47 protein-coding genes, 1 other RNA gene, 1 pseudogene and 1 riboswitch (1 of these 50 running past the window's edge) are annotated in these 57671 nt (G+C 61.5%); of the genes and pseudogenes, 33 read left to right on the top strand and 16 right to left on the bottom strand.

Going from position 1 to position 57671, the window contains the following annotated elements; all coding sequences use genetic code 11:
* Window positions 1–693: the 5' portion of a 1-acyl-sn-glycerol-3-phosphate acyltransferase gene (locus BHC62_RS01995; RefSeq protein ID WP_029297779.1), read on the bottom strand. Its footprint begins 471 nt before the window's first position; the window shows 693 of its 1164 coding nt (coding positions 1–693); its start codon is at window positions 691–693; its stop codon lies off the left edge, out of view.
* A 143-nt stretch (window positions 694–836) separates the two neighbouring features.
* On the opposite strand from BHC62_RS01995, the gene BHC62_RS01990 reads away from it, so the two are divergent.
* Genes BHC62_RS01990 through BHC62_RS01980 form a run of 3 tightly spaced genes read left to right on the top strand, consistent with a single transcriptional unit; the run spans window position 837 to window position 1948 of the window.
* Window positions 837–1019 carry a CPXCG motif-containing cysteine-rich protein gene (locus BHC62_RS01990; protein WP_029297780.1) on the top strand — a complete coding sequence of 61 codons (183 nt, stop codon included), beginning with the start codon at window positions 837–839 and terminating at the stop codon, window positions 1017–1019.
* Window positions 1020–1030: 11 nt separating this feature from the next.
* Window positions 1031–1291: a putative signal transducing protein gene (locus BHC62_RS01985; RefSeq protein ID WP_029297781.1), complete on the top strand. Its 261-nt coding sequence runs from the start codon at window positions 1031–1033 to the stop codon at window positions 1289–1291.
* 36 nt (window positions 1292–1327) lie between these two features.
* The gene (locus BHC62_RS01980; protein WP_070994094.1) at window positions 1328–1948 is read left to right on the top strand and encodes an SOS response-associated peptidase; all 621 of its coding nucleotides are present in this window, start codon (window positions 1328–1330) and stop codon (window positions 1946–1948) included.
* A 128-nt stretch (window positions 1949–2076) separates the two neighbouring features.
* Here the strand turns inward: BHC62_RS01980 and BHC62_RS29230 are convergent, their stop codons facing one another.
* The gene (locus BHC62_RS29230; protein WP_371128901.1) at window positions 2077–2820 is read right to left on the bottom strand and encodes a methyl-accepting chemotaxis protein; all 744 of its coding nucleotides are present in this window, start codon (window positions 2818–2820) and stop codon (window positions 2077–2079) included.
* Window positions 2821–2934: 114 nt separating this feature from the next.
* Window positions 2935–3129: pseudogene (locus BHC62_RS29225) on the bottom strand (HAMP domain-containing protein); the annotation flags it as partial.
* Window positions 3130–4435: 1306 nt separating this feature from the next.
* On the opposite strand from BHC62_RS29225, the gene BHC62_RS01970 reads away from it, so the two are divergent.
* A complete protein-coding gene (locus tag BHC62_RS01970; RefSeq protein WP_029297787.1) occupies window positions 4436–5254 on the top strand; it encodes a M48 family metallopeptidase in 819 nt (272 codons plus the stop codon).
* 115 nt (window positions 5255–5369) lie between these two features.
* On the opposite strand, the gene BHC62_RS01965 is transcribed toward BHC62_RS01970, so the two are convergent.
* The 3 genes from BHC62_RS01965 to BHC62_RS01955 form a co-directional block, all read right to left on the bottom strand.
* The gene (locus BHC62_RS01965; protein ID WP_029297789.1) at window positions 5370–5954 is read right to left on the bottom strand and encodes a TMEM165/GDT1 family protein; all 585 of its coding nucleotides are present in this window, start codon (window positions 5952–5954) and stop codon (window positions 5370–5372) included.
* A gap of 89 nt (window positions 5955–6043) precedes the next feature.
* Window positions 6044–6163: riboswitch (yybP-ykoY riboswitch) on the bottom strand.
* A gap of 51 nt (window positions 6164–6214) precedes the next feature.
* The gene (locus BHC62_RS01960) at window positions 6215–7213 is read right to left on the bottom strand and encodes a class I SAM-dependent methyltransferase (RefSeq protein ID WP_029297791.1); all 999 of its coding nucleotides are present in this window, start codon (window positions 7211–7213) and stop codon (window positions 6215–6217) included.
* Window positions 7214–7244: 31 nt separating this feature from the next.
* Window positions 7245–8210 carry a 2-hydroxyacid dehydrogenase gene (locus BHC62_RS01955; RefSeq protein ID WP_029297792.1) on the bottom strand — a complete coding sequence of 322 codons (966 nt, stop codon included), beginning with the start codon at window positions 8208–8210 and terminating at the stop codon, window positions 7245–7247.
* An 84-nt stretch (window positions 8211–8294) separates the two neighbouring features.
* Between BHC62_RS01955 and BHC62_RS01950 the strand changes: the two genes are divergently transcribed.
* From BHC62_RS01950 to BHC62_RS01915, 8 genes are all read left to right on the top strand, one after another.
* Window positions 8295–8924: a LysE family translocator gene (locus BHC62_RS01950; protein ID WP_029297794.1), complete on the top strand. Its 630-nt coding sequence runs from the start codon at window positions 8295–8297 to the stop codon at window positions 8922–8924.
* A 147-nt stretch (window positions 8925–9071) separates the two neighbouring features.
* Entirely contained in the window at window positions 9072–10754 is a 1683-nt protein-coding gene (locus BHC62_RS01945) for a fatty acid--CoA ligase (protein ID WP_070994092.1), read from the top strand.
* A gap of 335 nt (window positions 10755–11089) precedes the next feature.
* Window positions 11090–12982, top strand: a complete 1893-nt coding sequence (locus BHC62_RS01940; RefSeq protein ID WP_029297798.1) for a DUF1302 domain-containing protein — start codon at window positions 11090–11092, stop codon at window positions 12980–12982.
* A gap of 28 nt (window positions 12983–13010) precedes the next feature.
* Entirely contained in the window at window positions 13011–14375 is a 1365-nt protein-coding gene (locus BHC62_RS01935; protein ID WP_029297800.1) for a DUF1329 domain-containing protein, read from the top strand.
* A 257-nt stretch (window positions 14376–14632) separates the two neighbouring features.
* Entirely contained in the window at window positions 14633–17371 is a 2739-nt protein-coding gene (locus BHC62_RS01930) for a LuxR C-terminal-related transcriptional regulator (protein ID WP_070994091.1), read from the top strand.
* A gap of 72 nt (window positions 17372–17443) precedes the next feature.
* Window positions 17444–19633 carry an OsmC domain/YcaO domain-containing protein gene (locus BHC62_RS01925; RefSeq protein ID WP_029297804.1) on the top strand — a complete coding sequence of 730 codons (2190 nt, stop codon included), beginning with the start codon at window positions 17444–17446 and terminating at the stop codon, window positions 19631–19633.
* 12 nt (window positions 19634–19645) lie between these two features.
* Window positions 19646–20290 carry an MBL fold metallo-hydrolase gene (locus BHC62_RS01920; RefSeq protein ID WP_029297806.1) on the top strand — a complete coding sequence of 215 codons (645 nt, stop codon included), beginning with the start codon at window positions 19646–19648 and terminating at the stop codon, window positions 20288–20290.
* A gap of 166 nt (window positions 20291–20456) precedes the next feature.
* Window positions 20457–21218, top strand: a complete 762-nt coding sequence (locus BHC62_RS01915) for an OmpA family protein (protein WP_029297808.1) — start codon at window positions 20457–20459, stop codon at window positions 21216–21218.
* Between the two features lie 68 nt (window positions 21219–21286).
* On the opposite strand, the gene BHC62_RS01910 is transcribed toward BHC62_RS01915, so the two are convergent.
* The 4 genes from BHC62_RS01910 to BHC62_RS01895 form a co-directional block, all read right to left on the bottom strand.
* Window positions 21287–21868 carry a BON domain-containing protein gene (locus BHC62_RS01910; RefSeq protein ID WP_029297811.1) on the bottom strand — a complete coding sequence of 194 codons (582 nt, stop codon included), beginning with the start codon at window positions 21866–21868 and terminating at the stop codon, window positions 21287–21289.
* Entirely contained in the window at window positions 21865–22458 is a 594-nt protein-coding gene (locus tag BHC62_RS01905) for a phosphoheptose isomerase (RefSeq protein ID WP_003171862.1), read from the bottom strand. The genes BHC62_RS01910 and BHC62_RS01905 overlap by 4 nt, the downstream gene beginning before the upstream one ends.
* A gap of 104 nt (window positions 22459–22562) precedes the next feature.
* The gene (locus BHC62_RS01900) at window positions 22563–22934 is read right to left on the bottom strand and encodes a YraN family protein (RefSeq protein WP_070994090.1); all 372 of its coding nucleotides are present in this window, start codon (window positions 22932–22934) and stop codon (window positions 22563–22565) included.
* On the bottom strand, window positions 22934–24745 hold the full coding sequence (locus BHC62_RS01895) for a penicillin-binding protein activator (protein WP_070994089.1): 1812 nt from the start codon (window positions 24743–24745) through the stop codon (window positions 22934–22936). The genes BHC62_RS01900 and BHC62_RS01895 overlap by 1 nt, the downstream gene beginning before the upstream one ends.
* Before the next feature lie 219 nt (window positions 24746–24964).
* On the opposite strand from BHC62_RS01895, the gene rsmI reads away from it, so the two are divergent.
* The 18 genes from rsmI to lpxC all read left to right on the top strand — a co-directional run bounded on the left by rsmI (window position 24965) and on the right by lpxC (window position 44442).
* Window positions 24965–25837 (top strand): 16S rRNA (cytidine(1402)-2'-O)-methyltransferase, encoded by an 873-nt coding sequence (gene rsmI / locus BHC62_RS01890; RefSeq protein ID WP_029297815.1) that lies wholly within the window; start codon window positions 24965–24967, stop codon window positions 25835–25837.
* Between the two features lie 95 nt (window positions 25838–25932).
* Window positions 25933–26286: RNase P RNA component class A (gene rnpB / locus BHC62_RS01885), an RNA gene on the top strand.
* Window positions 26287–26640: 354 nt separating this feature from the next.
* Window positions 26641–27096, top strand: a complete 456-nt coding sequence (mraZ, locus tag BHC62_RS01880) for a division/cell wall cluster transcriptional repressor MraZ (RefSeq protein WP_003171868.1) — start codon at window positions 26641–26643, stop codon at window positions 27094–27096.
* The gene (rsmH, locus tag BHC62_RS01875; protein ID WP_029297816.1) at window positions 27093–28040 is read left to right on the top strand and encodes a 16S rRNA (cytosine(1402)-N(4))-methyltransferase RsmH; all 948 of its coding nucleotides are present in this window, start codon (window positions 27093–27095) and stop codon (window positions 28038–28040) included. The genes mraZ and rsmH overlap by 4 nt, the downstream gene beginning before the upstream one ends.
* On the top strand, window positions 28037–28330 hold the full coding sequence (ftsL, locus tag BHC62_RS01870; RefSeq protein ID WP_029297818.1) for a cell division protein FtsL: 294 nt from the start codon (window positions 28037–28039) through the stop codon (window positions 28328–28330). Before rsmH ends, ftsL begins: the two co-directional genes overlap by 4 nt.
* Window positions 28330–30072 carry a penicillin-binding protein 2 gene (locus tag BHC62_RS01865; RefSeq protein ID WP_166647860.1) on the top strand — a complete coding sequence of 581 codons (1743 nt, stop codon included), beginning with the start codon at window positions 28330–28332 and terminating at the stop codon, window positions 30070–30072. The genes ftsL and BHC62_RS01865 overlap by 1 nt, the downstream gene beginning before the upstream one ends.
* Window positions 30072–31535, top strand: a complete 1464-nt coding sequence (locus BHC62_RS01860; RefSeq protein ID WP_029297821.1) for a UDP-N-acetylmuramoyl-L-alanyl-D-glutamate--2,6-diaminopimelate ligase — start codon at window positions 30072–30074, stop codon at window positions 31533–31535. The genes BHC62_RS01865 and BHC62_RS01860 overlap by 1 nt, the downstream gene beginning before the upstream one ends.
* Window positions 31528–32898, top strand: coding sequence for a UDP-N-acetylmuramoyl-tripeptide--D-alanyl-D-alanine ligase (gene murF / locus BHC62_RS01855; protein ID WP_070994088.1), 1371 nt, complete (start codon window positions 31528–31530; stop codon window positions 32896–32898). The genes BHC62_RS01860 and murF overlap by 8 nt, the downstream gene beginning before the upstream one ends.
* The gene (gene mraY / locus BHC62_RS01850) at window positions 32898–33980 is read left to right on the top strand and encodes a phospho-N-acetylmuramoyl-pentapeptide-transferase (RefSeq protein ID WP_029297824.1); all 1083 of its coding nucleotides are present in this window, start codon (window positions 32898–32900) and stop codon (window positions 33978–33980) included. The genes murF and mraY overlap by 1 nt, the downstream gene beginning before the upstream one ends.
* Before the next feature lie 6 nt (window positions 33981–33986).
* On the top strand, window positions 33987–35333 hold the full coding sequence (gene murD / locus BHC62_RS01845) for a UDP-N-acetylmuramoyl-L-alanine--D-glutamate ligase (protein WP_029297826.1): 1347 nt from the start codon (window positions 33987–33989) through the stop codon (window positions 35331–35333).
* The gene (gene ftsW, locus BHC62_RS01840) at window positions 35330–36553 is read left to right on the top strand and encodes a putative lipid II flippase FtsW (protein WP_029297828.1); all 1224 of its coding nucleotides are present in this window, start codon (window positions 35330–35332) and stop codon (window positions 36551–36553) included. The genes murD and ftsW overlap by 4 nt, the downstream gene beginning before the upstream one ends.
* A complete protein-coding gene (gene murG, locus BHC62_RS01835) occupies window positions 36543–37613 on the top strand; it encodes an undecaprenyldiphospho-muramoylpentapeptide beta-N-acetylglucosaminyltransferase (RefSeq protein ID WP_070994087.1) in 1071 nt (356 codons plus the stop codon). Before ftsW ends, murG begins: the two co-directional genes overlap by 11 nt.
* The gene (gene murC, locus BHC62_RS01830) at window positions 37606–39057 is read left to right on the top strand and encodes a UDP-N-acetylmuramate--L-alanine ligase (RefSeq protein WP_029297832.1); all 1452 of its coding nucleotides are present in this window, start codon (window positions 37606–37608) and stop codon (window positions 39055–39057) included. The genes murG and murC overlap by 8 nt, the downstream gene beginning before the upstream one ends.
* Window positions 39054–40013: a D-alanine--D-alanine ligase gene (locus BHC62_RS01825; RefSeq protein ID WP_070994086.1), complete on the top strand. Its 960-nt coding sequence runs from the start codon at window positions 39054–39056 to the stop codon at window positions 40011–40013. The genes murC and BHC62_RS01825 overlap by 4 nt, the downstream gene beginning before the upstream one ends.
* A 4-nt stretch (window positions 40014–40017) precedes the next feature.
* Entirely contained in the window at window positions 40018–40884 is an 867-nt protein-coding gene (locus tag BHC62_RS01820) for a cell division protein FtsQ/DivIB (protein WP_029297835.1), read from the top strand.
* Window positions 40885–40899: 15 nt separating this feature from the next.
* Window positions 40900–42159 (top strand): cell division protein FtsA, encoded by a 1260-nt coding sequence (gene ftsA / locus BHC62_RS01815; RefSeq protein ID WP_029297837.1) that lies wholly within the window; start codon window positions 40900–40902, stop codon window positions 42157–42159.
* Window positions 42160–42224: 65 nt separating this feature from the next.
* Entirely contained in the window at window positions 42225–43418 is a 1194-nt protein-coding gene (gene ftsZ, locus BHC62_RS01810) for a cell division protein FtsZ (RefSeq protein ID WP_029297839.1), read from the top strand.
* Window positions 43419–43530: 112 nt separating this feature from the next.
* The gene (gene lpxC, locus BHC62_RS01805; protein ID WP_029297841.1) at window positions 43531–44442 is read left to right on the top strand and encodes a UDP-3-O-acyl-N-acetylglucosamine deacetylase; all 912 of its coding nucleotides are present in this window, start codon (window positions 43531–43533) and stop codon (window positions 44440–44442) included.
* Between the two features lie 100 nt (window positions 44443–44542).
* Here lpxC and BHC62_RS01800 read toward each other — a convergent pair whose 3' ends face one another.
* The 6 genes from BHC62_RS01800 to BHC62_RS01775 form a co-directional block, all read right to left on the bottom strand.
* Window positions 44543–46042, bottom strand: coding sequence for a sensor domain-containing diguanylate cyclase (locus tag BHC62_RS01800; RefSeq protein WP_070994085.1), 1500 nt, complete (start codon window positions 46040–46042; stop codon window positions 44543–44545).
* 84 nt (window positions 46043–46126) lie between these two features.
* Window positions 46127–47449, bottom strand: coding sequence for an OprD family porin (locus BHC62_RS01795; protein ID WP_070994084.1), 1323 nt, complete (start codon window positions 47447–47449; stop codon window positions 46127–46129).
* Between the two features lie 346 nt (window positions 47450–47795).
* Window positions 47796–49160, bottom strand: coding sequence for a heavy metal sensor histidine kinase (locus tag BHC62_RS01790; RefSeq protein ID WP_070994083.1), 1365 nt, complete (start codon window positions 49158–49160; stop codon window positions 47796–47798).
* Window positions 49150–49827 (bottom strand): heavy metal response regulator transcription factor, encoded by a 678-nt coding sequence (locus tag BHC62_RS01785; protein WP_029297848.1) that lies wholly within the window; start codon window positions 49825–49827, stop codon window positions 49150–49152. Before BHC62_RS01785 ends, BHC62_RS01790 begins: the two co-directional genes overlap by 11 nt.
* A 9-nt stretch (window positions 49828–49836) precedes the next feature.
* Window positions 49837–52932 carry a multidrug efflux RND transporter permease subunit gene (locus BHC62_RS01780; protein WP_070994082.1) on the bottom strand — a complete coding sequence of 1032 codons (3096 nt, stop codon included), beginning with the start codon at window positions 52930–52932 and terminating at the stop codon, window positions 49837–49839.
* Entirely contained in the window at window positions 52929–54095 is a 1167-nt protein-coding gene (locus BHC62_RS01775) for an efflux RND transporter periplasmic adaptor subunit (protein WP_070994081.1), read from the bottom strand. The genes BHC62_RS01780 and BHC62_RS01775 overlap by 4 nt, the downstream gene beginning before the upstream one ends.
* A gap of 215 nt (window positions 54096–54310) precedes the next feature.
* On the opposite strand from BHC62_RS01775, the gene BHC62_RS01770 reads away from it, so the two are divergent.
* The 3 genes from BHC62_RS01770 to BHC62_RS01760 all read left to right on the top strand — a co-directional run bounded on the left by BHC62_RS01770 (window position 54311) and on the right by BHC62_RS01760 (window position 57573).
* Entirely contained in the window at window positions 54311–54544 is a 234-nt protein-coding gene (locus BHC62_RS01770; protein WP_070994080.1) for a hypothetical protein, read from the top strand.
* 146 nt (window positions 54545–54690) lie between these two features.
* The gene (locus tag BHC62_RS01765) at window positions 54691–55902 is read left to right on the top strand and encodes a transporter substrate-binding domain-containing protein (RefSeq protein WP_070994079.1); all 1212 of its coding nucleotides are present in this window, start codon (window positions 54691–54693) and stop codon (window positions 55900–55902) included.
* 96 nt (window positions 55903–55998) lie between these two features.
* Window positions 55999–57573: a PAS domain-containing methyl-accepting chemotaxis protein gene (locus tag BHC62_RS01760; protein ID WP_070994078.1), complete on the top strand. Its 1575-nt coding sequence runs from the start codon at window positions 55999–56001 to the stop codon at window positions 57571–57573.
* The last annotated feature ends 98 nt before the right edge of the window (window positions 57574–57671 follow it).

The following is a 57671-nucleotide window of genomic DNA, read 5'->3' as shown; positions in this document are numbered from 1 at the left end:
CGTCAGGTTCAGCGACAGGATGACGTCGGCGAATGGCTCGTCCTTGCGGCTCATATGGAACATCTTGAGGATCGCCGACTCGGTGCGATCATCCCCATCCTTGGCGCGACCTTCGGCCTGGGCGATCCAGATCGACTGGCAGTCGTTGCGGATCGAATGGTTGATGTAAGCCGACAGTAACTGATACGCCGCCATTTTCTCGCGCCGCCCGGTGATGGAGCGGTGCACGATAAAACTCTTGTTCAGGCGCATCAGGTCGCTGACAAACGGCTTCTGCAGCAGGTTGTCACCGATGGCAATACGCGGTGTTGGCAGGCCGGCGTGGTAAACCGCATAGTTGACGAAGGCCGGGTCCATCACGATATCGCGGTGGTTGGCCAGGAACACGTAGGCCGTGCCGGACTTGAGCTGCTCGACCCCGGTATAGGTGACGCCGTCGGTCGCCCGGTCAATGGTGTGGTCGACGTAAAACTCGACTTTGTCCTGCAAGGTGGCGACGGTGGTGACACCGGCGAACTCACGGCGCAGCTTCTGGGCGATCAGCGGCTTGAGCAGCCAGCCAAAGGCGCCGGCAAAGCGCGGGAAGCGAAAGTGGGTCAGGATGTCCAGAAAGGCCTTGTCACTGAACAGCCGGGCCAGCACTGCCGGGACTTCGCTGTCGTTGTAAGGTCGGATGGTATCGAATTCGCCCATCATGCTCTCTTGTTAGAAACGGCTAGGGTAAGTAAAGGTTTGGATCGATAAGTGACAGGGCGAGGTCTGAACAAATGGCATCAAACGAAAAAGCCCTGCAAATAGACCGGCGATTATACGCACAAGTCACCTGGGAGACCGCGATGCTCGAAAGTGCGCTGTACGATTGTCCTTATTGTGGTGAACGGATCGAGACAAGCGTGGATTTGTCCGGCGGTGACCAGAACTATATAGAAGACTGCCAGGTGTGCTGTCGGCCGATCATTTTCGACCTGCAGGTACATGGCGACGAATGGATGCTCGAAGTGCGCAGCGAGAACGAGTAAAGGGGGCGGCCATGCAACGAATCTACGAGCCGGAAAACCTGATGGAAGGTGAGTTGTTGCAGCAAATGCTCGCCAGCGAAGGCATCGACGCCCATCTGGTGGGGCGCCATCTGCTCGGTGGCACGGGTGAGCTGCCGATTTTCGGCCTGTTGGGCCTGGAGGTGGAGAACGACCAGGCCACCTACGCCCGCGAGCTGATTACTGCGTATATCGGTGCGCAACCATTGCCCGGCGACGAACCCGACAGCTACCCCGACGTGCTGGTCTGTTAGGCTGTCGACCGGTTTACCCAAGAGTCGTGTTGCCCCATGTGTGGACGTTATGCCCTGTTTCGCTGGAATCCCGCCTTTGCTGCCTTGCCGGGTTTCCCGGCGGATCAACAGGCCCAGTGGAATATTTCCCCCAATGATTCGGTGCTGATCCAGCGCGCCACTGACGGCCAGCGCACCCTGGCGCGGGCCCGTTGGGGGCTGACGCCGCCGTGGTTGACCGATCTGTCCCGCACCCCGGCCCACGCCCGCGCCGAAACCCTGGCCGAACAGCCGATGTTTCGCGAGGCCTTTCGCCTGCGCCGTTGCCTGCTGCCGGCCAATGGCTTTTATGAATGGCGCGGCACCCAGCGCAAGCGCCCGTACTGGTTGACGCCGGGGGAGGGTTCGACCCTGTTTTTTGCGGCGATCTGGGAGGCCTACCCGGTGCAGGAGCAGGTATGGCTGAGCGCGGCAGTGGTTACCCAGGCGGCGCAGAGCCAGCGCCGGCCGTTGATTCTGGATGCGGCGGGGCAGGAGGCCTGGCTGGATCCCGAGACGCCGTTGCATGTGTTGCAGGGATTGCTGGCCGGTGAGCCCACCGCGTTGCGCGAGCGGGTGCTGGCTAATATGGTCAATGATCCCAAGCTCAATGGGCCGGAATGCCTTACTCCGGGGTGAGCCTCAAGGTTGTGGAGGGATTTACTGCCGCCATCGCTGGCAAGCCAGCTCCCACATTTGAATGTATTCACACATCACATGTGGGAGCTGGCTTGCCAGCGATGAGGCCCTAAAGTCCACTAAAGCCTTCAGACCTTGAACTGATTGATCAACCGCCGCTGCTGCTCCGCCAACTGGGTCAGCCCCGCGCTCGCGGCACTGGACTCATCGGCACCGCCTGCCACTTCGTTGGCCACCTGGCCGATATTGATCACATTCCGGTTGATGTCCTCGGCCACCGCGCTCTGTTCTTCCGCTGCACTGGCAATCTGCGTGTTCATATCATTGATCACCGATACGGCCTGGGTGATGGTCTCCAGAGCCTGGGCGGCCTTGGCGGCATGGTGCACGCTTTCATCGGTGCGCTGCTGGCTGTCTTCCATGACCCGCACCACGTCCCGCGTGCCTTGCTGCAATTGCTGGATCATGGTCTGGATTTCTTCGGTGGCTTTCTGGGTTTTCTGCGCCAGGTTGCGCACTTCATCGGCTACTACCGCAAACCCCCGGCCCTGCTCGCCAGCCCGGGCGGCTTCGATTGCGGCGTTGAGGGCCAGCAGGTTGGTCTGCTCGGCAATGCCGCGGATGGCAATCAGGATGGCATTGATGTTTTCGCTGTCCTTGGCCAGGGCCTGGACCACGCCCACCGCCTTGCCGATCTCCAAGGCCAGGGCGCCGATGGATGTGGAGGTGTCGCGCACAATCTGCATGCCCTGGCTCGCGGCCTGGTCCGCGTGGGTGGCAGCCTGGGCGGCCTGGGTGGCATTGCGTGCCACGTCTTGGGCGGTGGCAGTCATTTCGTGCACGGCAGTGGCGACCTGGTCGATCTCGACCATCTGTTTGTGCACGCCCTGGTTAGTGCGGATGGCGATATCGGCGGTGTGCTCCGAGGAGTCGCTGACCTTCTGCACCGAACTGACCACCTGGGTAATCATGCCCTGCAACTTGATCAGGAAGGTGTTGAAGCCCGCGGCAATCGCGCCCAGTTCATCGGCGCGGTCACTGGTCAGGCGGCGCGTCAGGTCGCCTTCGCCCTGGGCGATGTCATTGAGCATCGCCACCATTTGCTTGAGCGGCCGGGCAATGCCGTGGCCCACCAGCCAGATCACCAGCAGGCCGATGCCGGCAATCAACAGGCCGACCATGGTCATGCCGAAAATATCGGTTTTGCGTTGGGCCTCGAGGTCGCCTTGCAGGGTGTGCAGGTCGGCCATGACCGCGCCCAGGGGCAGTTGTAGCATCAGGGTCCAGCGCGCATCGGTCTGGCCGATGTTAAAGGGCAGGAACAACTCGATATGCCCGTTGGCCTGGTCGATGTCGTAGCGCACTTCACCGGTTTTCAGTTGGCCGAGGTTATCCAGTTCATTTTTGTCGAGCAGGTCGCTGGCCTTTTCCCCCAGCTTGCTAGGGTCCTGGGTGTAGGCCACCAGGCGGCCGTTGTTGGAAATCAGTGCCATTTCACCGGCGCCGTTGTAAAGCTTCTGGTCGGCAGCGGTGAGCATTTCCTGGATGAAATTCACCGACAGATCGGCGCCGACGATGCCCTGGAACGCGCCGTCGACCATGATCGGTTCGATAAACGAGGCCAGCATCACCGTGGTGTTGCCCACACGATAGGGGGCCGGGTCGATGGCGCAGGGCTTCTGGGTTTCCTTGGAGCAGAGGTAGTACTCGCTGGCGCGAATGCCGGTGGAGAGGATTTTCTGGTCAGTCAGGTCGGCGAGTTTTTCCAGGCCCAGGCTGCCGTCCTGGTTGCGGAACCACCAGGGCATGAAGCGCCCGTTGCTGGGTTCTACACCAACGACGGTGGAGTTCAGGTAATGGGCGTCATTGTGGTCGATGGCATTGGGTTCCCAGGCGATATAGGAACCGAGGATTTTCGGGTTGCGCACCACGGTTTCGTGCAGCAGGTTGATCAGTTGTTCACGACTGACCTGCAGCGGGGCGGCGCCGTTTGCGTCTTTCATGCCCATCAGCGCATTGGTGGTGGCCAGGCCTTTGGCGGTCACCAGTGGTGCTTCCAGTTCGCGCTGGATAAGGGTGGCCTGGGTTTGCGCCAATGCCGTAAGACGTTGTTCGATGACTTGCTCAAATTGCGCCTGGGTACGTTGCTGCACCATTTCCTGGGTCCGTGCGCCGGCGAACAGCGCGTACAGCACCAGGGCCGCCACGACGCTCAGGACAATGGCTCCGGCCAATGCCGCGACAGAAAACTGAATCGACTTGAATTTCATGATGGCTCCGGGCGCTGGGGGCATGATCTGCCTTTTTTATATCGGCCACAGGCCCGGCAGACATGAGGCGCTGCCCTGCAAAAGAATCAGGAATGTCGCTTATAGAATGGTCATGGGCGTGGGGGGAGTCTGAAATTAGCGGTTAAGCGTCCGGTGTATCTAGCGCCGATACAGAGGAGGGCCTACGATACGCGCCATGTTTTCAGGGAGAATGTGCATGAAAAAATATTTGGCGGTAACGGCATTGAGCGCAGCCCTGCTGCTCGCCGGTTGCCAGTCGGTCAACACCACCAGCGGCGGTGCCGTGGGTGTGGAGCGCAAGCAGTACATGTTCAGCATGCTGTCGAGCCAGGAAGTCGACCAGATGTACGCGCAGTCGTACCAACAGACCCTGGGCGAAGCCAGTGGCAAGGGCCTGGTGGACAAGACCAGCGCCAACGCCAAGCGCGTGCAGGCCATTGCCAAGCGGCTGATCGCCCAGGCCCCCACCTTCCGCCCGGATGCGGCGCAGTGGAAGTGGGAAGTGAACCTGATCAAGAGCGATGAGATGAACGCCAACTGCGGGCCTGGCGGCAAGATCTTTGTCTACAGTGGGCTGATCGACACGCTCAAGTTGACCGACGATGAATTGGCCGCGGTCATGGGCCATGAAATTGCCCACGCCCTGCGTGAACATGGCCGTGAAGCCATGTCCAAGGCCTATGGCATCGAGATGGCCAAGCAAGGCGCCGGCGCATTGCTGGGCCTGGGCCAGGACAGCATGGCGCTGGCCGACACCGTGGCCAACTACGGCATGACCTTGCCCAACAGCCGCAGCAATGAAAACGAAGCCGACCTGATTGGCCTGGAACTGTCGGCCCGCGCCGGTTACAACCCGAATGCCGCGATCACGCTGTGGAACAAGATGGCCAAGGCCTCGGAAGGCGCACCGCCTGAATTCATGAGCACCCACCCGGCCTCCAGCAGCCGGATCGCTTCTCTGCAGGCGGCGATTCCCAAGGTGATGCCGCTTTACCAACAGGCCAAGAAGTCCTGATAGCTCGGACTGTGTGAAACGCCAAATGTGGGAGCTGGCTTGCCTGCGATAGCGGTGTATCAGTTACGTATTTATCAACTGAGCCACTGTTATCGCGGGCAAGCCCGCTCCCACATCAGATCCAGCCGCTGCTCTGCATGGCCTTGTACACCGCCACCAGCGCCAGGATGAAGAACGCCGAGGCCGCCAGGCGCCGAATCAGGGTCAATGGCAGTTTCTCTGCCGCGAAATTCCCCGCCAGAACCACCGGCACGTTGGCAATCAGCATCCCTAAGGTGGTGCCGATAATCACCAGCCACAACTCCGGATATTGCGCCGCCAGCATCACTGTGGCGATCTGCGTCTTGTCACCGATTTCCGCGATAAAGAACGCAATCAGTGTGGTCAGGAACGGCCCGAACTTGCGTGAGGTGCTGGCCTCGTCATCGTCGAGTTTGTCTGGCACCAGTGTCCACAAGGCCGTGGCGCAGAAGCTCGCGGCGAGGATCCAGTGCAGCACCGCGTCCGAGAAGAAACTGCCAAACCAGGCGCCCACGGCACCGGCGGCGGCGTGGTTGGCCAGGGTCGCGGCGATGATACCGGCGATGATCGGCCAGGGTTTGCGAAAGCGTGCGGCAAGAATAAGCGCGAGCAACTGCGTCTTGTCGCCGATTTCGGCCAAGGCAACGATTGCGGTAGGAACGAGAAGTGAATCCAGCATCAGGTAGGTTTCCAGGGGCGGGTCGACACGGCTATGACACGTACAGCCTTCCCGCCCCGGGTAAGGTGTGCGTGTCATAGGTCTTGTCAAACCCCGGTCCGTCTGTGCGGACTCCTGGGTCGCATACGCCATGGTCTGCTGACCAAGTATGTTGACGTATGCCGGACGAGCATGTTGCTCGTGGGAGACTACTCCCCTAGGACGGAGCGGATTCTGCCTTGGCAAAATCCATTCGGCAAGCCTTCTTTTTCAAACGCCCGTCAGCCGCGCTTGGCGCGGTAGATGCGAAAACCCTGGCCCTCAGCCTTGACTGCGCAGACGCCCAGATGCTCTTCGATCAGCGGTTGATACTTCAGGAAGCTATTGGCGACTAGCCGAAGTTCGCCGCCGTTTTTCAGATGTTGGCGTGCTTTTCGCAGCAGGTTTTCCGTTGCGAAATAGTCCGTATGCACCCCGACATGGAACGGCGGGTTGCTCAGAATCGCATCCAGGCCCATGGGCGCGGCGTCGATGCCATCGCCGGTCAGCACGTCGCCTTCCAGGCCATTGGCCTCCAGGGTCAGGCGACTGCTGGCGGTGGCGAAGGCGTCCACATCAAGCAGCGTCACGGTGTTGTGCGGGTAGCGCCGCTTGACCGCCGCGCCCAGCACGCCGGCGCCACAGCCGAAGTCCAGCAGATGACCGCTGGGCAGTTTGTCCAGGTGTTCCAGCAACAGTGCGGTGCCGCGATCCAGGCGGCCATGGCTGAACACGCCCGGCAGGCTGACGACCTTGAGCGGGCCGTCGGCCAGTGGCACTTCAAAGACTTGGGCCAGGCTCGCCAGTTCGGGGGCTGGCGGGGCGTCGGCCACGGTAGCCAGCCACAGTTGGCAGTGCCGCGCATTGTCGAGCTTGCGTGGTTTGCCAAAGGCGTTCAGTTGCTTGGCGGCGCTTTCGATGCCGCCGCGTTTTTCGCCCACCAGGTACAGCTCGGCGCCCGGCAGACGGGCGGCCACGGCCTTGAGGATGTAATCAGCCAGGTCCTTGGACTTGGGCAGGAACACCACGGCCGTATCGAATGCGCGATCCGGCACATTCACCCCGAAATGGCTGCGCTCGGCAAACCGTGCATCCAGCGCCGCCTGATCGCCGGCATGCCAGCACCAGCCATGGGCATTGGGCAGCCGCCCCAGCAGGTCGTCGGCGGGCAGGCCGGCCAGCAACACGTTGCCTTGAAAAAGTTCGGCCTGACGAAGCAGTACTTCACTGCGCGGATCCATGGTCTGCTCCCTGAAAAAGGAGCGCAGTTTATCAACTGACGACGCGCTGCGGTGCGCCGCTGAAAAAGCCCCGGGCGTTTTCGGTCAATTGGCCGACGATCCGTTGCCGCGCCTCGCGACTGCCCCAGGCACTGTGGGGGGTGATGATCAGCCGCGGGATGTCGCCGGCCAGCAGTGGGTTGCCGGTGGTCGGCGGTTCGACGCTCAGCACATCGGTGGCCGCGCCGCCCAGATGACCGCCGCGCAAGGCATCGGCCAAGGCTTGTTCATCGATCAGGCCACCGCGTGCGGTGTTGACCACAAACGCGCCCGGCTTGAGCAGCGCCAACTCGCGGGCACCGATAAAGTGACGCGTGTGTTCATTGAGCGGGCAATGCAGGGTCAGGGCGTCGACTTGCGGCAGCAGTTCGTCCAGGGGGACCCGATCTGCACGGGCCGGGCGGCCAGGAATGGCTCCCAGCACCACGCGCATACCGAAGGCTTCGGCCAGGCGCGCGACGGCGCCGCCCAGTTCGCCGTGGCCGAGCAAACCCAGGGTTTTACCTTCCAGTTCGACAATCGGGTAATCCAGCAGGCAGAACTGCTTGGCTTGCTGCCACAGGCCGGCGTCGACGTCTTTTTGATAGTCCTTCAGGCGTGTGGCGAGGTTGAGCAGCAGCATGATCGTATGTTGCGCCACCGAAGGTGTGCCGTAGCCCTGGCAGTTACTTACGGTAATACCCTGGGCACGGGCGGCGGCCAGGTCGACGTTGTTGGTGCCGGTGGCGGCGATCAGGATCAGCTTCAGGTCGGGGCAGGCGGCCAGGGTCTGGGCGTTGAGCAGGATCTTGTTACTGATCGCTACCTGGGCACCTTGCAGGCGCTCGACCACCTGGTCCGCCGAGGTCTGCTCGCACAGCTGCAAGTCGCTGAAAACTTCCCGCAACTCGCTGAGGTCAAGGTCCCCCTGGTCCAGGGAAGGGTGATCAAGGAAGACGGCGCGGCGATTGTTCGTCATCAACTGTACCTTTTGCGACAGGGTTCGAAGGCGTAATCTGCCGAGCCTACCAGATGAAATAATCAGTTACTTCTTGGAGTGTGCATGTACCTCACCGAGTTTTTGACCGTGGCGTTGATTCACCTGCTGGCCGTGGCCAGTCCCGGGCCGGACTTTGCCGTGGTGGTACGCGAGAGCGTGACCCATGGCCGGCGCGCGGGTACCTGGACGGCGCTGGGCGTCGGCTCGGCGATTTTCCTGCATGTCGGCTACTCGCTGCTCGGTATCGGCTTGATCGTGTCCCAGTCCATCGTGCTGTTCAACGCCCTGAAATGGGCGGCAGCGGCCTACCTGCTGTACATCGGCTTCAAGGCCCTGCGTGCGCAACCGGCCAAGCCTGCCAGTGAAGAAGACCTGCACCGCGAAGTGGGCGAGCGCACTGCCCGCGGCGCCTTTACCTCGGGCTTTGTGACCAATGGCCTGAACCCCAAGGCCACGCTGTTTTTCCTGTCGCTGTTCACCGTGGTGATCAACCCCCACACGCCGCTGGCAATCCAGGCCGGTTATGGCCTGTACCTGGCCGTGGCCACCGCCCTGTGGTTTTGCATGGTGGCAATGCTGTTCAGCCAACAACGCGTGCGCGCCGGCTTTGCGCGCATGGGCCATTGGTTTGACCGGAGCATGGGCGCAGTGCTGATTGCTATCGGTGTAAAAGTGGCCCTCACTGAGCGCTAGGCGCGTCATCGGCTGAATGAATGCTGGCGCAAAGCTAGCATTCATCCCGCTCTGCAAATCATTCCTTCGGCTGATTTGGCCGGCGTGCAAGGTCTCTACAGTGCAAATCCTTTAGCCAAGACCGTGCAGTCATAAAAAGGGATTCGTATGTTGCAGACTCGTGTTATCCCGCCCGCAGAAGGCGCCTACCAATACCCGCTGTTGATCAAGCGCCTGTTGATGTCGGGTGCCCGCTACGAGAAAACCCGGGAAATCGTCTACCGCGACAAGCTGCGCTACACCTACCCGACCCTGATCGAACGTGTCGCCCGCCTGGCCAACGTGCTGACCGCAGCCGGGGTCAAGGCCGGTGATACCGTGGCCGTGATGGACTGGGACAGCCACCGTTACCTGGAGTGCATGTTCGCCATCCCGATGATTGGCGCGGTGATCCACACCATTAACGTGCGCCTGTCGCCGGAGCAGATCCTCTACACGATGAATCACGCCGAAGACCGCTTTGTGCTGGTCAACAGTGAGTTCGTCGGGTTGTACCAGGCCATTGCCGGGCAGTTGACCACGGTCGACAAGACCTTGCTGTTGACCGATGGCGACGAGAAAACCGCCGACCTGCCCAACCTGGCGGGTGAGTACGAAACCCTGTTGGCCGCCGCCAGTACTCAATACACCTTCGAGGACTTCGACGAGCATTCGGTGGCCACCACCTTCTACACCACCGGCACCACCGGTAACCCCAAGGGTGTGTATTTCACCCACCGTCAGCTGGTGCTGCACACCATCGGCGTGGCGACCATCATGGGCAGCGTCGACAGCGTGCGCCTGCTCGGCACCAACGACGTGTACATGCCGATTACGCCGATGTTCCATGTGCACGCCTGGGGCTTGCCCTATGTGGCGACCATGCTCGGCCTGAAGCAGGTCTACCCGGGCCGCTACGACCCGGAATACCTGGTGGAGTTGTGGCGCAAGGAAAAGGTCACGTTCTCCCACTGCGTGCCGACCATCCTGCAGATGGTGCTTAACGCCAAGGCCGCCCAAGGCGTGGATTTTGGCGGCTGGAAAATCGTGATTGGTGGCAGCGCACTCAACCGTTCGTTGTATGAGGCGGCCAAGGCCCGTGGCATCCAGTTGACCGCAGCCTATGGCATGTCCGAGACCGGGCCGCTGGTGTCCTGTGCCCATCTCAATGAAGAACTGATGGCCGGCAGCGAAGACGAGCGCACGACCTATCGGATCAAGGCCGGTGTGCCCGGGCCGTTGGTGGAAGCTGCGATCATCGACGGGGCTGGCAACTTCCTGCCGGCCGATGGCGAGTCCCAGGGCGAACTGGTGCTGCGTGCGCCGTGGCTCAGCGAAGGCTATTTCAACGAGCCGCAGAAGGGCGCCGAGCTCTGGGAAGGCGGCTGGATGCACACGGGCGACGTGGCCACCCTGGATGCCTTTGGTGTGATCGATATTCGTGATCGCATCAAGGACGTGATCAAGACTGGCGGCGAGTGGATTTCGTCCCTGGCCCTCGAAGACCTGGTCAGCCGTCACCCGGCGGTACGCGAAGTAGCGGTGGTAGGGATTGCCGACCCGCAGTGGGGCGAGCGCCCGTTTGCGCTGTTGGTGGTCCGTGAAGGCCACGGGATTGGCGCCCGTGAACTCAAGGAACACCTCAAGCCGTATGTCGAGCAGGGCCACTTGAGCAAGTGGGCAATCCCCAGTCAGATTGCCATTGTTACGGAAATTCCCAAGACCAGCGTCGGCAAGCTGGACAAGAAGCGTATCCGTATCGACATCGTCGAATGGCAGGCCAATAACAGCACCTTCCTCTCCACGCTCTGACCCTTTGCGCCGTGCCCGTTCGGGCACGGCAATGCTCTATCACAAGCCTTCGCCTTGTCATTTCCCAGATTTGAGCCATCCTCTCTCGCGTCAGCCTTCGCTGACATGGCGAAAGGGCTGTTGCAGACGGGTTGGTGATGCAAATCACACTTTAGAGGGATCAAGCGATACCCCCTGCTGGCTATAGTCCCTCCCAGAGTTTTTCAAGGATGCGGCGCTGCGGTCCTGGGTGGTACGGCGGCTGTCTGGCATTGGAATCGTTGTATTCCGGCCGTTACAAGCGTGTTTGAAAAGGCTCACTGCCATAACAATAAAATGCACATGGAGTAGCGTCGATGACCTCAGTAAATCAGTTCTGGCGCCGGGCGAGATTGCCCCTGGCGGTCAGTCTTGCCTCGACCCTCGCCGGGCCCGCATTCGGCGTCAGTTTCAACATCGGTGAAGTCGAAGGCAGCTTCGACTCATCCCTGTCGGTGGGGGCCAGCTGGAGCACGGCCAAGCCCGATCGCGACCTGATTGGTGTCAACAACGGTGGCAAGGGCCTGTCGCAGACCTCCGATGACGGTCACTTGAACTTCAAGCGTGGGGAGACGTTCTCGAAGATTTTCAAGGGTATCCATGACCTGGAGCTGAAGTACGGCGATACCGGTGTGTTTGTGCGTGGCAAGTATTGGTATGACTTTGAACTCAAGGATGAGAGCCGCGAGTTCAAGGACATCAGCGATCACAACCGCAAAGAGGGCGCCAAGTCTTCTGGCGGGCAGATCCTCGATGCGTTCATCTACCACAACTACTCCATTGCCGATGCGCCGGGTTCGGTGCGGTTCGGTAAGCAAGTCGTGAGCTGGGGTGAAAGTACTTTCATCGGCGGCGGTATCAACTCCGTCAACCCGATCGACGTGTCTGCGTTCCGTCGTCCGGGCGCCGAAATCAAGGAAGGCCTGATTCCGGTCAACATGTTCTACGTGTCGCAATCCTTGACCGATAACCTGTCGGCAGAAGCGTTCTACCAGTTGGAATGGGACCAGACGGTTACCGACAACTGCGGGACATTCTTCTCCCAGCCGGATGTGGTGTCCGATGGTTGCAGCGATAACCTGCGCCTGTTGGCCAAGCGTTCGACTATTGCTGCATCGGCCCCGGGCCGTGGTGCATTGGCGGCATTCGACGCCATGGGCATGGATATCAATAACGAGGGCACACTGGTTCGCCGCAGTGCCGACAGGGATGCGCGCGACAGTGGTCAATTCGGCGCGGCGTTGCACTATAACTTCGAGCCGCTGGATACCGAGTTCGGCGCGTATTTCATGAACTATCACAGCCGGGCACCGATCTTCAGTGCCACGGCTGCGCCTGCGTCGGCTTATGCGATGGCACCTAACTTCGGATCATTGGCTCCGGTGTTTATTGCGGGTAACTCCAAGTACTTCATCGAGTACCCGGAAGACATCCGTCTGTATGGCTTGAGCTTCTCCACCACACTGCCTACCGGCACCGCATGGAGCGGTGAGGTCAGCTATCGCCCGAATGCTCCGGTACAGCTCAACACCACCGATATCCTGTACTCCGCAGTTAAACCATTGAAGGGCATTTACGATAATGCCTCGCTGCTCAATGGTGTTCCAGGGCAGGACATGCACGGCTACCGTCGCAAGGAAATTACCCAGTTCCAGACCACGCTGACCCACTTCTTCGATCAGGTGATGGGCGCCAGTCGACTGACATTGGTGGGTGAAGTGGGAGTCACGCACGTGGGTGGGCTTGAGAGCTCGTCGAAGATTCGTTATGGCCGTGACCCGGTCTATGGCCCGGGTGCGCTGCCTAACACGGGCGCCGCGAATACCTGCTCGCAAATCCTCAACACCGGCACTATCGGTGGCGCGGGTCCGGGAACAGACGCAAGTAACCTTTCCAAAAACTGCAACAACGACGGCTTCACCACCTCCACATCCTGGGGCTATCGCGGCCGCGCCATCTGGGAATACCCGGATGTGTTCGCTGGTGTGAACCTCAAGCCTAGTGTGGCTTGGTCCCATGACGTGAGCGGTTACTCGCCAGGTCCTGGCGGCAACTTCGAAGAAGGTCGCAAAGCGGTGAGCCTGGGGCTGGACGCGGAATACCAGAACACCTACACCGCGAGCCTGGCCTACACCAACTTCTTTGGTGGCGACTACAACACCTCGGTTGACCGCGATTTCGTGGCCCTGAGTTTCGGCGCGAACTTCTAAGCACACTGCATTTCAGGAAGACCAGAACATGAAAATAACCAAAAGTCTGTTGCACGTGGGTGTGCTGGGACTGTCGATCATGGCCAGCAGCGTCATGGCGGCCGTCTCGGCGGATGAAGCCGCCAAGCTGGGCACCACGCTGACCCCGATGGGCGCGGAAATGGCCGGCAACGCTGCCGGCACCATCCCCGCCTGGAAAGCCCTGCCAACCAACGCCGGCGCCGTGGATGCCAAGGGCTTCCTGGCCAACCCTTATGCCAGCGAGCAACCGCAGTTCACCATCACCGCGCAGAACGTCGAGCAGTACAAAGACAAGCTGGCGCCGGGGCAGTACGCGATGTTCAAGCGCTACCCCGAAACCTTCAAGATGCCGGTGTACACCACCCATCGCGGCGCCACTGTGCCGGCCGAAGTGTTCGCCTCCATCAAGAAAAACGCCACCAGCACCAACCTGGTAGGTGGCGGTAACGGCCTGGAAAACTTCGAGACCGCGATTCCGTTCCCGATCCCTAAAAGCGGGGTCGAGGTGATCTGGAACCACATCACCCGTTATCGTGGCGGCAGCGTGACCCGCCTGGTGACCCAGGCCACGCCGCAGGCCAACGGCTCGTACAGCCTGGTGTACTTCCAGGATCAGTTCGTGTTCCGCGACAAGATGAAGGACTACGATCCGGCCAATCCGGGCAACATCCTGTTCTACTTCAAGCAGCAAGTGACTGCACCGGCGCGTCTGGCCGGTGGTGTATTGCTGGTACACGAGACCCTGGACCAGGTGAAGGAGCCACGCGCGGCATGGGTCTACAACGCCGGCCAGCGCCGTGTGCGTCGTGCACCGCAAGTGTCCTATGACGGGCCGGGCACCGCTGCCGATGGCCTGCGTACCTCCGACAACCTCGACATGTACAACGGCGCGCCGGATCGTTACGACTGGAAGCTGGAAGGCAAGAAGGAAATCTACATCGCCTCCAACAGCTACAAGCTCGACGATCCGAAGCTCAAGTACGCCGACATCATCAAGGCCGGCCACATCAACCAGGACCTGGCACGTTATGAACTGCGCCGCGTCTGGCACGTGGTCGCGACCCTGAAGGAAGGCCAGCGTCATATCTACGCCAAACGTGACTTCTATATCGACGAAGACACCTGGCAAGCAGCCGTGATCGACCACTACGACGGTCGTGGCCAACTGTGGCGCGTGGCCGAAGCCCATGGCGAGAACTACTACGACAAGCAAGTGCCGTGGTACGCCCTCGAAACCCTCTACGACCTGCAGTCCGGCCGTTACCTGGCACTGGGCATGAAGAACGAAGAGAAGAAGGCCTATGACTTCGGCTTTACGGCCACTACCAAAGACTTCACTCCGGCAGCCCTGCGCCAAGAGGGTGTTCGCTAACGTGCAGTAAACACGTTGGCCTCTGTAGGAGCTGGCTTGCCAGCGATGGCATCACCTCGGTCTATCTGACATACCGAGACGATGCAATCGCAGGCAAGCCAGCTCCTACATTTGTTTGGGGGGCCTGAACATCGCTGGTTATTTCTTGTTGTAGTCTTTTTCATACAAATGTTGCAAAGATCTACAAAGCTGCCGCTTTTAACGCTAGTCTGCCGACATCTGCAATGCCGACCACAGCCTACTACAAGAGCCCGGCGATGACTGATCTGTCCCGAATCCAAGGGCCTGCCAGTGCGGTAATCCCCACGCTGGAAGGGCGCTTCTATCGACCCCCGCTGCCTGATGGCTATGTGCTGCGCCCGCGCCTGTGCGAGCGTTTGAGCGCGGGCCTGGATGGCCGTTTGCTGCTAGTCAGCGCGCCAGCCGGGTTTGGCAAGAGCTCGCTGGCGGTGGAGTTTTGCCAAAGCCTGCCCGATCACTGGCAAAGCCTGTGGCTGGGTCTAAGTTCGCGGGACAGTGATCCGGGACGTTTCCTTGAGCGTCTGCTGGAAGGTCTGCAACAGTATTTCCCGCAGGTAGGCAACCAGGCCCTGGGCCTGTTGAAAATGCGCCAGCGCCATCAACCGTTTGCCTTTGAAGAGTGGCTGGATGGCCTGCTCGATGAACTGACCGTCTGCCTTTCCACCCGCGCGCCCTTGTTGCTGGTGCTGGATGACTATCACCTGGCCCAGGGCCCGGTGCTGGATCGCTGCCTGCAGTTTTTTCTCAACCATTTGCCCGATGGCTTGTTGGTGCTGGTCACCAGCCGCCAGCGTCCCGATTGGCATCTGGCGCGGTTGCGTTTGTCCCGGCATTTGCTGGAGTTGCACGAGCAGGACCTGCGCCTGACCAACGATGAATCCCTGGCCTTGCTCGACCGCCATAGCAGCTCGTTGCGCGGTGAGGCATTGGACAACCTGATCCGACGTAGCGAAGGCTGGGTTGCCGGCCTGCGTTTTTGGTTGCTGGCGGCCTCCGAAGCCGGCAGCGAGGCCGACCTGCCCCAAGGCCTGCATGGTGGGGAAGGGCTGATCCGTGACTATCTGCTGGAAGAGGTGATCGACTGCCTGCCGCCGGAGGTCCAGGCCTTCCTCTATGACACCGCTTCCCAGGAGCGTTTTTGCAGCGAGCTGTGCGACGCCGTGCGCGAGGCCCATGACAGTGCGGAGATCCTGCGTTACCTGCAAGCCCACCAAGTGTTCCTGGTGCCACTGGACGAGCAGGGCCACTGGTATCGCTATCACCACCTGTTTTCCGATTTGCTGCGCACCCGGCGCTCACCGAACGCGATGCTGCCGGCCGCCAGCCTGCACTTGCGCGCTTGTCGCTGGTTCAATGCCCAGGGCTTGCTCGATGAGGCGGTCGAACAGGCGCTGCGCGCGGGGCATCTGGATGTAGCGGCGAACCTGGTGCAGAACCTCTCCGAAGAGCAACTGCTGGCCGAACAGAACGTCGGCATGCTCCTGCGCTGGAAGATGGACTTGCCCGACAGCCTGTTGATCAGCACGCCACGCCTGATCGTGCTCTACAGCTGGGCACTGGGGCTGGCCTGTCAGTTGGACGCCGCAGAGGAATTGTCCAGCCATCTCAGCCGGTTCTTGCCGGCACCGTCCGCCACGGCGCAGAAGTCGATGCTTGCCCAATGGCTGGCCCTCAGCGGCATCATTGCCCGGGGGCGCGGCAATCGCGAGTTGACCCAGTTGTATTGCAGCGAAGCCCTGGAAAGCCTGCCGCACAAGCGTTACGGCCAGCGCCTGATGTGCCTGTCGACCTTGTCGAACCTGGCCATCGTCGATGCCGACCTGTGGCGCGCGCGGGGCTTGAATCGCGAATCCCTGGAGCTGGCGCAACGCGTCGGCAACCCGCTGTTCGAGGCCCTGGCCCATTACGATCGGGCGCGGGTGCTGCAGGCGCGTGGGGAAATCCTGCGTTCCCTGGAGGAAGTGCGTGACGGCCTGCAACGTTTGCAGGGCCTGGCGTCCCAGCGCCTGTATGCGGTGCGCGCGCGACTTGCGCTGTACGAAGGGTTCCTGTTGTTGATGCGTTGCCAGCCCGAAACCGGCCTGTTGCGCCTGCGCGCGGGGCTTGCCGAGGCCCGCGCCTGCCGGGATATCAGCGTGCTGATCGGCCACTGTGTCATCGCCAACCTTGAGGGGCGCCGTGGCGACTTCCCCAAGGCCTTTGCCGAACTGGCCGAAGCCGAGCGGCTGATGCATATCTGGGATGTGCCGCCGATTTACTACCTGGCCATGATTACCCTGATCAAATGCGAGTTGTGGCTGGCCCAGGGCCGTACTGACCTGGCCGATGCCTGGCTGGTACGCCTGGGGCAGACCTATAACGGCGACCAGGCAGCGGCGGCCCCGGAGTTTCATCCGCATCTGCCGCAACATATCGAATTGCAACAGGCGGCCCTGGAGGCCATTCGTGGTCACTCCGAAAGCGCCCTGCGTCGGCTCGATGCGCTCGCCCGGCAGGCTGAAGGCAAGGGCCAGCAGATGATCGCGGTGATGGCTCTGAACCAGCACACCCTGTTGTTGCTGGATGATGGCCAGGCAGCGTCAGCCCGGCCGGTTTTTGCCCGGGCCCTGCAAATGGCGAGCGGCGGCGCGTTGCAACCCTTCCAGCGCCTGTTGGAGCGTTATCCCGAGTGGATGCGCGAGCAACTGGGCCAGGCGCCGCGTGACTTGCTACGGCAAAGCCTGTGGGCCCTGCTGCCGGCGGTTGCCCCGCGTGAGCCGGTCGAAACCAGCCACTCCAGCGAAACCTTGAGCGCCCGTGAGTTGGCGGTGCTGCAGTTGATCGCCCAAGGGTGCTCCAACCAGGAAATCAGCAACCAGCTGTTTATCTCGCTGCACACCGTCAAGACCCACGCCAGTCATATCAACAGCAAACTGGGGGTCGAGCGCCGCACTCAGGCGGTCGCGCGGGCACAGGAGATGGGGTTGTTGGGGTAAGGGGGAGACTTGCGCTGCAAAAGCCGGATAATGGCGGCCAATTCGTTTGCTCCGCTATTCTGGTAAACCCGCATGGAAATCAAGGTCAATTTTCTCGACAACCTCCGGCTTGAAGCCAAGTTCGATGACTTCACCGTGGTGGCCGACCAGCCGATTCGCTACAAGGGCGATGGCTCGGCCCCCGGTCCGTTCGACTACTTCCTGGCTTCGTCGGCGTTGTGCGCGGCTTACTTTGTGAAGTTGTACTGCAGCACGCGCAATATCCCCACGGACAACATCCGCCTGTCGCAGAACAACATTGTCGACCCGGAAAACCGCTACAACCAGATCTTCAAGATTCAGGTCGAGTTGCCCGCGGATATTTCCGACAAGGATCGCCAAGGCATCCTGCGCTCCATTGATCGCTGCACGGTCAAGAAGGTGGTCCAGGCCGGGCCTGAGTTTGTCATCGAAGAGGTGGAAAACCTCGACGCCGACGCCCAGGCATTGTTGATGCCGGCTTCTGCTTCAGACGCGGGCACCTATATCGCAGGCAAGGACCTGCCGCTGGAGCAGACCATCGCCAACATGTCGGCGATTCTGGCGGGCCTGGGCATGAAGATTGAAATCGCCTCGTGGCGCAATATCGTGCCCAATGTCTGGTCGCTGCATATCCGCGATGCCCATTCGCCGATGTGCTTTACCAACGGCAAGGGCGCGACCAAGGAAGGCGCACTGGCATCGGCCCTGGGCGAGTTTATCGAACGCCTGAACTGCAACTTCTTCTACAACGACCAGTTCTGGGGTGAAGACATCGCCAACGCGGCGTTTGTGCATTACCCGGACGAGCGCTGGTTCAAGCCGGGCCGCAAAGATGCGCTGCCGCCTGAGATCCTCGACGAGTACTGCCTGAAGATCTACAACCGCGATGGCGAATTGCGTGGTTCGCACCTGATCGACACCAACTCCGGCAACGAGGAGCGTGGCATCGTCTCGCTGCCGTTCGTGCGTCAGTCGGACGGCGAGGTGGTGTATTTCCCCTCCAACCTGATCGAAAACCTGTACCTGAGCAACGGCATGAGTGCCGGCAACACCCTGGCCGAAGCCCAGGTGCAGTGCCTGTCGGAGATCTTCGAGCGCGCGGTGAAACGCGAAATCATCGAAGGCGAATTCGCCCTGCCGGATGTCCCGGCCCACGTGCTGGCCAAATACCCGGGCATCCTCGCCGGTATCCAGGCCCTGGAAGAACAGGGGTTCCCGGTGCTGGTCAAGGACGCCTCCCTGGGCGGCGAATTCCCGGTGATGTGCGTGACCCTGATGAACCCGCGTACCGGTGGGGTGTTTGCCTCGTTCGGTGCCCACCCAAGCCTGGAAGTGGCGCTGGAGCGCAGCTTGACCGAGCTGCTCCAGGGCCGCAGTTTCGAAGGCCTGAACGACTTGCCGCAGCCGACCTTCGAAGGTCATGCGGTCACCGAGCCGAACAACTTTGTCGAACACTTCATCGACTCCAGTGGCGTGGTGTCGTGGCGCTTCTTCAGTGCCAAGTCCGATTACGAATTCGTGGAATGGGACTTCTCCGGCCAGGGCGAAGACTCCAACGCCGAAGAGGCCGCCACGTTGTTCGGCATTCTCGAAGGCATGGGCAAGCAGGTCTATATGGCGGTCTACGAGCATATCGGCGCCAAGGCCTGCCGCATCCTGGTGCCGGACTATTCGGAAATCTATCCGGTTGACGACCTGATCTGGGATAACACCAACAAGGCGTTGTTCTTCCGCGCCGATATCCTGAACTTGCACAGCCTGGATGAGGAAGGCCTGCAAGCGCTGGTCGAGCGCCTGGTGGAAAGCGAGCTGGATGACTACACCGATATCACCACGCTGATCGGTATCGAGTTCGACGACAACACCGCATGGGGCCAGTTGACCATCCTGGAGTTGAAGCTGTTGATCTATCTCGCCCTGCAGCAGTATGAAGAGGCGAAAGAGGCGGTAGAGATGTTCCTGCAATACAACGACAACACCGTCGAGCGCGGCCTGTTCTACCAGGCGGTGAATGCGGTGCTGGAGATGCAACTGGACGAAGACCTGGAGTTGGAAGACTACGAGGCCAACTTCCGCCGGATGTTTGGCAACGAGCGCATGGATGCGGCCATCGGTTCGGTGCAGGGCAGCGTGCGGTTCCATGGCTTGACGCCGACCAGCATGAAGCTCGAAGGCCTGGACCGACACCTGCGGTTGATCGACAGCTACAAGAAACTGCACGCCGCACGGGCCAACAGCTAGAAGGGATTCCTTATGCACGCGACAACTCCCCGACTGATCCGCGAAACCTTTCCCGTCGGCCCGTTGCAGTGCAACTGCACGATCATCGGCGACCCGATCAGTAAGAAGGCGATCGTGGTCGATCCGGGCGGCAACCATGAGCTGATCCTGGCACGCCTGGATGCGCTGGGCTTGAAGGTGGTGAGCATCATTCATACCCATGCGCACCTGGATCACTTCCTGGCTTCCGGCCAATTGAAAGAAAAGACCGGCGCCACGCTGCACCTGCACAAGGAAGATCAGTTCCTGTGGGATAACCTGGAAATGCAGTGCCAGATGTTCGGTGTGCCCTACACCCCGGTGCCGTCGCCGGATCGTTGGCTGGCCGATGATGAGGAGTTGGCCTGTGGCTGTGGCGTGGCTTTGCACACGCCTGGGCATACGCCGGGTTCCATGAGTTTCTGGTTTGCCGATGCCAAGCTGCTGATCGCCGGGGACACCCTGTTCCGGCGCGGGGTAGGGCGTACGGATTTGTGGGGTGGCGACCAGGCAACCATCGTGCGTTCGATCCAGCAGCGCCTGTATACCCTGGACGAAGACGCGACCGTGGTGACGGGGCATGGCCCGGATACACGCCTGGGGGATGAAATGCGTGAGAATCCGTTCGTCAGGGCGTGAAATCGCGAGGCTCTGCTAGGGTTTAGGTAGCTGCACCGGCCTCCATCTTTTGTTACAGGACAGAGGCCGGTCATGGAATTTTTGCCGTTTGTCGCGTTCCAAACTCGGCACAGGTCCATTGCCAATGTCCTCTGCATCACAGAATGCAAAAGTAGGAGCTTCCTTCATGTTCACTTCGCGTCGTCTGCTTGTTGTTGCTACCGCGGTAGCCCTATTGTCGGGCTGTGCTTCCCCTAATCCTTACGATGGCAGCCAGGGACAGGCGGACAACGGTTCACAAGGCATGAGCAAAACCGCCAAGTACGGCGGCCTCGGCGCGCTGGCGGGTGCGCTGGCCGGTGCGGCCATTGACCATAACAACCGTGGCAAGGGCGCGCTGATCGGCGCAGCAGTGGCGGGTATCGGTGCTGCGGGTTATGGCTATTACGCTGACCAGCAGGAAAAGAAACTGCGCGAAAGCATGGCCAACACCGGCGTCGAGGTGCAGCGCCAGGGTGATCAGATCAAGTTGATCATGCCGGGCAACATCACGTTCGCCACCAACTCCGATGCTATCGCCAGCAGCTTCTATACCCCACTGAATAACCTGGCCGGTTCGCTCAAGCAGTTCAATCAGAACACCATCCAGATCGTCGGTTATACCGACAGCACCGGCAGCCGCCAGCTCAATATGGACCTGTCCCAGCGTCGTGCGCAAAGCGTGGCCAATTACCTGACCTCCCAAGGTGTCAGCCCGACCAACCTGACCACCCGTGGTGCCGGCCCGGATAACCCGATTGCCAGCAACGCCGACGTCAATGGTCGCGCGCAGAACCGTCGCGTGGAGGTCAACCTCGGTCCGATTCCCGGCCAGCAGTATGGCCAGCCTGCTCAGCAACAGCAGCAGAACAACCAGTTCCAGGGCAATCCATACCAGCAGTACCAGTAACCACCAGCCAATAAAAAGGGCGCCGTGCAGTCAATGCACGGCGCCCTTTTTTGTGGCTGGTGATTACATCAGTCGATGTATTCGAACAGCTTCACGATTTTCTGTACTCCGGACACACCCTGTACCAGGTTGGTAGCGCGGGTGGCCTCCTGCTGGGTCAACAGGCCCATCAGGTAGACGATGCCGTTGTCGGTCACGACCTTGATCCGAGAGCCGGGAATCGCGCTGTCGGTCAGCATCTGCGCCTTGATCTTGGTGGTCAGCACCGCATCGTTGCTGATAGCCAGCAGGGTGATGGGTTGTGCGACCTGCAATTCGTTGTGGACCTTCTTGACCCGTTGTACGGTCGAGGCGGCTTGTTCAGCCTGGGTCTTGAGGTCGGCGCGCGGGGTTTGCCCGGCGAGCAGCACGATGCCGTTGAAGCTGGTCACGACAATGCGCGATGCACCGTTGCCCAGGTCGGGCGCGGCCTTGGCCACGTTGACGCCGACCTTGGTTTCGATCAGCGAGTCATCGATCTTGCTGCCAAAGGTGCGTGTGCCCCGGTCGTCCTGGATCGGTGTGTCGCGGGTGGCAGTAATGGCCGAGGTGCAGCCGCTGATAGCGAGGCACAGCGTGATGGCCATAAGGCTGAGGCGGTTAACGGTCATTCTTCACTCCCGAACAGTTGGCTGTCGATCAGATCGCACAGGCAGTGGATCGTCAGCAGATGGACTTCCTGAATACGTGCAGTGACATTGGCCGGGACGCGGATTTCCACGTCTTCAGGCAATAGCAGCGAGGCCATGCCGCCGCCGTCGCGCCCGGTCAATGCTACGACAATCATTTCGCGATCATGTGCGGCCTGGATCGCTTGAATAATGTTCGCCGAGTTGCCGCTGGTTGAAATAGCCAGCAGCACATCGCCCGGTTGGCCGAGGGCACGGATTTGTTTGGAAAAAATTTCGTTGTAGCTGTAGTCGTTGGCGATCGAGGTGATCGTCGACGAGTCGGTGGTCAGTGCGATCGCCGGCAAGCTCGGGCGCTCGCGCTCAAAGCGGTTGAGCAGCTCCGAAGAGAAATGCTGGGCGTCGCCGGCCGAACCACCGTTGCCGCACGAAAGCATTTTGCCTTCGTTGAGCAGGGCGTTGACCATGACCTGGCTGGCTTGCTCGATGTGCGGTGCAAGTACGTCCATCGCCTGTTGCTTGGTATCGATACTGGCCTGGAAAAGCTGGCGAATTCGGGATTGCATGTCCATCTGTGTGACCTTAAGTAGCGCGGCTGTATGGCACACGAATGTGCAGCCCGCAAAGCAAAGAGCAAAAGTGTGCGGTGAAGATGTCCGATCCGTAGCGGTGGCGCTCAACCATCGAAGGCGTTGCGCAGCCAGTTCAGATCAGCGGTTTCGTGGGCGGTGCTTTCTATGGCGACCACATCGAAACGGCAGGGTGAGTCAGCCCAGCGACGTTCACTGAGCAGGAAAAACTGCGCGGCGAGTATCAGCTTTTGGCGTTTGCGCTCGTCGATACTGGCGAGTGCGCCACCCCATTGTGCGTATTTTCTGTAGCGGACTTCGACAAATACTACTGTATCGCCGTCAAGCATGACCAGATCAAGCTCGCCGCGTTTACACAACCAGTTCTGCGCCAGTAGGCGCAGACCCTGTTGCTGCAGGTGTTCAAGTGCTTGTTGTTCGGCGTCCTTGCCGCTTTGTGCGCTGGAGCGTGGGGGCATCAGCGCGGGGTATCGGGCAGGCGTTCGATCTGGCCACTGACAAACTTGGCCCACGGCATCTGGCGTTCGATCCGCTGGCTCGGGCTCATGCCCAGGTTGCCGGAAAGACCCTCGATACGGGTATCAGGCAGCGCCTTGAGCTGACCCAGGCGCGGTGCCAGGCGGTAGGCATCAACACCCATCGCGTACAGGCGGCCCAGGCTGCCATTGGCTTGTGGCCATTGTGTCGCGACCTGGTTGCGCAGCGGGTCGGTGGTGTTGAGCAGCCACGGCGTCTCGCAGAACATAATGCCGTTCATGTCGTTGTACTGGTTCTTGTCGCCGCTGGCGCTGAACACGTGGGACGTGGCGTACACCGGCACATCACCCGCGTACTGGAAGTTCAGCGTCGGCTTGATCTGCTGGGCCTGTTGCGGTGTCACAGCGAGGAAGATGAACTCGATATCCTGGCGACGCGATGGCTGTGCCGCGACGTCAGCGCCAACCGTGCTTTGCAGGCTCTTGGCGCGACCTTCGCTCTGGCGCAGCTTGAACAGGTCGGCGATTTGCTGGGCCAGGGCCACCGGCTGGTCGACATATTCGACGCCGATCAGGGTGCCGCCGTTGGCTTCCCAGTCCTGGCGGAAGGCCTTGAACACGCGCTCGCCCCATTCGCCTTTGGGCACCATGGCAGCGGCGCGGTGCAGGCCGTCAGCGCGGGCGCGGCGCGACACTTCACGGGCTTCGTCCTCGGCCGCGAGGCCGAACTGGAACAGTTGGGCCGAGCCTTGGTCGCCTTCGCTGTAGTTCAGGGCCAGGGTGGTGATAGGCAATTGCGGGCGGGCGCTGAGTTGCTTGACCAGCGGTTTTTCCAGTGGGCCGACAACCAATTGCACGCCGTCAGCCTGGGCCTGCTTGTAGAACTCATCGATGGAGCTGACGCGTGAGCTGTCATAGACCTCGATGACCGGCGGCTTCTGCCCGGCCTGCTGCGCCTGGTAATGGGCGGCCATGAAACCTTCGCGCAGGGCCTTGGCCACGCTGGCCAGCGGACCTTGCTGTGGTAGCAGCAGGGCGATTTTATTCAGCGGCTGGCTGGCCAGCTCCTTGAGCTTGGTCAGCGGCGTTGGTAGTTGCACCGCAGCCGGGTGCGCAGGGTTCTGCGCGCGCCAGGTGTCGATGGCGGCTTGCTGCTGCTCCAGGGTGCCGGCGTTTTTCACGGCCTGCGCCAGGGTGATCCAGCCATCGAGAGTCGGGTTGCCACTGGCCTGCAACTGCTCGCCAGGCACGGCGGCAATCAGGCTCCAGATGGCGTCGTGGTTGCTGGCGGCGGCATCGCCGGTGAGTAGCGGCGCCATGGCTACGCGTTCACGGGCGGCGGCCAGGGTCTGGCCGTCGGCTTCATAAGCACGAGCATGCACGGTGCCAGTGCGGATCTGTTGCTCCGGCGGCAATTCCTTGAGGTTTTGCAGGCTTGGATGGCCCAGCGCCGTCAACGCAGCCTTCGGCTGGTTGCGGGTCATGGCCAGTTCTGCCGTGAGGGTGCTGGCAAAGACCTGGGCGGCCGGCTTGAGGCTGTCCAGTGGCACTTGCGCAAGGATCTGCACAGAGCGGCCGGGGTTGTTCTGGTGAAAGGCCATGTCTGCCGCGCTCAGGCGCAGCAGTGCAGCTTTTTCCGGGGTCTTGGCCGAAGTCGCCTGTTCGAGCAGTTGCTCGATGGTGGCATCCGGGGTCCGTGGGAGTTCGCCAAGGCTTGACGAGGGCGAGCTTGCGCAAGCCGCCAACAGGGCAGCCAGGCAAAGGGCAGAGAACAGCCGCAGGCAAGCGATCATGTAAGTGTTCCTGATACCGATCAAATTAGCGTGGAATTGTACCCAAGCACTGGCCGGGGCGCGATGTTAGTGGCGTGAAACCGTCTATTTAGATCGTTTAAATGTTGCAGGGCGTCGGTAACCGCCGCAAACAGACCTTCTGGACGCAACCTCGTCGGCGCATTTTCTTGACGTCTACGCGCTACAATATGGCTTTTGCCAATCTTCGAGGTGTGCGCTTTGACTGCTCCAGGTCCTTTGAATTCCACTGCTGGCTCGCTTTTTGTGGTGGCGACGCCCATTGGCAACCTGGACGACATCAGTGCACGGGCGCTGAAAGTGTTGCGTGACGTCAAATTGATTGCTGCCGAAGACACCCGGCACTCCCTGCGCTTGATGCAGCATTTTGGTATTGCCACGCCATTGGCCGCCTGCCATGAACATAACGAGCGCGACGAAGGCAGCCGCTTTATTACCCGCCTGCTTGCGGGCGACGACGTGGCGTTGATTTCCGACGCCGGTACGCCGCTGATCTCCGACCCTGGCTACCACCTGGTGCGCCAGGCACGTGCCGCTGGTATCAATGTAGTCCCGGTTCCCGGTGCGTGCGCGTTGATTGCCGCGTTGTCGGCGGCGGGCCTGCCGTCCGACCGCTTTATCTTCGAAGGTTTCCTGCCGGCCAAGGCCGTGGGGCGGCGGGCGCGCCTGGAGTTATTGAAGGAAGAGCCGCGCACCCTGATCTTCTACGAAGCACCGCACCGTATCCTTGAGTGCCTGCAAGACATGGAACTGGTCTTCGGTGGCGAGCGCCTGGCGCTGCTGGCGCGGGAACTGACCAAGACCTTTGAAACCCTCAAGGGCCTGCCTCTGGAAGCGTTGCGCGCCTTTGTCGAGGGTGACAGCAATCAGCAGCGTGGCGAGTGCGTGGTACTGGTTGCGGGTTGGACTGCACCGCAAAGCGAAGACGCGGTGGGTAGCGAAGCCATGCGCGTGCTGGACCTGTTGCTCAAGGAGATGCCCCTCAAGCGTGCCGCGGCCCTGGCGGCGGAAATAACCGGAGTGCGCAAGAACGTGTTGTATCAGGCCGCGCTTGATAAGCAAAAGAGCGAATAGTTCCTGGGTTTAACGTGCACGACGTCGGAACATGATGGCAATGCTGTCTTTTAATACTTGTTCTAAGGCCGCCGTGCCGTTAACCTTCGCGGCGGAGAGTCGATTGGACAGTCGCTGCCCTCTATGAAAATTAGGGGGGGGAGGAAAGTCCGGGCTCCATAGGGCGAAGTGCCAGGTAATGCCTGGGGGGCGTGAGCCTACGGAAAGTGCCACAGAAAATAACCGCCTAAGCACTTCGGTGCCGGTAAGGGTGAAAAGGTGCGGTAAGAGCGCACCGCACGACTGGCAACAGTTCGTGGCTAGGTAAACCCCACTTGGAGCAAGACCAAATAGGGTTCCAAGGCGTGGCCCGCGCTGGAACCGGGTAGGTTGCTAAAGATGTCCAGTGATGGCCATCGTAGACGAATGACTGTTCAAGACAGAACCCGGCTTATAGATCGACTCTCCACCTTTTTCCTTCTGCGCGAGTCTCGGGCAGAAACCAGGTAGTAACGCAAGAATCCCTCCCTGCCAAATCATTGGCAGATGCGTCTTCGTAATACCGAAAAAATCTTACTCTTAATAAATTACTTTAAGTTCAAGCTCTAGCTCTTTGAGCTATTTGGGGTTGTTGAGTCAAAAACATCACCGAACTCTCGTTTCTCCTCCTTTTGCGCTCCTAAATCTCCGTTCTGTAAGGCTTTTCCTTTAATCCGCGCCTTGACGGTGTGGTGGGCGCATTCCTATAGTGTGCGCAAGTGGCGGAAAGTGGCACAAAGTGGGTTTTTTGAACGTAAAACGCTAAAATTTGGAGAAACGCATCTGTGTTTCGCGGAGCTAACGCTATAAGTCTCGATGCAAAAGGCCGTCTCGCCATGCCGAGCCGGTATCGTGACGAGCTCATTTCGCGAAGTTCAGGCCAGTTAATCATCACGATTGATGCCGTTGATCCATGTTTGTGTGTTTACCCCCTCGATGAGTGGGAGTTGATTGAAACCAAGTTGCGCGCTCTGCCTTCGTTACGTGAAGAAAACCGCCGTCTGCAACGTTTGCTGATTGGTAATGCCGTCGACCTCGAACTCGATGGCAGTGGTCGTTTCCTGGTTCCGCCGCGTTTGCGCGAATACGCCAAGCTGGATAAGCGCGCGATGCTGGTAGGCCAACTGAACAAGTTCCAATTGTGGGACGAAGATGCCTGGGATGCTGTTTCTGCAGCTGACCTGGCTGCTATTCAACAACCGGGCGCCATGCCTGATGAACTGCGTGATTTGATCCTGTGACTATTGATAGCGGCTTTAACCACATCACCGTGCTGCTTGACGAAGCCGTCGAGGCTCTCGCCGTGCGCCCTGATGGCTGCTATCTGGATGGCACGTTTGGGCGCGGGGGGCACAGCCGGTTGATCCTCAGCCAGCTCGGTCCGGAGGGCAAACTCCTCGGGTTCGACAAGGATCCCCAGGCGATTGCCACCGGGCAAGCGCTAGCGGCCGAAGACGGCCGCTTTGTCGTTGTGCAGCGCAGCTTTGCCGAGCTGGGCGCAGAAGTCGCCGAACGCGGCATGGCGGGCAAGGTGGCCGGGGTTTTGCTGGACCTGGGCGTGTCCTCGCCGCAGCTGGACGACCCTGAACGCGGCTTCAGCTTCATGAACGACGGCCCGCTGGACATGCGCATGGACCCGAGCCGTGGCATCAGTGCCGCGCAGTTCATCGCCACCGCACCCCACGAAGAAATCACCCGAGTATTCAAGGAATATGGCGAAGAACGTTTCGCCGGCCGCATGGCCCGTGCCGTGGTCGAGCGCCGGGAAATCCAGCCGTTCGAACGCACCGCCGACCTGGCTGAAGTACTGAAAGTCGCCAACCCGGCGTGGGAAAAGGGCAAGAACCCGGCAACTCGCGCGTTCCAGGGCCTGCGCATTCACGTCAACAACGAACTGGGTGACCTGGAGGCTGGCCTCGAGGCTGCCCTGGAGTCCCTGGAAGTGGGCGGTCGTCTCGTAGTGATCAGCTTCCACTCCCTGGAAGACCGCATCGTCAAACTGTTCATGCGTCGTCTGGTCAAGGGCGAAACCGATAATCTGCCGCGCAACCTGCCGGTACGTTTCGAAGCCTTTGTGCCGAAAATCAAAATCCATGGCAAAGCGCAGTTCGCTTCCGAAGCCGAACTCAAGGCCAACCCACGTGCTCGCAGCGCCGTCATGCGCGTTGCGGAGAAGCTGCGGTGAGCAAGCTTTTCGCCAAGCCCCTTCCGGGCGGCAGCTTCTTTATGATGCTGCTGTATGTCGGCGTGCTGGTGTCCGCGATAGCGGTGTCCTACAGCGCCCACTGGAATCGTCAGTTGCTCAATAGCCTGTACGGCGAATTGAGCGTGCGTGACAAGGCGCAGGCGGAATGGGGTCGGTTGATCCTGGAGCAGAGCACCTGGACGGCCCACAGCCGCATCGAAGTGCTCGCCGCTGAGCAACTGAAGATGCATATTCCTGGCGCAGCAGAAGTCCGCATGGTGGCGCCATGATGAAACTCGAAGGCGCTCTCTACCCGTGGCGCTTCCGCGTCGTGCTGGGCTTGCTCGCATTGATGGTGGGCGCGATTGCCTGGCGCATCATTGACCTGCAAGTGGTAGACCGCGACTTCCTGATCGGCCAGGGCGACGCCCGTAGCCTGCGGCATATCCCGATTCCTGCGCACCGCGGCCTGATCACCGACCGTAACGGTGAACCCCTGGCTGTCAGTACCCCGGTTACCACCCTGTGGGCCAACGCCAAGGAACTGCAAGTCGCCAAGGACAAATGGACCGAGCTGGCCCATGCCCTCGGCCAGGACCCCAAGGCCCTCAAGGAGCGTCTTGAGGCCCAGGCCAATAAAGAATTCATCTATCTGGTTCGCGGCCTCACCCCTGAACAGGGTCAAGGTGTGCTCGACCTGAAAATCCCCGGTGTCTATGGCATCGAGGAATTCCGACGTTTCTACCCGGCCGGTGAAACCACCGCCCATATGGTTGGCTTCACCGACATTGATGATCATGGCCGCGAAGGGGTGGAACTTGCCTACGACGAGTGGTTGGCCGGGGTTCCCGGCAAACGACAGGTCATCAAGGATCGTCGCGGCAGACTGATCAAGGATGTCCAGGTCACCAAAAACGCCAAGGCCGGTAAGCCCTTGGCGTTGTCGATTGACCTGCGCCTGCAATACCTGGCCAACCGCGAGCTGCGCAACGCCATCATCGAGAACGGTGCCAAGGCCGGCAGCCTGGTGATCATGGACGTGAAGACCGGCGAGATCCTCGCGATGGTCAACCAGCCGACCTACAACCCCAACAACCGTCGCAACCTGCAACCGGCGATGATGCGCAACCGCGCGATGATCGACGTGTTCGAACCGGGTTCGACCATGAAAGCCATCTCCATGAGTGCGGCCCTGGAATCCGGGCGCTGGAAGCCGACCGACAAGGTCGAGGTTTATCCCGGCACCCTGCAACTGGGCAAGTACACCATCCGCGACGTATCCCGCAGCGAAGGGCCGGTGCTGGACCTGACCGGCATCCTGATCAACTCCAGTAACGTCGGCATGAGTAAAGTCGCCTTTGATATCGGCGGCGAGACCATCTACCACCTGGCGCAGAAGATCGGCCTGGGCCAGCCCACTGGCCTGGACTTCCCGGGTGAGCGCGTCGGCAACCTGCCCAACTACCGTGAATGGCGCAAGGCCGAGACGGCGACCCTCTCCTACGGCTACGGCCTGTCGGTGACCGCGATCCAATTGGCCCATGCCTTCTCCGTGCTGGCCAACAATGGCCGCATGACGCCGTTGAGCCTGATCCACGTGGACGAAGCGCCGAAATCCGAACAGGTCATCCCGGAAAGCGTCGCCAAGACCATGCAGACCATGCTGCAACAGGTGATCGAGGCGCCGCGTGGTGTGTTCCGTGCCCAGGTCCCGGCCTATCACGTGGCCGGCAAATCCGGTACCGCGCGCAAGACGTCGGTGGGCACCAAGGGTTATGCCGAAAACTCCTACCGTTCGCTGTTTGCTGGCTTCGGCCCGATGAGCGATCCGCGCTACGCCATCGTTGTCGTCATCGATGAACCGAGCAAGGCCGGCTACTTCGGTGGCCTGGTCTCGGCACCGGTATTCAGCAAAGTCATGTCCGGCACCCTGCGCTTGATGAACATCACGCCGGACAACCTGCCGCCGACCCAACAAGCCAACGCCGGACCACCGGCCGCTGCGGTAAAAGCCAATGGAGGGCGCGGCTGATGTCTCTTAGCCTGAACAAGATTTTCGCCCACGCTGGCCGCGATCTGTTGATTCGCGAACTGAGCCTGGACAGCCGCAATGTACGTGCCGGCGACCTGTTCCTGGCCGTGCCGGGTGGCAAACTCGATGGCCGTGCTCATATTGCCGACGCCTTGCAGCGCGGTGCGGCAGCGGTGGCCTATGAAGTTGAAGGCGCCACCGTCCTGCCAATCACCGATGTGCCGCTGATCCCGGTCAAGGGCCTGGCGGCGCAGTTGTCGGATATCGCCGGGCGTTTTTATGGCGACCCGAGCCGCCAGCTCAACCTGATTGGTGTCACTGGCACCAACGGCAAGACCAGCGTCACCCAACTGGTGGCCCAGGCGCTGGACCTGCTGGGTCAGCACTGCGGCATCGTCGGGACCCTGGGCACCGGTTTCTACGGCGCGCTGCAAAGCGGCCTGCATACCACGCCGAATCCGATTGCCGTGCAGGCGACCTTGGCCGACCTGAAAAAGGCCGGGGCCAAGGCCGTCGCCATGGAAGTTTCGTCCCACGGCCTGGATCAGGGCCGGGTGACCGCGCTGGCGTTCGACGTGGCGGTGATGACCAACCTGTCCCGCGACCACCTGGATTACCACGGCAGCATGGAGGCCTACGCTGCCGCCAAGGCCAAGCTGTTCGGCTGGAATGACCTCAAGTGCCGGGTGGTGAACCTGGACGATGCATTCGGTCGCCAGCTGGCCGCAGAAAAAAGCGAAGCACGCCTGATCAGCTACAGCCTGGAAGACTCCAGCGCCCACCTGTATTGCCGCGAAGCACAGTTCAATGATGAAGGCGTGCTCGCAACGCTGGTCACGCCCCAGGGCGAGCACCACTTGCGCAGCACCTTGCTGGGCCGCTTCAACCTGAGCAACGTCCTTGCAGCCATCGGCGCCTTGCTGGGCCTGGATTACGCCCTGGACGAAATCCTGCGCGTGTTGCCCAAGCTCGAAGGCCCGGCCGGGCGCATGCAGCGCCTGGGTGGCGGGACGCAACCGCTGGTGGTGGTTGATTACGCCCACACCCCCGATGCCCTGGAAAAAGTGCTCGAAGCCCTGCGCCCGCATGCCAAGGGCAAGTTGCTGTGCCTGTTCGGCTGCGGTGGCGACCGTGACCGCGGCAAACGCCCGCTGATGGCCGAGATCGTCGAACGCCTGGCCGATGGCGTGCTGGTCACCGACGACAACCCGCGCAGCGAAGCCCCGAGCCAGATTTTCGATGATATTCGTGCAGGCTTCAAAGACGCCTCCCAAGTGACCTTTGTTGCCGGTCGCGGTGCTGCCATTGCCCAATTGATCGCCAGCGCCAGCGCAGACGACGTGGTGGTCCTGGCCGGTAAAGGCCATGAGGACTACCAGGAAATCAACGGCGAGCGCCACGCTTTTTCCGATCTGGTCGAGGCCGATCACGCCTTGACTGCATGGGAGGTTGCCCATGCTTAAGGCCATGAAATTCAGCGAGCTGACCCAGGCCCTGGCGGCCCGCGTCCTGTCGAGCGATTGCAGCTTTGACGGCGTCAGCATCGACAGTCGCAACATCAAGCCGGGGCAACTGTTTGTTGCCTTGGCCGGCCCGCGTTTCGACGGGCACGACTACCTGAACGAAGTAGCTGCCAAAGGTGCCGTCGGCGCCTTGGTACAGCGTGAAGTCGCTGACTCGACACTGCCGCAGTTGCTGGTGGCTGACACTCGCCTGGCCCTTGGTCAACTGGGAGCCCTTAACCGTGCAGCGTTTACCAACCCGGTTGCGGCGATCACAGGTTCCAGCGGCAAAACCACGGTCAAGGAATTGCTCGCTGGCATCCTGCGCACGCGCGGGCCGGTGCTTGCCACCCGTGGCAACCTCAACAACGATTTTGGCGCACCGCTGACGCTGCTCGAACTGGCCCCGGAACACACGGCGGCGGTCATCGAGTTGGGCGCGTCGCGCATTGGCGAAATTGCCTACACCGTGGCCATGACTCGGCCGCACGTCGCCATTATCAACAACGCGGGTACCGCCCATGTTGGCGAGTTTGGTGGCCCTGAGAAGATCGTCCAGGCCAAGGGTGAAATCCTTGAGGGCCTGGATGCTTCCGGCACTGCAGTCCTGAACCTCGATGACAAAGCCTTCGAAACCTGGCGTGTACGTGCCGCCGGGCGCAAGGTCCTGAGCTTCGCCGTGCACAACGCTGCGGCTGATTTCCATGCTTCGAACATCACGCTCGATGCCCGTGGCTGCCCGGCTTTCACCTTGCACTGCCCGCAAGGTGACGAGCCTGTGCAACTGAACCTGCTGGGCAACCATAACGTTGCCAACGCCTTGGCCGCTGCGGCTGCCGCCTACGCCCTGGGCGTGTCGCTGTTTGGCATCGCCACCGGCCTTGGCGCCGTGCAGCCGGTCAAGGGCCGCACCGTGGCGCAGTTGGCGACCAACGGCATGCGCGTGATTGATGACACGTACAACGCCAACCAGTCCTCGGTCTGTGCTGCCATTGACCTGCTCAAGGGCTTTGACGGTCGCAAGGTCCTGGTGCTGGGCGATATCGCCGAACTGGGCGACTGGGCCGAACAGTCCCATCGTGAAGTCGGCGCCTACGCCGGCGGTAAAGTCGACGCGCTCTACGCCGTCGGCCCGAACATGGCCCACGCCGTCGCCGCGTTCGGTGCAGGCGCGCGGCATTTCGCGACCCAGGCCGAATTGATCCAGGCGCTGGGTATGGCCGAACAAGACAAACACACAACCATTTTGATCAAGGGATCGCGCAGCGCGGTGATGGAAAACGTCGTCGCGGCCTTGTGTGGCTCAAGTACGGAGAAACATTAATGCTGCTGCTGCTGGCTGAGTATCTGCAACAGTTCCACAAAGGCTTCGCGGTCTTTCAGTACCTGACCCTGCGCGGGATCCTGGGTGTGCTGACCGCGTTGTGTTTGTCGCTGTTTCTCGGGCCATGGATGATCCGCACCCTGCAAAACCTGCAGATCGGCCAGTCTGTGCGCAATGACGGCCCGCAGTCGCACTTGTCCAAGTCCGGCACACCGACCATGGGCGGCGCGTTGATCCTGTCGTCCATCGGCATCAGCACCTTGCTCTGGGCCGACCTGGCCAACCGCTACGTGTGGGTGGTGTTGCTGGTAACCCTCTTGTTCGGCGCCATCGGCTGGGTCGATGACTATCGCAAGGTGATCGAGAAGAACTCCAAGGGCCTGCCAAGCCGCTGGAAATATTTCTGGCAGTCGGTGTTCGGCCTGGGCGCGGCGATCTTCCTTTATATGACAGCGCCGAGCGCGGTGGAAACCACCCTGATTTTCCCGATGCTCAAGGATGCCAGCATCCCGTTGGGCATTGGTTTCGTGGTGCTGACCTACTTCGTGATCGTTGGCTCCAGCAACGCGGTCAACCTGACTGATGGCCTCGATGGCCTGGCGATCATGCCGACAGTGATGGTGGGCGGCGCCCTGGGCATCTTCTGCTACCTGTCGGGTAACGTGAAATTCGCTGAATACCTGCTGATCCCTTATGTACCGGGCGCCGGTGAATTGATTGTGTTCTGCGGCGCGCTGATCGGTGCCGGCCTGGGCTTCCTGTGGTTCAACACCTATCCGGCCCAAGTGTTCATGGGTGACGTCGGCGCCCTGGCGCTGGGTGCGGCCCTGGGCACCATCGCCGTGATCGTGCGCCAGGAAATCGTCCTGTTCATCATGGGCGGTGTGTTCGTGATGGAGACCCTGTCGGTGGTGATCCAGGTTGCGTCCTTCAAGTTGACTGGCCGCCGTGTGTTTCGCATGGCGCCGATTCATCACCACTTTGAACTCAAGGGCTGGCCTGAGCCGCGGGTGATCGTCCGTTTCTGGATCATCACCGTGATTCTTGTGCTGGTTGGCCTTGCCACCCTGAAACTGAGGTAGAAACGAGTGTCCCTGATCGCTTCAGACCACTTCCGCATCGTTGTCGGCCTCGGCAAGAGCGGCATGTCCCTGGTTCGCTTCCTGGCGAACCGGGGCACGTCGTTTGCCGTGGCCGATACGCGGGAAAATCCACCGGAGCTGGTCACGCTGCGCCGTGACTACCCGCACGTGGAAGTGCGTTGTGGCGAGTTGGATGTCGAGTTTCTGTGCCGTGCCGACGAACTCTACGTGAGCCCCGGCCTGGCCCTGGCGACCCCGGCGCTGCAAGCGGCCGCGGCGCGTGGGGTGAAATTGTCTGGCGATATCGAGCTGTTTGCGCGTAACGCCAAGGCGCCGATCGTGGCGATCAGCGGCTCCAACGCCAAGAGCACCGTCACCACCCTGGTCGGCGAAATGGCGGCTGCGGCCGGCAAGCGCGTGGCCGTGGGCGGCAACCTCGGTACGCCGGCGCTGGACCTGCTCAGTGACGATATCGAACTGTACGTGATGGAGCTGTCGAGCTTCCAACTGGAGACCACCGATCAACTCGGCGCCGAAGTGGCCACCGTGTTGAACGTCAGCGAAGACCATATGGACCGCTACAGCGGCCTGCCGGCTTACCACCTGGCCAAGCACCGGATCTTCCGGGGCGCGCGGCAAGTGGTGGTCAATCGCCAGGATGCCCTGAGCCGTCCGTTGATGGGCGAAGGCCTGCCATGCTGGACGTTTGGCTTGAGCAAACCCGATTTCAAGGCCTTTGGTATCCGTGAAGAGAATGGCGAGAAATACCTGGCCTTCGAATTCCAGAACCTGATGCCGGTGCGTGAACTGAAGATCCGTGGCGCCCATAACCAGTCCAATGCCCTGGCGGCCTTGGCGTTGGGGCACGCGGTTGGCCTGCCGTTCGACGCGATGTTGTCGAGCCTGCGCACCTTTGCCGGGCTTGAGCACCGCTGCCAGTGGGTGCGCGACCTGGATGGCGTGAGCTACTACAACGATTCCAAGGCCACCAACGTCGGTGCGGCATTGGCCGCCATTGAAGGCCTGGGCGCCGATATCGATGGCAAGCTGGTGCTGATCGCCGGTGGCGATGGCAAGGGCGCCGACTTCAAGGACCTCAAGGGCCCGGTGGCTTCCCATTGCCGCGCGGTGGTGTTGATGGGCCGTGACAGCGACTTGATCGCCGCCGCCCTGGGCGACGCGGTGCCGCAAGTGCGTGCCACCTCCCTGGACGACGCCATCGCCCAATGCCGTGCCCTGGCCCAGCCCGGCGATGCCGTGCTGCTGTCGCCGGCGTGCGCCAGTTTCGACATGTTCAAGAACTACGAAGAGCGCGGCCAGTTGTTCGCCCGCGCCGTGGAGGGCTTGGCATGAGTCTGGACCTGAAGAACATCATCAAGCCGTACCCGTCGCCGATCATTACCGGGCGCGGGATCGACCTCGACTTCCCGATGCTCGCCGGTTGCCTGGCGCTGCTGGGCCTGGGCCTGGTGATGATCACCTCGGCCTCCTCGGAAGTGGCCGCGGTACAGTCGGGCAACACCCTTTACCACATGATTCGCCACCTGATTTACCTGGTGATTGGTCTCGGTGCCTGCATCGTCACCATGATGATCCCTATCGCCACCTGGCAGCGCCTGGGTTGGCTGATGCTGATCGGTGCCTTCGGCTTGCTGGTGATGGTGATCGTCCCCGGTATCGGCCGCGAAGTGAACGGGTCGATGCGCTGGATCGGCTTCGGCGCGTTCAACGTGCAGCCTTCGGAAATCGCCAAGGTCTTCGTGGTGATTTACCTGGCCGGTTACCTGGTGCGCCGACAGAAAGAAGTGCGCGAAAGCTGGATGGGCTTCTTCAAGCCGTTCATCGTGCTGCTGCCCATGGCTGGCCTGCTGCTGATGGAGCCGGACTTCGGCGCCACCGTGGTAATGATGGGCGCCGCTGCGGCGATGCTGTTCCTTGGCGGTGTGGGCCTGTTCCGCTTTGCCCTGATGGTCGGGCTGGCGGTGGCCGCTGTGACGATCCTGGTGCAGGCGCAACCCTACCGGATGGCGCGACTGATCACCTTTACCGACCCGTGGTCCGACCAGTTCGGTTCCGGCTACCAGTTGACCCAGGCGCTGATCGCCTTCGGTCGCGGCGAGTGGCTGGGCGTGGGCCTGGGCAACAGCGTGCAGAAGCAGTTCTACCTGCCGGAAGCGCATACCGACTTCGTGTTCTCGGTGCTCGCCGAAGAGTTGGGCGTGGTCGGTTCCCTGGCCACTGTCGGGCTGTTCGTGTTCGTCTGCGTGCGGGCCATGTACATCGGTCTGTGGGCGGAGAAAGCCAAGCAATTCTTTGCGGCCTATGTCGCGTACGGCCTGGCCTTCCTGTGGATCGGCCAGTTCCTGATCAACATCGGCGTAAACGTGGGCCTGCTGCCGACCAAGGGCCTGACCTTGCCGTTCCTCAGCTACGGCGGCAGCTCGCTGGTGATCTGCTGTGCCTGTCTGGGCTTGTTGCTGCGTATCGAATGGGAGAGTCGAACCCATCTGGGCAGCGAAGAGATGGAATTCAGCGAGAGCGATTTCGCCGAGGAGCCGACCCATGGGCGCTAACGTGCTGATCATGGCCGGCGGCACCGGCGGCCACGTGTTCCCGGCGCTGGCCTGTGCCCGTGAGTTCCAGGCCCGTGGCTACACCGTGCATTGGCTGGGTACGCCCCGTGGCATTGAAAATGAATTGGTTCCGGCTGCCGGTTTGCCCCTGCACCTGATCAACGTCAGCGGCCTGCGCGGCAAGAGCAAATTGTCCCTGCTCAAGGCGCCGTTCGTATTGCTCAAGGCGGTGTGGCAGGCGCGCAAGGTCATCCGTGAGTTGAAGCCGGTATGCGTGCTGGGTTTTGGTGGCTATGTCACCGGTCCCGGCGGTGTGGCCGCGCGGTTGGCGGGTGTGCCGGTGATCGTCCACGAACAGAATGCCGTGGCCGGTACTGCCAACCGTCTGTTGGCGCCATTGGCGGCGCGGGTCTGCGAGGCGTTCCCGAATACGTTTGCGGCCATGGACAAGCGGCGTACCACCGGCAATCCGGTGCGTACCGAATTGTTCATGGACATTGCCCGCCAAGCCCTGGCCGGGCGCAAGGCGCATCTGCTGATCCTGGGCGGAAGCCTGGGCGCCGAGCCGTTGAACAAATTGCTGCCAGAAGCGCTGGCGCAACTGCCTGTGGAACTGCGTCCCGAGATCTTCCACCAGGCGGGCAAGAACCACGATGAAGTGACTGCCGCCCGCTATCGCGAGGCCGGTGTCGAGGCGACGGTAGAGCCCTTTATCAAAGACATGGCCCATGCCTATGGCTGGGCCGACCTGGTGGTCTGTCGCGCAGGTGCGTTGACCGTCAGTGAACTGGCTGCTGCCGGTCTGCCGTCCTTGCTGGTGCCTTTGCCCCATGCGATTGACGACCACCAGACCCGCAACGCCGAATATTTGGCCGGGGAGGGCGCTGCCTTCCTGCTGCCGCAAAGAACGACTGGCGCCGCCGATCTGGCCGCACGCCTGACTGAGGTTTTGATGCAACCCGAACGACTGAACAGCATGGCGAGCACCGCAAGCCGCCTGGCCAAACCCGACGCCACCCGCAGCGTGGTCGATATCTGCCTGGAGGTGGCCCATGGTTGAGAATCAAAAAGCCATGCCGCAACCGGAAATGCGCCGCATCCGTCGCATCCACTTCGTCGGTATCGGCGGCGTGGGCATGTGCGGGATCGCCGAAGTGTTGCTGAACCTGGGTTACCAGGTTTCCGGTTCCGACCTCAAGACCTCGCCGGTCACTGAGCGCCTGGAGTCGTTCGGCGCGCAGATCTTTATCGGCCACCGTGCCGAGAACGCCGCGCAAGCCGATGTACTGGTGGTTTCCAGTGCCGTGAACACCTCCAACCCGGAAGTGGCCACCGCCCTTGAGCGCCGTATTCCCGTGGTGCCCCGCGCCGAGATGCTGGCTGAGCTGATGCGCTACCGCCACGGCATCGCCGTCGCCGGTACCCACGGCAAGACCACCACGACCAGCCTGATCGCTTCGGTGTTCGCCGCCGGCGGCCTGGACCCGACCTTCGTGATCGGTGGCCGGCTGAATGCAGCAGGTACCAATGCACAACTGGGTACCAGCCGCTATCTGATCGCCGAAGCCGATGAAAGCGACGCCAGCTTCCTGCATCTGCAGCCGCTGGTGGCCGTGGTCACCAACATCGACGCCGACCATATGGCGACCTACGACGGTGACTTCAACAAACTGAAGAAAACCTTCGTCGAATTCCTGCACAACCTGCCGTTCTACGGCCTGGCCGTGGTGTGCCTGGACGATCCGGTGGTGCGGGAAATTCTGCCGCTGGTCAAGCGTCCGACCGTGACCTACGGCTTCAGCGAAGACGCCGACGTGCGTGCGATCAATGTACGTCAGCAAGGCATGCAGACCTTCTTCACCGTGCTGCGCCCGGATCGCGAACCACTGGATGTGTCGGTGAACATGCCGGGCAACCACAATGTGCTCAATTCCCTGGCGACCATCTGCATCGCCACCGATGAGGGTGTCAGCGATGAAGCCATCGTCGAAGGCCTGTCGGGCTTCGCTGGCGTGGGCCGGCGCTTCCAGGTCTACGGCCAGTTGCCGGTAGACGGCGGCGACGTGATGCTGGTGGACGACTACGGTCACCACCCGACCGAAGTTGCCGCCGTGATCAAGGCCGTGCGCGGTGGTTGGCCGGAGCGCCGCCTGGTGATGGTCTACCAGCCGCACCGCTACAGCCGCACCCGCGACCTGTACGACGATTTCGTCAATGTATTGGCCGATGCCAACGTGTTGCTGCTGATGGAAGTCTACCCGGCCGGTGAAGAACCGATCCCCGGCGCCGACAGCCGCAAGCTGTGCAACAGCATCCGCCAGCGCGGGCAACTGGACCCGATCTATATCGAGCGTGGCGTCGACCTCGCGCCGATCGTCAAGCCGCTGCTGCGTGCCGGCGACATCCTGCTGTGCCAGGGTGCCGGTGATATCGGCGGCCTTGCCCCTAAATTGCTGGCGAGCCCGCTGTTTGCGGCCGCTGCTGTGCAGGGGAAGTCGAAATGACCACGAACTACGGCTCCCTGTTTTCCACCATCGCGCCTGCCGACTTCGGCCGCGTGGCCGTGCTGTTCGGCGGCAAGAGCGCTGAGCGCGAAGTGTCGCTCAAGTCTGGCAACGCCGTGCTCCAAGCGCTGCAAAGCGCGGGTGTGAACGCCTTCGGCATCGACGTAGGCGATGACTTCCTCGCCCGCCTGCAGGCCGAGAAGATCGACCGCGCCTTCATCATCCTGCACGGCCGTGGCGGTGAAGACGGCAGCATGCAGGGCCTGCTGGAGTGCGCCGGTATTCCTTACACCGGCAGCGGCATCCTCGCTTCGGCACTGGCCATGGACAAGTTGCGCACCAAGCAGGTGTGGCACAGCCTGGGCATTCCGACGCCGCGTCACAGTGTGCTGTGCAGCGAAGACGATTGTATTTCTGCAGCCAAGGAACTGGGCCTGCCTTTGATCGTCAAACCAGCCCATGAAGGCTCCAGTATCGGCATGGCTAAAGTGAACTCGGCCGCCGAATTGATCGACGCATGGAAAGCGGCAAGTACCTACGATTCGCAAGTGTTGGTGGAACAGTGGATCCAGGGTCCCGAGTACACCATCGCCACCCTGCGTGGCCAGGTATTGCCGCCCATCGCATTGGGCACGCCCCACACCTTTTACGACTACGACGCCAAGTATGTGGCTTCCGATACCCAGTACCGGATCCCATGCGGCCTCGATGCAACCAAAGAGCAGGAATTGATGGACCTCACGGCGAAAGCCTGTGAGGCGTTGGGTATCGCTGGTTGGGCGCGGGCAGACGTGATGCAGGATGACCAAGGGAATTTCTGGTTCCTGGAAGTCAACACTGCACCGGGCATGACCGACCATAGCCTGGTACCCATGGCTGCACGGGCAGCCGGCCTGGACTTCCAGCAGTTGGTGCTGGCAATTCTGGCGGCTAGCTATACAGAGGCACGAGGTTAAGACCATGCAAGGCGCATCGCTTCGTCATCAGCAACCCGCTCCCGGCCGCAAGCCGGTGCCGCGTGGTGCCAGTCGAATGGTGGCTAAAGAGCCGATGTCGGCGCGCCTGCCGAAAGCCAACTTTGGTTTTCTCAAGGCCTTGTTCTGGCCGGTACTGCTGGTAGCGCTGGGCTTTGGTACCTATGAAGGTGCGCAGCGGCTGTTGCCGTATGCCGACCGCCCGATCACCAAGATCAGCGTGCAGGGCGACTTGAGCTACATCAGCCAGCAAGCGGTGCAGCAGCGGATCGCGCCTTTCGTGGCCGCGAGCTTCTTCACCATCGACCTGGCAGGCATGCGTGCCGAACTGGAACAGATGCCGTGGATTGCCCACGCCGAAGTACGGCGCGTGTGGCCGGATCAAGTGACGATCCGCCTGGAAGAACAACTGCCCGTGGCCCGTTGGGGCGACGAGGCGCTGTTGAACAACCAGGGCCAGGCATTCAACCCGCGCGAGTTGGCCAACTACGAGCATTTGCCGCAGTTGTTCGGACCGCAACGGGCACAGCAGCAAGTGATGCAGCAGTACCAGGCCTTGAGCCAGATGCTGCGGCCACTGGGCTTCTCCATTGCGCGCCTGGAATTGCGCGAGCGGGGCAGCTGGTTCCTGACCACCGGGGCAGGCAGTTCCGGCCCGGGCATCGAGTTGTTGCTGGGACGCGACCACTTGGTGGAGAAGATGCGCCGCTTTATCGCCATCTACGACAAAACCCTGAAAGAACAGATTACGAACATTGCGAGCATCGACCTGCGTTATGCCAACGGCCTGGCCGTTAGCTGGCGCGAACCGGCTGCGCCCACGGCAGCGCAACCCGCTGTCGCGAAGAATTAAGAAGAGGCAGGACCCATGGCAAACGTGCAAAGCGGCAAAATGATCGTCGGTCTCGATATCGGCACCTCCAAGGTGGTGGCGCTGGTAGGCGAGGTCGCGGACGACGGCACGCTGGAAATCGTCGGAATCGGCACGCATCCGTCCCGGGGCCTGAAGAAGGGCGTGGTGGTCAATATCGAATCCACCGTGCAATCGATCCAGCGCGCCATCGAAGAAGCGCAACTGATGGCCGGCTGCCGGATTCACTCGGCGTTCGTCGGCGTGGCGGGCAATCACATCCGCAGCCTGAACTCCCACGGCATCGTGGCGATCCGCGACCGTGAAGTCAGCTCGGCCGACCTTGAGCGCGTCCTTGATGCCGCCCAGGCCGTGGCGATCCCGGCTGACCAGCGCGTGTTGCACACCCTGCCGCAGGACTACGTGATCGATAACCAGGAAGGCGTACGTGAGCCCCTGGGCATGTCGGGCGTACGTCTGGAAGCCAAGGTCCACGTAGTGACCTGCGCGGTGAATGCTGCACAGAACATCGAAAAATGCGTGCGCCGCTGCGGCCTGGAAATCGACGACATCATTCTTGAGCAACTGGCCTCGGCCTACTCGGTACTGACCGACGACGAAAAAGAACTGGGCGTGTGCCTGGTGGACATCGGCGGCGGCACCACCGACATCGCAATCTTCACCGAGGGTGCGATCCGTCACACCGCCGTGATCCCGATTGCCGGCGACCAGGTGACCAACGACATCGCCATGGCGTTGCGTACACCGACCCAGTACGCCGAAGAAATCAAGATCCGCTACGCCTGCGCCCTGGCCAAGCTGGCCGGTGCCGGTGAAACCATCAAGGTGCCAAGCGTGGGCGATCGTCCACCGCGCGAACTGTCGCGCCAGGCCCTGGCCGAAGTGGTCGAGCCGCGCTACGACGAACTGTTCACCCTGATCCAGGCTGAACTGCGCCGCAGTGGCTACGAAGATTTGATCCCGGCCGGCATCGTGCTGACCGGTGGCACCTCGAAGATGGAAGGCGCGGTCGAACTGGCCGAGGAAATCTTCCACATGCCGGTCCGCCTGGGCGTGCCCCATGGCGTCAAGGGCCTGGGCGACGTGGTGCGCAACCCGATTTATTCCACCGGTGTGGGCTTGCTGTTGTACGGCCTGCAAAAGCAGACCGACGGCATTTCCCTGTCGGGCATTGGCAGCCGCGAAAGCTACAGCAGTGACGAGCCTAAAGCGCCGTTGCTGGAGCGCCTGCAAGCCTGGGTGAAGGGCAATTTCTAAAGATTTACCGCAACACCGTTTCAAGTAGTAGGCGAAAAAACTAGAGAAATGAAAGGAGAGGGAAAATGTTCGAACTCGTAGACAACATCCCCGCAAGCCCGGTTATCAAAGTAATCGGTGTCGGCGGTGGCGGCGGCAACGCTGTCAACCATATGGTCAAGAGCAACATTGAAGGCGTTGAATTCATCTGCGCCAACACTGATGCCCAGGCGCTCAAGAGCATTGGCGCGCGGACCATCCTGCAATTGGGCACTGCGGTGACCAAGGGCCTGGGCGCTGGCGCCAATCCGGAAGTCGGCCGTCAAGCCGCCCTGGAAGACCGCGAGCGTATTGCCGAAGTGCTGCAAGGCACCAACATGGTGTTCATCACCACTGGCATGGGCGGCGGTACCGGTACCGGTGCAGCGCCGATCATTGCCGAAGTGGCCAAGGAAATGGGGATCCTGACGGTTGCTGTCGTGACCCGTCCGTTCCCGTTCGAAGGCCGCAAGCGCATGCAGATCGCCGACGAAGGTATCCGTCTGCTGTCTGAAAGCGTTGACTCGTTGATCACCATCCCCAACGAGAAACTGCTGACCATCCTCGGTAAAGACGCAAGCCTGCTGTCGGCTTTCGCCAAGGCTGATGACGTACTGGCCGGTGCCGTTCGCGGTATCTCCGACATCATCAAGCGCCCGGGCATGATCAACGTCGACTTTGCCGACGTACGCACTGTCATGAGCGAAATGGGCATGGCGATGATGGGCACTGGCTGCGCCAGCGGTCCTAACCGTGCACGTGAAGCGACCGAAGCGGCCATCCGCAACCCGTTGCTCGAAGACGTGAACCTGCAAGGTGCACGCGGCATCCTGGTGAACATCACCGCCGGTCCTGACCTGTCCCTGGGTGAGTACTCCGACGTGGGTAGCATCATCGAAGCCTTCGCTTCCGAGCACGCGATGGTCAAGGTCGGTACCGTTATCGATCCGGACATGCGCGACGAACTGCATGTGACCGTGGTTGCCACTGGCCTGGGCGCTAAAATCGAGAAGCCTGTGAAGGTCATCGACAATACCGTTCACACCAGCCAGGCGTCTTCGACTGCCGCTCCAGCGCCTGTGCGCCCGGAAATGCCGTCGGTGAACTACCGTGACCTGGATCGTCCGACCGTGATGCGCAACCAGGCTCAGGCCGGTGCTGCTGCGTCCCGTAGCCCGAATCCGCAAGATGATCTGGATTACCTGGACATCCCGGCTTTCCTGCGTCGTCAGGCCGATTGATGGAATGTATCAGGGCTATGAAGGTGATTGGTGTTCAGCAAAGGTCTGGTCTGTTATTATCGCCAGCCTTTGTTGATACCAGTTCGCAATTTGCGCTGAAGCGGTCCAAGCCATGATTAAACAACGCACCCTGAAGAATATTATCCGTGCCACAGGTGTAGGTCTGCACTCCGGGGAGAAGGTATACCTGACCCTCAAGCCCGCACCTGTCGACACCGGCATCGTGTTTGTTCGTGCCGACCTGGACCCTGTGGTGCAGATTCCTGCTCGCGCGGAAAACGTTGGCGAAACCACCATGTCGACCACATTGGTCAACGGTGACGTCAAAGTGGACACGGTGGAGCACTTGCTCTCGGCCATGGCTGGCCTGGGCATCGATAACGCCTACGTCGAGCTCTCCGCGTCTGAAGTCCCGATCATGGATGGTAGCGCTGGACCTTTCGTATTCCTGATTCAATCTGCCGGCCTGGAAGAACAGGACGCAGCCAAGAAGTTCATTCGCATTCTGCGGGAAGTGACAGTAGAAGACGGCGACAAGCGCGCCACCTTCGTCCCGTTCGAAGGCTTTAAAGTGAGCTTTGAGATCGATTTCGATCACCCGGTATTCCGTGACCGCACCCAAAGTGCAAGCGTGGATTTTTCCAGCACTTCGTTCGTAAAAGAAGTCAGCCGCGCCCGTACCTTTGGTTTCATGAGTGACATCGAGTACCTGCGCAAGCACAACCTCGCACTCGGCGGCAGCGTGGAAAACGCCATCGTGGTCGACGCGGATGGTGTACTGAACGAAGACGGCCTTCGCTATGAAGACGAGTTCGTGAAGCACAAGATCCTCGATGCAATTGGTGACCTCTACCTGCTGGGCAATAGCCTGATAGGCGAGTTCAAAGGCTTCAAGTCGGGCCATGCACTGAACAACCAGCTCCTGCGCAAATTGATTGAGCAGAAAGATGCTTGGGAAGTCGTGACCTTCGAAGATGCCAGCACCGCACCGATCTCTTACATGCGTCCCGTTGCGGCAGTGTAAGTAACAACTCTCTTTCTTTAGTTTTTAAAGGCTGCCTTCGGGTGGCCTTTTTTTATTGGCAAATATCCGCCTATAGGGGCCGGCAAGCCGGCTCCTACATTCAAGGCGCCAGCAGTGTGGCCGCATCGACCACGCGGTTGCGCCCGCTATTTTTCGCCTCATACAACGCCCGGTCAGCACTGAGCAGCAACTGCTCCAATGACGCGCTGCTGCGTTTGTCCCAGGTGCTCAAGCCGATACTCACCGTAACTGGCTCACTATCACCCGCAACCGGCGGCAAGTGCTGGATCCCCTGGCGGATACGCTCAGCAATCGCCCGGGCACCGCTGGCATCGGTATTGGGCAGGATCACCGCAAACTCTTCGCCGCCATAACGCGCCGCCAGGTCGGCCGGGCGGCGGATCTGGCTGCCGATCACCTGTGCCACGCTGCGCAGCGCTTCGTCGCCGCCCAGGTGGCCATGGCGGTCGTTGAAGGCCTTGAAGTGGTCGACGTCGATCATCAGCAGCGCCAAGGGCTCGGCGGAGCGGCGGGCGCGGTCCCATTCCAGGGTCAGGCGCTGGTCGAGGATACGGCGGTTGGCCAGGCCGGTCAGGCCGTCGGTGGCTGCCAGTTCTGACAGCACCTTCTCGGCGCGGTAACGCCGCCGTAGTTCCAGGCGCAACATCCAGCTCAACCATAACAGGCCCACACACAACACCCCGGTGGCGCCTGCCGTCAGCCATGCGGCGCGTTGCCAGGCGGCGAATACATCGTCGCTGGCCAAGGCCACCACCACGATCAATGGCAACTGGCCGACATTGGTGAAGGTGTAAAGCCGGGGGGTACCACTGATCGCAGAGATCGCCCGGAAGCTGCCGCTGCCCTCTTGCAGCATGCGCTTGAAGTTGGGGCGCGAACTCAGGTCCTTGTCGATCATGTCCCGTTCGAGCAGGGGCTGCTGGGCCAGCAGGATGCCCTGATTGTTCAGCAGGTTGATGGTGTTGCCGCTACCAATGGTCAGGCTGCTGAACAACTGGTCGAAATACGCCAGGCGCATGGTCGCCACCGCTACCCCGGTAAATTCGCCATTGGGCCCGGTCACGCGGCGGCTGAAAGCGATGCGCCAGATTTGCTCGCAGTCACAGTGGATCTTGAACGGGCGGCTGATAAACAGGCCGGTCTCGGGGTTTTGCTGATGGATTTGGAAGTAGTCGCGGTCGGCGAAGTTGCGCAGGGTGGGGGTCTGCGTCGACGAGTCGGCCAGCACCGTGCCCTGGGCGTCCAACAGCAGGACTTCGCCTTTGTAGGGCGCTGCGGTGGATTGGTCGAATTGCAGTTGGTGCCGCACATCGCCCGGCAGTCCGGACAAATCCCGACCTGCAGCAGCAATCAGCCCTTGCAGCGCCAAGTCATACAGCTCGACGTTGCGCAGCACATCGGCATTGATCAACTGGGTGATATTGCTGGTGGAGCGCTGGGCGGTCTGTAACGTGCTGGCGTGCTCGCGGATCAGCAGCACGGCGACGATGATCAGAATCAGCACAACGGTGAGGCCACTGCCCAGAATCAGCAAAAGCTCCGGGCGTGCAGGCAGTTTAAGGGCGCGGCGTTGACTCATCGGACTGACTTCGGCGGTGACGATGATGGCAGTTTAATTCCGCGCGCCTGAAATTAAGCAATCGGCGAAAAAGATAATTCGCCGTCAGAACACATTGATCGGGTAGTCGACGATTACCCGGTACTCATCCACATCACGGTCCACCGCCGAGTAGCCATTGCTGCCACGGTTGGTCGCCCATTGCAGGCGCACCGCCAAGTCCTTGGCCTTGCCGCCCTGTACCACGTATTTGAGGTCGATATCCCGTTCCCAGTGCTTGGCATTCTTGCCCTCGGCGCTGTACCAGGCTGAGTAGCCGCGGCTGTTGGGGTCGACCTTGGTCAGGTCGGTCTTGCCGCTGATGTACGACACCGCCGAGGTCAGACCGGGCACGCCAAGGCCTGCGAAGTCGTAGGCGTACTTGAGCTTCCACGAGCGCTCGTTGGGCCCGTTGAAGTCCGAGTATTGCTGGGAGTTGTCCAGGTACACGCTGTCGCCCTGGGCGATGTAGTCGAACGGCGTGTTGCCATTGACCCGCTGGTACGCGGCCGTGACGCTGTGATTGCCCACGCCCACGGTGAAATGCAGGCTGTAGGTGTTGTTGTCGATATCCCCCAGCAGGGCATGGCCGGTGTCTTGGGTGTGGTAGAAGTGCAGGCCGGGGTTGAGGCTGACCAGGTCATTGAGCGCGTAGGTGTAGTCCAGGTCGTAGTAGTACTGGTTCCACACGTCCTTGAGTTCAGAGGCGTACAGGTTGCTGGTCAGCCCTGGCAGGCCGCTCCAGGCCACGCCGGCCCAGTTCATGTGCTGGCTGTCCTGGCCCTTGGGCAGCGCGCCGTAGCTGGTGCCGATACGCCCATGGCCGCTCTGGTTATAGAGCTTGGCGAAACTCGCCTGGCCACCTTCGAACATCCAGCCGTCAAGGCTGTGGTTGGTCAGGCTGACGCCACGAAAGGTCTCGGGCAGCATGCGCGTCATGCCACCGGCAATCACCGGGTTGTTGAGGAATAGGTCGCCGGCTTTGAGTTCGGTGTCGAAGGCGCGCATTTTCAGGGTGCCGCCACCGGTAGAAAACGAGCCCGGCGCTTTGCCGTTGCCGCTGCCGTACGGCAGGATGCTGGAGCCGTCGGTGCCACCACCGCCGTCCAGTTTCAGGCCGAGCATGGCATGAGCGTCCAGGCCAAAACCCACGGTGCCTTGGGTGTAGCCAGACTCGAAGACCCCGAGGAAGCCTTGGCCCCACTCTTTGCTGTCGTCAGTGTGGATGTCGCGGCGGTCGCGGTTCATGTAGTAGTTGCGGGTGTTGATAGTGAGGCTGGAGCCTTCGACGAATCCGTCGGTGGGAGGGGCATCTGCGGCATGGGCGAGAGGGGAGATAGTTGCTGCAATCGCGAGGAATAACGGGGTGAATGTCAGCGCGGGTTTCACCGGGGAAGCTCCTTTGGATGAGTCTGAACGGCCAATGTTGTGGGGTGTTCCTGGCCTTTTTTACGGCAAAAAAAAGCCGCTGAAGTCAGCGGCTTTAAGACAGATTCCCAGTGTAGAGCCCTGGAAATAAGTCGAGGGAAATAGCAGGGCGGGTCGGCTGTCTTTGCCGTCTCGCTCGTCGATGCGACATATTGGCGCAGGCGAGCGGTACGGTACAGAGTGTAACAAGATAATGACTGTTGCCCAAATCGCAACAGTCGAGACGGCGATCTACCTATGGGGATGAGCTTGTGTGGGAGCGGGCTTGCTCGCTCCCACATTTTGATTGTGTAGTGGTTTAAAAAAATTAGATGGGCAGGGTGATACCAAAGGTATTGCCACCGTGTTCACTGCGCACAAACACATCCCCGCCATGCATCAAGGCAATCGCCTTGACGATGGCCAGCCCCAACCCATGATTGGCCCCGCTGTTACTGCGCGAGGCGTCGACGCGGTAGAAGCGCTCGAACAAGCGCGGCAGATGTTCGCTGGCGATCAGCTCCCCTGGGTTGGTCACGCCAATCAGCACCTGCTGCTCCTGCGTTTCAATCCGTACCTGGATCTCCTGCCCCGGCGAGGTGTGCTGCACGGCATTGTTCAGCAGGTTGATCAGCGCCCGGCGCAAATGAGCCTTTTCGATCTGGACCTGGGCATCGCCGACCACGGTGACCCGCACCTGGGCGTCTTCGAGGATAAAGTCCAGGTACTCGAGGGTCGTCGCCACCTCATCGGCCAGGGAGCACTCAATCAGTTTGGTGGCCTTGCTGCCCTGGTCGGCGCTGGCCAGGAACAGCATGTCATTGATGATCGAGCGCAGGCGCTCCAACTCTTCCAGGTTCGATTGCAGCACTTCGAAGTAGTGCTCGGCCGAGCGGCCACGGGTCAGCGCCACCTGGGTCTGGCCGATCAGGTTGGTCAGTGGCGAGCGCAGTTCGTGGGCCACGTCGGCATTGAAGGACTCCAGGCGTGAGTAGGCGGTTTCCACCCGCTCCAGGGTCGAGTTGAAGGAGTTGACGAACTGCTTGAGCTCCGGCGGCAACGGCGACAACTGCAAGCGCCCCGACAGTTTGGGCGGTGCCAGTTTTTGCGCCTCATCCGACAGCTTGATCAACGGTTTGAGACCGATGCGCGCGACCCAGAAGCCCAGCAGCGAAGCCAGTACCACGCCGACAAACGACAGGCTGATCAACGCCATCAGCAGATGGTGCTGGGTGGCGCGGAAGTTGGCGGTGTCGATGGCGATCATAAAGCGCAGCGGCGGGCGCTGGTCCTTGGCCGGGAACTGACTGACCAGCACCTTGAATGGATAGGCGTGGCCCGGCAGGTACAGATCACGCTTGCCCGTGGGGCCGGCGGCGAATTCGCGGATACGTGCGTCGGGTTTGCCGTACTCATAGGTCGGGTCACTGCTCACCACCCAGAAACGAATGCGCGTGTCCTCTTCCCCCAGCAGCTTGAGTTTGCTGGCCATCTTCACCCAATGATCCGGCGTGCCGAAACGCGTGATCGACGACTCCAGCACACTGTAGCGCGCATCCAACTCGGCCCCCGGCAACAAGCCCAGGCCACGGTCCACCTGCTGGTACAACGCGCCACCGATCAGCAGGAAAATCACCAGCGCCACCAGGGTGAACATGCCGCTCAGGCGCAGGGCAATCGAGTTACTCGACACTGCGATTCTCCAGCACATAGCCCATGCCGCGGATGGTGTGCAGCAGCTTGTGCTCAAATGGCCCGTCGAGCTTGGCCCGCAGGCGCTTGATCGCCACTTCGACCACATTGGCATCGCTGTCGAAATTGATGTCCCAGACCATTTCCGCAATCGCCGTCTTCGACAGGATTTCGCCCTGGCGCCGGGCCAGGACGCTGAGCAGCGAGAACTCCTTGGCGGTCAGGTCCAGGCGCTGGCCGGCGCGGCTGGCCTTGCGGCTGATCAGGTCGATCCACAGGTCGGCGATGCTCACCTGTACCGGCTCATGCCCACCGCTGCGCCGGGTCAGGGCTTGCAGGCGCGCCACCAGTTCGAGGAACGAAAACGGCTTGCCCAGGTAATCGTCGGCGCCTTCGCGCAGGCCGCGAATGCGGTCTTCCACACGCTCGCGGGCGGTGAGCATGATCACTGGCGTCTGCTTGCGGGCCCGCAGTGCGCGCAGCACGCCAAAGCCGTCGAGGCCGGGCAGCATCACATCGAGCACGATCACCGCGTAGTCGCTTTCCAGGGCCAGGTGCAGGCCCTCGATGCCGTCGCGGGCCACGTCCACGGTGTAGCCTTGTTCCGTCAGCCCGCGATGCAGGTAGTCGGCGGTTTTTTCTTCGTCTTCAATAATCAGGACGCGCATGACCCCGCCTCAATGTGTGGTCGCCAACCCGAGGGCCGGTTTGGGTCTGTGGAAAAGTTTCTCAAGGTACAAGTATATGACCGGCGTGGTGAACAACGTCAGCGCCTGGCTCACCAGCAACCCGCCGACCACCGCGATCCCCAGGGGCTGGCGCAACTCCGCGCCGGGGCCTGCGCCGAGCATCAGCGGCACCGCGCCCAGCAGGGCGGCGAGGGTGGTCATGATGATCGGCCGGAACCGCGTGACACAGGCTTCGTAAATCGCCTCGCCAGGTGCCAGCCCACGCACGCGCTGGGCTTCCAGGGCAAAGTCGATCATCAGGATGCCGTTTTTCTTGACGATGCCGATCAACAGCACCAGGCCGATCAACGCCATGATGGAAAAGTCCTGGCCCAGCAGCCAGAGCATGATCAGCGCGCCCAGGCCGGCCGAGGGCAAGGTCGAGATGATCGTCAGCGGGTGCACGAAGCTCTCATACAGCACGCCGAGGATGATATAGACCGCCACCAGCGCCGCGAGGATCAACCACGGCTGGCTGGCCAATGAACTCTGGAACGCCTGGGCCGCGCCCTGGAAGTTACCGATGATGGTGCTCGGCATGCCGATTTCGTTCTTCGCCTGGTCGAGCATGATTACGGCGTCACCCAGGGCCACGCCCGGTGCCAGGTTGAACGACAGGTTGGCCGCCGGGAACATGCCGTCATGGCTGATGGACAACGGCCCGACCGTCGGCGGGTCGACCTTGGCCAGCGCCGACAACGGCACCATCTCGCCACTGAGCGGCGAGCGCAGGTAGAAATAATTCAGGCTCTCGGCCTTGCCCCGTTGCTGGCTGTCCAGCTCCAGCACCACTTGGTATTGGTTGGTCTCGGTCTGGAATTCATTGACCTGGCGTTGGCCGAACGCATCGTACAGCGCCTGATCGACATCGGTGGCCGTCAGTCCAAACCGTGCGGCCGCCTGGCGGTCGATGCTGATGTGGGTGATGCTGCCGCCCAGTTGCAGGTCGTTGGACAGATCGCGGAAGGCCGGGTTGGCGCGCAGTTTTTCGGTCAGGCGCTGGGTCCAGGTGTTCAGGGTCGCGCCATCGTTGCTCTTGAGCACGTACTGGTACTGGCTGCGGCTGGGCCCGGAACTGAGGTTGATATCCTGGCCGGCGCGCAGGTACAGCACGATCCCCGGCACCTGGGCCAGTTTGGCGCGGATCCGGTCGATAAACTGGCTGGCCGACACATCACGCTCACCCCGATCCTTCAAGGCAATCCAGAAGCGGCCGTTGGCGATGGTCTGGTTGCTGCCGGTGACACCCACCGAATGAGAGAAGTTTTCCACCGCCGGGTCAGCCTTGATGATCTCGGCCAGGGCCTGGTGCTTGGCCACCATATCCGGGTAGGACACATCCGCCGCCGCCTCGCTGGTGCCGAGGATAAAGCCGGTGTCTTGTACCGGGAAAAACCCCTTGGGAATAAACACGTAGCCGGCCACCGCCAGGCCCAGGGTCACGGTGAAGACAGCGAGCATCGTGCGCGGATGGGCCAGTGCCCGTTGCAGGTTCCGCGCATAGCCGGCCAGCAGGCGTTCGCCAAAGCCCGGCTTGTCGTGGGGATGATGGCTAGGGGCGCGCATGAACTGCCCGGCCAGCATCGGCGCCAGGGTCAGGGACACCACCACCGAAATCAGGATGGTCGAGGTCGCCGTCAGGGCAAATTCCTTGAACAGGCGCCCGACCACGCCGCCCATGAACAGCAACGGGATAAACGCCGCCACCAGCGAGAAGCTGATGGACACCACGGTAAACCCGATCTCGCCGGCGCCCTTGATTGCTGCTTCACGCTTGTCCAGGCCGGCCTCAAGGTGGCGGTGGATGTTCTCCACCACCACAATCGCATCGTCCACCACAAAACCCACGGCGATGACGATGGCCACCAGGGTCAGGTTATTCAGGCTGAAGCCCATCACGTACATCAAGGCAAAAGTGGCCACCAGCGATACTCCCAGCACGCTGGAAACAATCAGGGTTGCCGACCATTGGCGCAGGAACAGCGCCATCACCGCCACCACCAGCAACACGGCGATCAACAGGGTGATTTCCACTTCATGCAGCGAGGCGCGAATGGTCTTGGTGCGGTCCGACAACGAGCTGACGTCCACCGACGCCGGCAGCATTGCCTGCAGGCGCGGCAACTCGGCCTGGATGCGGTCCACGGTGTCGACGATATTGGCCCCCGGCTGGCGGAAAATCACCAGGTTGACCCCCGGCGTATCACCGGACCAGGCCTGCACGTAGGCGTTCTCCGAACCATTGATCACCCGCGCCACATCGCGCAACTGCACCGGCGCGCCGTCCTTGTAGGAAACGATCAGGTCGCCGTATTCCTCTGGGTGGAACAGTTGATCGTTGGTCGACAGCGTCGACACGCTGTCGCGTCCATACAGCGCGCCCTTGGCCAGGTTCAGGCTCGATTGCTGGAGCACCAGGCGGATGTCGGCCAGGGTCAGGCCGATGGCGGCGAGCTTGTCCGGCGAGGCCTGCACGCGGATCGCCGGGCGTTGCTGGCCGGTGATGCTGATCTGGCCGACCCCGTCGATCTGGCTGATCTGCCGGGCCAGCAGGGTTTCCACGTAGTCGCTCAGTTCGGTGCCGGGCATGTTGTTGGAGCTGATACTGAGGATCAGCACCGGGCTGTCCGCCGGGTTGACCTTGCGCCAAGTCGGCAGGTTGGGCATATCGCTGGGCAACTTGCCGGCCGCGGTGTTGATCGCTGCCTGGACTTCCTGGGCGGCGGTATCGATGCTCTTGTCGAGGGTGAATTGCAGGGTCAGGAGGCTGGAACCCAGGGCGCTGCTGGACGTCATCTGGGTCATGCCGGGGATGGCGCTGAATTGCACTTCCAAGGGCGTTGCCACCGAGGACGCCATGGTATCGGGGCTGGCGCCGGGCAGTTGGGCGGTGACCTGGATCGTCGGGAACTCCGCCTCCGGCAGCGGCGCGACCGGCAGGCGCGGGAAGGCGATCAGCCCGAGCAGCACCAGGGCAAAGGTCAACAGCAGGGTGGCGACCGGATGGTCGACACACCACGCCGATACCGAGCCACGGCCCTTCATGGCCGGGCCTGCGCTTGGGCGGTCTGGATCACTTGCGGCGGCTCCTTGAGCACCTCCACCTGGGCGCCGGCCTTGAGGCGTGACTGGCCGTCGCTGACCAGCACATCACCGGGCTGCACGCCGGTGACAATCGTCAGGTCGCTGTTCTGGTAGGTCACCTGCACGGGCACCACGTCCACTTTGTCGCCATTGAGGCGGTACACAAAGTGCGAGTCCATGCCGCGCTGGACCACGGTCGGTGGCACCACCAGGGCGGCCTTGTCGAGGGCGGTCTGGATCTTTACCGTGACCAGTTGCCCTGGCCACAGCGTTTGCGCGGCATTGCTGAACTCGGCCTTGGCGCGGATGGTGCCGGTGGTGGCGCTGATCTGGTTATCGATCAGGCTCAGGCGGCCCTCGCCGAGCAGGATCGCGGCCGGGCTCTCGGTGTCGGCCCCCAGGAACGCATCGACACTGGCCGGGTGTTGCGCGGCGATCAGGCCTTGCAGGGTCGGCAGCATCTGTTGTGGCAGGGAAAACTCCACCGCAATCGGGTCGATCTGCGTCACCGAGAACAGGCCTTGGGTGTCGCTGGTGCGCAGGAAGTTGCCTTCATCCACATTGCGAATCCCGACGCGACCGCTGACGGGGGAGCGAATCTGCGTGTAGGAAAGCTGGACCTGGGCCGCATCAATCGCCGCCTGGTTGCCCTGGACCGTGGCCTTGAGCTGATTGACCAGGGCTTGCTGCTGGTCGTAAGTCTGCTTCGACACGCCGTCGTCGATGCTCAGCTCCTTGTAGCGCTTGAGATTGACCTGGGCCACCTGCAACTGCGCCTGGCTTTCGCCCAACTGGGCCCTGGCCTGGTCGAGGCTGGCGCGGATCGCCCGGTCGTCGATGCTCGCCAGCAGGTCGCCGGCCTTGACCAGTTGCCCTTCCTTGACCTGCAATCGGGTGAGGATGCCGTCGACTTGCGGGCGAATCACCACACTGTGCAGCGACAGCACCGAGCCGATGCCGCTGACAAACCGCGGGATGTCCTGCTGGGCGACACTGACCACCCGCACCGGGATCGCAGTGGAGGCGGACAGCTTGGTCTTGGCCGGCCGGGTCGCGACCCAGGCCACGACCGCCAGGGCCACGACGGCGAGCACAATCAAGGTGGTTTTGCGTTGAATGTGCATGGGCTCGCAGCGTCCGGACAGAGAATGGGAAGAGTGAAGGCTCTTTATAGCCGGCAAACCCGGTCAGCAAAGTGACCGTTAACTGACAGCGCTGACAGCAAAGGTCGACCATTCGTACGGGCAGTGGTTAAAGAACCAGGGCGCGCAGGTATACTGCGCGCCAGTGTGGCCCGCAAGTCGGGCCCGCGTCATTTTTTGCACGCTCCGGAGCTTCCATGAATTGCCCGACACAACCGCCTGTTGAAAGCGCCGAACTCGCTGATCCAGACAGCCTCGACAGTGAGGCCAAGCCGGTGATCCCGGCCTTCAAATTCCCCTTCAAACCGGGTGAACTGGCCGGGGCGAAAGACAGCAATCAGCTGTGGTACAAAAACGGCGCGAAGAACGGCCACACCAAAACCCCTGGTATGGCGCCGCCAGGCACCCGCCGCTCGATGGGTAAACGCTGACGGCAGTTGTGCCTACAGCCATTGCTGACTTTTCGTCTTGTCGGTCCACGACCTTTTCTTGAAAGCTTGCCTGATACCCCTTCGCCGCGCCTGATTGGCAGCAGTTTGGGTTGAGGGTGTGGGTCTTTCAGGAAAGGGATGTCTGCATGGCTTTGGCAAAGATCTTCGTGTTATCCATTGGGCTGCTGCTGTCGGGCGGCTTTTTTATGGGGGCGGTGGCCGGCACTGCGCCGCGCAGCGAGATCCGCTTCGCGATCTCCCCGCAGTTCCCGCCCTACGAAAGCCGCAATGCCCAAGGGCGATTGGTGGGCTTGAACATCGAACTGGGCAATGCCCTGTGTGCCCAACTCGATGTGCGCTGCACCTGGGTCGACCAGGTATTTTCCCACAGCATTGATGCCCTGGAACGCCGGCGTTTCGATGCGATCATGGGCATGGCATCCACCCCCCAGCGTCGGCAACTGATCGATTTCACCGACGACCTCTATCCCCTTACCACCCAGTTGGTGGCCCGCAAGTATTCCGGGCTGCTGCCGACCGTGCGTGCGCTCAAGGGCAAGCGCGTCGGGGTGCTGGCCGGCAGTAATCGTGAAGCCTTCGCCCTGGCGCAATGGGCGCCGGCCGGGGTGATCATCAAGAGCTTCTGGCTCAACGACCAGTTGATCCGCAGCCTGGTAGCCGGCGATATCGACGCGGCGCTGCAAGGCACCGCAGAAATCCGCCAGGAGTTGCTCGACACCGAGCAGGGCCGGGCGTTTGACTTCGTCGGCCCACCGGTGGCCGGCCAGCTGATGGGCACTGCCGTGGCTATCGGCGTGCGCAAGTCCGACCCCGAGTTGCGCAGTGAGCTGAACCGCGCACTGGAGCAGCTCAGGCAGAGCGGCGAGTACCAGCGCATTCTCCAGGGTTATCCACAGGAGGCACACGACACCGCCAGTGCTCAGGACCCGCTCGGGCCGCAGTTTTACCCCGCTGACCCGGAGCTGCCGTTTTCCGAGGCCGTGCGGGTCGGTAACACGCTGTACACCTCCAGCATTGCCGGGGTGGATGCCAACCTCAACCTGGTGAAGGGCGGCACGGGCGCGCAGATGAAACAGCTGATGAATACGCTGCACGAACTATTGGTGCGTCATGAGTCGTCGCTGGACCGCGTGGTCAAGTGCACCTTGATGCTGGTCGAGCTGGAGGACCTGAAGCTGGTCAACGACGTGTACCTGGGCTACTTCGCCCAAGGCCGGCTGCCCGCCCGCAGTGTGCTGGCCGTGCGCCGGCTGCCGCGCGGCGCACGGGTGGCGATCGAATGCGTGGCCGTGGTCGGCGACCCTCCCGGATCGTTGACGGGGGCAGCGGGTAACTAAATGCGTGGAACATGAGCTGGATCAGTATTTGCTCAACCGGTGCGCTTAGAGTCGGTGCCCCTGCCGACTCCCTCAACAACCCCGAGCGCGCTTTCCATGAAGATCAATCTCCCGGTCACGGGTCGAAGTGTGGACATTGCCCAAGACGCCAACATCCTCTCGACCACTGACCTAGGTAGTTCGATTACCTACGCCAACCAGGACTTTATCGACATCAGTGGCTACAGCCGTGAGGAGCTGCTGGGCGCGCCACATAATCTGCTACGCCATCCCGACATGCCGTCGGCGGCGTTTGCCCATATGTGGCAGACCCTCAAAAGTGGTCGCTCGTGGATGGGCATGGTGAAGAATCGCTGCAAGAACGGTGATCACTACTGGGTCAGCGCCTATGCCTCGCCGGTCACCCGTGACGGGGCGACGGTGGAATACCAGTCGGTGCGCACCAAGCCCGACGCACGCCGAGTGAGAGCGGCAGAGCGCGCCTATATGCGGTTGCGCGCAGGCTCCCGGCGCATGCGGCCGGTGCTGGAGATGCCGATGAAGTTGTCGCTGGTCACTGGGGCGACGTGCGCGCTGACCTGGGGCGTGGGGACCGGGCTGGCCAGTTATTCATGGGCGTTGCAAGTGCTGGGCCTGGCGGCAGTGGGCGCGGTTGGCGTGCTGGGCATCAATCTGTTGTTGCGGCCCCTGAGGCAATTGAGCGAGCGGGCGCGGCAGATTGCCGACAACCCCGTCAGCCAGGCGATCTACACCGGGCGCGCGGACGAGCTGGGGCAAATCGAGTTTGCCATGCAAATGCTCGAAGCCCAGGCGGGCGCGGTGGTGGGCCGGATTGGCGATGCCTCGCAGCGTTTATCCGGGCACGCCGCCGCCCTGGTCCAGCAACTGGACAGCAGCCACACCAGCACCCTGGGCCAGCAGAGCCAGACCGACCAGGTGGCGACCGCCATCCAGCAGATGGCGGCCAGCGTGGCGCAAGTTGCCAGCCACGCCCAACAAGCCTCGAAAGCGGCAGACCTGGCCGGCAGCGAGACCCGTGAAGGCCACCTGCGCGTGGACGAAAGCCGCGATGCGGTGCTGCGCCTGTCCCAGGAACTGGCCAGGGCCACCACCGTGATCCATCAACTGGAAAGCCACAGCGGGGATATCTCCAGCGTACTGGAAGTGATCCGGGCGATTGCCGAACAGACCAACCTGCTGGCCCTCAACGCGGCCATCGAGGCGGCGCGGGCTGGCGAGCAGGGCCGTGGCTTTGCGGTGGTGGCCGACGAAGTGCGCGGCCTGGCGCAACGTACCCAGCAATCCACCAATGAAATCCAACGCATGATCAGCACCTTGCAGGGCGGCGCCCGTGATGCGGTGATGGCTATGGAGCAAAGCAGCCAGCATGTCGAAGTCAGCGTCGACCATGCCCAGCGCGCCGCGTCGGCCCTGGATGGCATCAGCCAGCGGGTCAACCAGATCACGGCCATGAGTGTGCAGATTGCGGCGGCGGTAGAAGAACAGAGCGCGGTGAGCGAGGACATCAATCGCAATATCGTCGGCATCCGCAATGCGGGCGAGGCGACCGTCAGCGCCGGCCAACAGAGCCAGCTCAGCTCGGGCGACGTCGCCGCGCTGGCGGAAGACCTGCGGCGCTTGGCAGAAGAGTTCTGGGGCAAACGCCGCTAACCTGCCGCCGCCCTCCCAGTGGCGAGCGGGCTTGTCGTGGCGAGCGGACTTGCCCCGCGCTGGGTGGCGAAGCCGCCCCAAAACCTGCTGGCTCGGTA

The organism is Pseudomonas sp. 06C 126, assembly GCF_001855215.1.
In the GTDB taxonomy this organism is placed as follows: Bacteria; Pseudomonadota; Gammaproteobacteria; order Pseudomonadales; family Pseudomonadaceae; genus Aquipseudomonas; species Aquipseudomonas proteolytica.
Note: the sequence above shows the minus strand (reverse complement) of the source record. Positions and strands in the feature narration are given on the sequence as shown.

Excerpts from the sequence above, each read along its gene's own strand:
- BHC62_RS01955 (WP_029297792.1), bottom strand. The coding sequence starts at position 8,210 with ATGACGAACAATCGCCGCGCCGTCTTCCTTGATCACCCTTCCCTGGAC.
- BHC62_RS01960 (WP_029297791.1), bottom strand. The coding sequence starts at position 7,213 with ATGGATCCGCGCAGTGAAGTACTGCTTCGTCAGGCCGAACTTTTTCAA.
- BHC62_RS01770 (WP_070994080.1), top strand. The coding sequence starts at position 54,311 with ATGAATTGCCCGACACAACCGCCTGTTGAAAGCGCCGAACTCGCTGAT.
- murG (WP_070994087.1), top strand. The coding sequence starts at position 36,543 with ATGGGCGCTAACGTGCTGATCATGGCCGGCGGCACCGGCGGCCACGTG.
- BHC62_RS01905 (WP_003171862.1), bottom strand. The coding sequence starts at position 22,458 with ATGGACATGCAATCCCGAATTCGCCAGCTTTTCCAGGCCAGTATCGAT.
- BHC62_RS01865 (WP_166647860.1), top strand. The coding sequence starts at position 28,330 with ATGAAACTCGAAGGCGCTCTCTACCCGTGGCGCTTCCGCGTCGTGCTG.
- BHC62_RS01915 (WP_029297808.1), top strand. The coding sequence starts at position 20,457 with ATGTTCACTTCGCGTCGTCTGCTTGTTGTTGCTACCGCGGTAGCCCTA.
- BHC62_RS01800 (WP_070994085.1), bottom strand. The coding sequence starts at position 46,042 with ATGAGTCAACGCCGCGCCCTTAAACTGCCTGCACGCCCGGAGCTTTTG.
- BHC62_RS01990 (WP_029297780.1), top strand. The coding sequence starts at position 837 with ATGCTCGAAAGTGCGCTGTACGATTGTCCTTATTGTGGTGAACGGATC.
- BHC62_RS01860 (WP_029297821.1), top strand. The coding sequence starts at position 30,072 with ATGTCTCTTAGCCTGAACAAGATTTTCGCCCACGCTGGCCGCGATCTG.
- BHC62_RS01910 (WP_029297811.1), bottom strand. The coding sequence starts at position 21,868 with ATGACCGTTAACCGCCTCAGCCTTATGGCCATCACGCTGTGCCTCGCT.
- BHC62_RS01985 (WP_029297781.1), top strand. The coding sequence starts at position 1,031 with ATGCAACGAATCTACGAGCCGGAAAACCTGATGGAAGGTGAGTTGTTG.
- BHC62_RS01945 (WP_070994092.1), top strand. The coding sequence starts at position 9,072 with ATGTTGCAGACTCGTGTTATCCCGCCCGCAGAAGGCGCCTACCAATAC.
- murF (WP_070994088.1), top strand. The coding sequence starts at position 31,528 with ATGCTTAAGGCCATGAAATTCAGCGAGCTGACCCAGGCCCTGGCGGCC.
- BHC62_RS01775 (WP_070994081.1), bottom strand. The coding sequence starts at position 54,095 with ATGCACATTCAACGCAAAACCACCTTGATTGTGCTCGCCGTCGTGGCC.
- BHC62_RS01780 (WP_070994082.1), bottom strand. The coding sequence starts at position 52,932 with ATGAAGGGCCGTGGCTCGGTATCGGCGTGGTGTGTCGACCATCCGGTC.
- BHC62_RS01760 (WP_070994078.1), top strand. The coding sequence starts at position 55,999 with ATGAAGATCAATCTCCCGGTCACGGGTCGAAGTGTGGACATTGCCCAA.
- BHC62_RS01965 (WP_029297789.1), bottom strand. The coding sequence starts at position 5,954 with ATGCTGGATTCACTTCTCGTTCCTACCGCAATCGTTGCCTTGGCCGAA.
- BHC62_RS01825 (WP_070994086.1), top strand. The coding sequence starts at position 39,054 with ATGACCACGAACTACGGCTCCCTGTTTTCCACCATCGCGCCTGCCGAC.
- BHC62_RS01950 (WP_029297794.1), top strand. The coding sequence starts at position 8,295 with ATGTACCTCACCGAGTTTTTGACCGTGGCGTTGATTCACCTGCTGGCC.
- BHC62_RS01920 (WP_029297806.1), top strand. The coding sequence starts at position 19,646 with ATGCACGCGACAACTCCCCGACTGATCCGCGAAACCTTTCCCGTCGGC.
- BHC62_RS01900 (WP_070994090.1), bottom strand. The coding sequence starts at position 22,934 with ATGCCCCCACGCTCCAGCGCACAAAGCGGCAAGGACGCCGAACAACAA.
- BHC62_RS01785 (WP_029297848.1), bottom strand. The coding sequence starts at position 49,827 with ATGCGCGTCCTGATTATTGAAGACGAAGAAAAAACCGCCGACTACCTG.
- mraY (WP_029297824.1), top strand. The coding sequence starts at position 32,898 with ATGCTGCTGCTGCTGGCTGAGTATCTGCAACAGTTCCACAAAGGCTTC.
- BHC62_RS01820 (WP_029297835.1), top strand. The coding sequence starts at position 40,018 with ATGCAAGGCGCATCGCTTCGTCATCAGCAACCCGCTCCCGGCCGCAAG.
- BHC62_RS01930 (WP_070994091.1), top strand. The coding sequence starts at position 14,633 with ATGACTGATCTGTCCCGAATCCAAGGGCCTGCCAGTGCGGTAATCCCC.
- ftsA (WP_029297837.1), top strand. The coding sequence starts at position 40,900 with ATGGCAAACGTGCAAAGCGGCAAAATGATCGTCGGTCTCGATATCGGC.
- BHC62_RS01970 (WP_029297787.1), top strand. The coding sequence starts at position 4,436 with ATGAAAAAATATTTGGCGGTAACGGCATTGAGCGCAGCCCTGCTGCTC.
- lpxC (WP_029297841.1), top strand. The coding sequence starts at position 43,531 with ATGATTAAACAACGCACCCTGAAGAATATTATCCGTGCCACAGGTGTA.
- ftsZ (WP_029297839.1), top strand. The coding sequence starts at position 42,225 with ATGTTCGAACTCGTAGACAACATCCCCGCAAGCCCGGTTATCAAAGTA.
- BHC62_RS01765 (WP_070994079.1), top strand. The coding sequence starts at position 54,691 with ATGGCTTTGGCAAAGATCTTCGTGTTATCCATTGGGCTGCTGCTGTCG.
- ftsW (WP_029297828.1), top strand. The coding sequence starts at position 35,330 with ATGAGTCTGGACCTGAAGAACATCATCAAGCCGTACCCGTCGCCGATC.
- BHC62_RS01940 (WP_029297798.1), top strand. The coding sequence starts at position 11,090 with ATGACCTCAGTAAATCAGTTCTGGCGCCGGGCGAGATTGCCCCTGGCG.
- BHC62_RS01895 (WP_070994089.1), bottom strand. The coding sequence starts at position 24,745 with ATGATCGCTTGCCTGCGGCTGTTCTCTGCCCTTTGCCTGGCTGCCCTG.
- BHC62_RS29230 (WP_371128901.1), bottom strand. The coding sequence starts at position 2,820 with ATGGTCGAGATCGACCAGGTCGCCACTGCCGTGCACGAAATGACTGCC.
- BHC62_RS01980 (WP_070994094.1), top strand. The coding sequence starts at position 1,328 with ATGTGTGGACGTTATGCCCTGTTTCGCTGGAATCCCGCCTTTGCTGCC.
- murC (WP_029297832.1), top strand. The coding sequence starts at position 37,606 with ATGGTTGAGAATCAAAAAGCCATGCCGCAACCGGAAATGCGCCGCATC.
- BHC62_RS01925 (WP_029297804.1), top strand. The coding sequence starts at position 17,444 with ATGGAAATCAAGGTCAATTTTCTCGACAACCTCCGGCTTGAAGCCAAG.
- BHC62_RS01935 (WP_029297800.1), top strand. The coding sequence starts at position 13,011 with ATGAAAATAACCAAAAGTCTGTTGCACGTGGGTGTGCTGGGACTGTCG.